We start from the raw sequence: 41,911 nt of genomic DNA, 5'->3' as shown, positions 1-41,911 counted from the left end.
CGGGCGCGCGCGTGACGCGATTGGCTTCGACAAGGCCCGCGAATGTCTGCTCGACGGCGCCGGTCATGAGAACGGTCTCGCGGCCGGAGCGCTGCTGATCGAAGAAGAGGACGGGCTTGGTCAGTTTGGGATCGCGGGCGCGAAGCTCGTCCATGAGCATGCTGGACTGTGCATTTTGACAGCCGAGGCTGAGCACCGTTGCGCCGGCGACGTTGGGATGGTGGATGTAGCCGGCGAGCAATCCACAGAGCGCCTGCGCATCCTGGCGCGTTCCGCCGCAGCCTCCCTGGTGGGTGAGGAAGCGGACGCCATCGATGTTGGGGAAGACGCGGTCGGCTCGCGTTGACGACTCGCGCGCGACGCCGTCGCCGCCGGATGTCTTTGCGACAAGCTGCCGGACCAGGGGGCGATAGCTGTTATGCGAGCTGCCGTAGCCGAGTTCTTCTTCCAAAGCTTCTCGCATGCGGTCGACGTTGCGGTTCTCACAGAAGACGAGGGGGAGCACGAGCCAGTAGTTGCGTGTGCCAACCTGGCCGTCGGCGCGGTGATAGCCCATGAAGCTGCGTCCCGACCACGAGGAGGCATGGGGAAGCGTGAAAGAAGCGGGGTGGCGTTGCGCCGTGTATCCGCCGGTGCGATGACGGACGTTACGCGTGGAGAGCAGCCCGCCGCGGGCGATGGGTTGGGTTGCTTCGCCCACAACCATGCCATACATCGTGATGAGGTCGCCGGGCTTCAAGTCGACGAGAGCGAGTTTGTGCTTCGCAGGAATGTTCTCGGTGACGGGACAGGAACTTTGCGCGAAGGGAACTGTTGTTCCCGCTGCGAGCGGAACCAGGGCTACAAGGACGTTATCGCGGGGATCGATTTGAAGAGCGGTGTCGGGCATGTGGGCGGTTCCTCAAGGCGGACGAGCGAACTTTTTGTCTTTCGAAAGGATATCGCTTGTGGTCGGATGGCTGGATAGCTATCGGCTATCATCGAGGGTTCGCAGGAAATGCGATCAGAGGATGTTGATATGAAGTCGATTGTGCTGGAAGCGCCGGGACGGGCGGTGGTGAAAGAGGTTGGAGAGCCGCGGATTGGTGAAGACGAAGTGCTGCTGCAGGTGCGCCGGGTTGGTTTATGCGGAAGCGATTTGAATTCGTATCGCGGCAGAAATCCGCTGGTGAGCTATCCGCGCATTCCTGGGCATGAGATTTCTGCGACGGTCCTGGATTCGGGGACGCATGGCGAGTGGGAGGCGGGGGCGGTGGTCACGGTGCTACCCTATGCCGCTTGTGGGCACTGCGCTGCATGCCAGCGCGGCCGGCCGAATGCGTGTCGCGAGAACCAGACTCTAGGCGTGCAGCGGGACGGGGCGTTGACGGAGTTGATCGCGGTTCCGGCGACGAAGCTGTACAAGGCGAACCTCACGCTCAAAGAGTTGTGCCTGGTTGAGCCGCTGACAGTGGGCTTTCATGCGGTTGGGCGCGGGCGCGTGACCGCGAAAGACACGGTGGCCGTGTTTGGTTGTGGCGGCGTGGGGCTGGGAGTGGTGGCGGGCGCAGCATTTCGAGGGGCGCGCGTGATCGGCGTCGATGTGGACGACCACAAGCTGGAGACGGCGCGGAAGGCGGGCGCTTCCGCGGGCATCAATTCGAAGACGAGCGATGTGCATGAGCGGCTGATGGAGTTGACGGATAGGCGTGGCCCGGATGTGGTGATTGAGGCGATCGGTTTGCCTGCGACATATCGTGCCGCAGTAGAAGAGGTGGCGTATGCAGGCCGAGTGGTGTACATCGGGTGGGCGAAGGAAGAGGTTGCCTACGAGACACGGCAGTTTGTGCACAAGGAACTTGACATCATGGGTTCGCGCAATGCTGTGCCGGAGGATTTTCGCGAGGTGATCAGGATGCTCGAGGCGAAGCGTTTCCCGGTGGATGCTGCCGTGACGCACATGGTGCCGTTCGATGAAACGCCGGCGATCCTGGACGCGTGGAGTCATGATCCGGCGCAGTTCACCAAGATTATGATCGAGGTGAGCTAGTGTGGTTTTTCCAGAAGTTAGCGGCATGAATCGGAAGTGCATGAAGCAGATTCTTCCCTCACCACCCCCGAACCTACCCCAAACAGCTGATCGCTCTTTAGGGCCCCTGGTACGTTCGGGGCCACTTTCACTCAGAATGACAACGCTGAATTTGTGGTGAATTCTGGGAGTGGGCTACAGCTTGGCGAAATGCAGGAGCATGCCTGCGAGAACGCCACCTGTCAGCGGACCGAACACAGGGATGGCCGCGTAGCTCCAGTTGGAACCGCCTTTGCCGGGGATAGGTAGCAAGGCGTGAGCGAGGCGCGGACCGAGGTCGCGCGCGGGATTGATGGCATATCCGGTGGTTCCACCTAGCGAAAGGCCGATACCCCACACCAGGCTGCCTACTAGCCACTGCCCCATGCCGGCGGCGGGACCGCTGTTGGAGACGCCGTGAGAGAAGATTGCGCCGGCGACGACGACGAGGACCATGGTGCCGATGACTTCGCCGACGAAGTTGGAGATGGGATGATGGACGGCACCATTGGTGCAGAAGACTCCGAGTTTGGCTGCCGGGTCGGGAGTGATTGACCAATGGGGTGCATAGTGTAGTGCCATCAGCGTAGCGCCGCAGATGGCGCCCAGCATCTGTGCCGACCAGAGGGAGAGCAGGTGCGAGTAGTCGCCGTTGGAGATTGCAGTGGACAGCGTGATGGCGGGATTTAGATTGGCGCCGGGGCTGCCGAAAGCCTGGGCCGTCAGCACTCCGCAGAGCACGGCAATGGCCCAGCCGGTGGCGACCACTATCCATCCGGCATCTGCCGCGTAGGATTTGCGAAGTGTGACGCCGGCATTGACGCCATTGCCAAGCAGGATGAGAACAAGGGTGCCCATGAATTCGCCGAACCAAGCAGAGTGCATAGAACCTTTCCTGAAAAAGTGGCTTGAGTGTCGCAGATAAAGGCCGGGCCGCGCAACGCAGCTCCAAGAGAAATCAAAACCAGGTGTTTTGTTTGTACTCCTGATAGGCAGGACCGAACTTATCCTCAAGCGCCTGCGCTTCTTTTCGACTGCGGAGGATTTGCATCGGGATGAGAATGACCAAGAACAGCAAGAACCAGGGTCTATCGATCCAGATGACGATCCCTGCGACAAGCAGCGTTCCAAAGACATAAATCGGATTGCGAATGCGTGAATAGAGGCCGGTGGTTACGAGGCTGGAAGCCTTGGCGCGCACGCTGAAGGCACCGCCCAGCTGAATGCGGGCAACGATGAGCAGTAGGAAGGAGGGGGCTGCGATGGCCATCCCGACGATATGTTCGGTGGTCCATGGAAGCCCCGCAGCCTGGCGGATAAAGAGCACCGCGAAGATGAGGAGGATGGCAAGTGTGACCAGGTTTAGTTTCACGGGCGTCCTTTGCTTTTGGATTCGAGGGACGCAAGCATTCTGCACTGTTTGGCCGTCGCTCGCCAAGAGGCAGCCCTCCGAACGATTCGGTCGGAGATGTTGATCGAGAATCTCCTCTTGAAGAACTACTGTGTACCCGGGATTTTGTTCATGTGGCTTGACCAATTGGTCAGGAGCTCATTCACAACCGCGTGGCCGACGGTGTAAGCGGCTTCGAGTGAGGGGAGGTAGGCACTGTAGGCCCCAATACGCTGACGGGCAAGACTGTCGGCGGCGGTCATACCGCGTGGTTGCTGGTCGAAGTTGCTGACGGTGCGCAAAACGAGGATGCGCTGACGGTCTACGCGGCCGGCCTGGGCGAGGTACATCAGGGACTGCAGGGTGCCGGTGTCCTCCATCGCCGTGGTTGCGAACTGGCCCTTGCCGGCGGTAAAGTAACTGACCCACTCGCTGGCCCAGGCGTCAGAGAGTTTACCGTGCCAGTAGGTCGATGAGGAGATCTCGTCGCCTATGCTGACATAGGGAGGACGCTGGGCGGCATCGCCATCGAAGTGAGAGCGAATCTCCTTGAGTGCATCAGGATCGGCAAGCGGAGTATTGCTGGTGAGGTTGTAGGCCCATTGCGCGAGTCCGGCGTTGAGCTCGTAGACCTGGCCATCGAGCGGGGTGGAGGGGGGCTCAAATGGGCGTGCCTTGCGCAAAGGCACGTAGCCCGTGGTCCAGTCCTGCGGCATTTCGCGAGGATCGATTTCGTAGCCAAGGTCGCCGTCGACAACCCAGCGGGCCCATGCGGCCGAACCGAGCGAGATTCGGTTAGGGCTGCCGCCGGCAATACCTGCAATGAGCCAGTACGCATGGCTGAAGTCGAATCGCGGATCGAGGCCCAGCGCCATGATGGTGGCTGCAGCATGGGCCGTGCCCTGGCCCGTGAGGATGGCCATTTCGCCGCTTGAGTTCATACGTGCGGCATGATAGCCGGCAGGCAAGGGGTAGATTTTGTCGAGGTGATCGCGTTCGACCCAATATTGCAACTCGCCGGGCTGATCCCCGGTATCCTGTCCGATTTCGAACATGGCAACGACAACGACCTTGACCGGAATGCGGCGCGGTGCCGCCCCGAGAGGCAAGGTAAATAACGCGAGGATTGCCGCGATCCCCAAAAACTTGCTGAAAGCACAGAGCATGTCTCGATACTAGCAATGGGCTTTCGCTTCGGCGAGACGTTCCAAATGCCGAGATTCATCGAGAATTCTCGGACAATCCGAAATAGACCTGAGATAAAATCAAGTGCAGCACCCTATCGCAAATCCTTTCCACTGGACCTGTGCCGGCGGCCCAGGCGGATGCATAACAAAACGGACGTCGTTGACTTGAACGCGAACCACGGTAAAGAGTGCCGGCTTCGCGAACTCCTCACCCGCTCATTCGAGCAACGGCAGCAGCTTGTAAACAGTGAACTCTACTGAAGCTGAAATACGATTCATCTTTCGCATCATCAATTTGAAGGAGACCAGACCCAATGATCCCCAGTCACTCGACTTGCAGGAAGAGCCCTAGATTTATCTACGTCTTACTGATCTGTCTTTCGATGTTCGCAATGATGATTCGTCCTTTGGCTGCGCAGACAGCTGGCGCCGGTACGATAACGGGCACCGTCACCGATGCCAGCCAGGCGGTGATCCCAGGGGTGGCGGTCATCGTCACAAATGTTGATACGGGAGTAGCCCACAGCTACCACACGAACGATTCTGGATTATACGTGGCTCCGTTTCTGCAGCCTGGGCACTATACAGTGAATGCAACTGCAAGCAATTTCGGTTCTATGATTGCCAAGAACCTGACGCTCCTTGTCGGTCAGACCCTGACGATCGATCTTAGCTTGAAGGTGCAATCAAGCACGACGACTGTTGAGGTTTCAGGTGAGACTCCACTTTTGAACGTCGAACAGACCGAAGTTTCTCAAGTCGTTGACCAATCGATTATTCAGAACCTGCCCGTCAACGGACGCAACTGGAGCGACTTTGTTTTGTTGACTCCAAATGTGGTGCAGGACGGAGGCAGTGGCCTGGTCAGTTTCCATGGCATAAGCGGCCTGTACAACCAGAACTATGTCGATGGCGCCAACAACAACCAAATGCTGTTCAGCGAGGCGCGCGGCCGCTCTTCGGGTGCGCCGTTTGTCTATAGCCTCGATGCGATCAAGGAGTTCCAGACCGAGGCTTCAAACTATTCCGCTGAATTCGGACAGGCGGCCGGCGGGCAGGTGAACGCGATCACGAAGAACGGGACGGACACCTTGCATGGCGATTTGTTTTACTCCCTTCGCTATCCCGATTTGAACGCGCTGGATCCGATCAGCAAATGGTCGGCCCTGTACAATCACGGCAATCCATTTCTGCTGACGCAGCCGGTTCACCAGCAACAAGGGTTCGGTGGCAGCGTGGGCGGCCCCATTATCAAGGAGAAGCTCTTCTACTTCGTGACCTCCGACAATTTTCGTCGCGCTGGTCGCGCCCTCTACTACGAGACAAACACTGTGACGCAGACGCCAACAGGCGCCTTCAATTCCAGCACGATCGTCTCGCCCACGCAGTGTCCTGCCACCATTACCTCTGCACAGTGCACTTCCGGCATCGCTTTCCTGCTCGGCCTTCAGGCCGCACCTGGTCGTTTCGCCAAGGAGACGCTAGTTTTCCCGCGCATCGATTATCAGCTCAATTCGAAGAATCTGATCTACGCCAACTTCAACTGGGCCGATTTCGATCAAAGCTACGGGTATGCGCCCAACCCAACCTACTCAAACACATCGCCCAGCACCAACGCCCCCACGAGCTATCACGAGCGGTTCCTGATTGCCCATTGGACGTCTACGCTCACCAACACAGCCGTGAATGATCTGCGCTTCCAGTGGGGCCGCGACCTTGAGACTGCGGGAGCATATTCCTCAGGTCCCAGTATCAGCATGGGTGCCGAGATCTATGGCATGCCGAACGCTCTTCCGCGCACGGCCGAGCCGGACGAGCATCGCTACCAGATCACGGACGTCTTCAACAAGGTCTATGGCCGGCACACGATCAAATTCGGCGGTGACGTCAACATTGTCCACGAGGTCATGATTAACCTCTTCCAGGGCGGTGGCATCTACGGCTACTCCGGAAACGTCACGCAGGAATTTCAGAACTGGGTTGTGGACGCCTTTGCCGGTCAGCCGGGAGACACGGATCCGTTCGCGGGTTCGCATTACAACACCTTTGTGCAGACGATCGACAAGCAGAATTCGGTCGCCAGCGGAAAGGCCGGCGCCGATGACTTCTGGATGAAGATGTATGACGGTTTCGTCGAGGACACGTGGAAGGTGAACCAGAGGCTCACCCTGAACCTCGGAGTACGGTACGATCTGCAGTTGACTCCCAGCCCGGCCATTCCCAACACGTCGTCCGCGCTGGCGGCGGAGTACAACACCACCATCAAGAACGTGGCGAATCGCGTACAGCCGCGTTTGGGGTTCGCCTGGAGCCCCAATCCGGGCACGGTTGTTCGCGGAGGGTACGGAATATTCACTGGATTAAACCAGGGAAGCACGTATTACGCGATGAGAGTTGAGAACGGCGAATACCAGATCAACTACAACTACAACGGTTGCAATGCTACCTGCACGAAACCGGCCGCACTTCAATTCCCCAATGTGCCCTTTCTTCCGCCAGGACCGGCGCTCTCCAGCGCCCTGTTCCCATCGGGAGGCACGGCGCCAACGGTTACGGGCGTGAACGCATCGGCCTCGGCCAGCTTCCATGGGCTATCTCCCAATTTTGTTCCGCCGCTGACACATGAGTACAACCTGGCGATTGAACAGGAACTGCCGGGCAAGATGTCGCTCTCGGTCGGGTACGTTGGATCGCGTGCGCTGCGCCTTCCGGTGTTCCTGGATGCGAATCTTGTCGGCCAAACCCCGCATGGAGTGCGCTCCTTCAATGTCACCCAGCCCAATGGGACGACGAAGCTGGTGACTGTCCCCTATTACCTTGCGACCGATCGAATCGATCCGACGCTTACATCCATCAATGCCGGATTCAGCGTTGCCAACTCCTGGTACAACAGCATGGCGGTAACGGTACGGCGCCCGTTCCAGAACGGGCTTGAAGTGCTGGTGAACTACACGTGGGCGAAGGCTTTGGATGACGACCAGGTACAGGGAGCCTACGGTACGTTCTACGGCGGAAACCCGGTGCTCGACCCGAACAATCTCAAAGGCGAGTATGGCCGGGCGGATATCAACATGCGCGAGCGGTTTGTGGGAACTCTTCTTTACAAGCCGGCGATCATGCTGGACAACAAGTTCATGAAGTATGGGATCGACGGCTTCACGTTCTCCGGAACCGCGACGGAGTCCACTGGCTTCCCCATCGTGGCTTCGATGAACAGCCCAGCCTCAGTGATCAAGAGCACTCCGGCAGCCGCGGATGGCAACATCTACGGAGGGGCGATGAGTTCTTCATCGGGTGCGGCAACCACTGGCCGGCCTCCGCAGATTCAGCGCAACAGCCAGCCGGGACCGGGTGTGCGGAACATTGATTTCCGTATCACGCGCGATGTCCCGATTCACGAGAGAGTGTCAATGCAATTCATTGGGGAGGCATTCAACCTGATGAACCACACGATCATCTCCAGCGTGAATACGGCCTACTCGACGCAGCTCGCTCCCACGGGTACGAGCGGCGCCTGCCCAACCGCAACAGTGCAGAGCGGGTCGCAGTTTGCAGGGTGCATCGTGCCGTTCGTTGCATCTACTCATGCCGGTGCGTTTGGCGTTATGACGGGAACGAATAACCTGCTGTACGGGCCGCGCCAACTGCAGGTATCGGCGAAGCTGTTCTTCTAATTCGGCTCGATTAAGACGAGGGCATGGCGGGAGTTCCGCCGTGCCCTTTTTCTTTGAGCGAAGGAGGCGGGCAGAATAGGATGGCTCTGCGGCATGAAACGGAAATGAAGCCAGGACGTCGACGAGGTGAAGAGAATGCAGAGGTCGGTCTCTCTTGTTGTGATGATGGCATTGATGGGCGCAGTGAGCGCAGTTTCTGTTGCGCAGCAGCCGCAGCATCATTGGGCGATTGTGGTGCATGGTGGCGCGGGCGTCATTGAAAAATCGGCGCTGGGTCCGGATGGCGACAAGGCATATCGAGCCGGACTCGATCGGGCGATTCATGCGGGGGCGTCGGTTTTGGACAGGGGCGGGTCGGCGATGGATGCCGTAGAGGCTGCGATCCATGTCTTTGAGGATGATCCGCTCTTCAACGCCGGCAAGGGAGCGGTGTTTACGCGTGAAGGGAAGAATGAGATGGACTCTTCCATTATGGACGGCTCCAACCTGAAGGCGGGGGCGGTCGCCGGTGTTACGCGGCCGCGTCACCCTATCAGCGCGGCGCGGGCGGTGATGGAGAAGTCGCCGCACGTGATGATCGCGGGGCCGGGCGCGGATGCATTTGCGGAGAGCGTAGGGTTGGAGATGGAACCGCCGAGCTACTTCTTTACGGAGAGCCGGTGGCAGGGGCTGGTGAAGCAACTGAAGAGGGAAGGCAAGCCGATTCCGCCGCGGCCTGCGGGTGTTCCGCCTGAGAGTTCGACGGTGCCCGTGGCCGAATATGATGAGGCGCCGGATATGCACCGCTACGGAACCACAGGTGTGGTGGCGCTGGACAGGCAGGGGAATATCGCAGCGGGTACATCGACGGGCGGCATGCAGGGCAAAATGCCGGGGCGCATCGGCGATTCGCCGATTATTGGAGCGGGTACATATGCATCGAACCAGTCGTGTGCGGTGTCGGGCACGGGTACGGGCGAGTATTTCATCCGACTGGGTGTGGCGCGCGAGGTCTGCAACCTCGTCTTCTTCAAAGGAATGAAATTGCAGGACGCGGTGGATCAGGTGATTCACAAGGAACTGGAAGCCCTGCACGGCGATGGCGGAGTGATTGCGATTACTCCGGATGGGCAGCTGGCGTGGAGTTTCAACACGCCGGGAATGTTTCGCGCTCGGCTGGCGGAAGGCGGCCAGGTGCAGATGGGGATTTATCGCGACGAGCCTTGAGGTGTGCGCGGAGGCCCAGTTGCGAACCCGCTAAAGAAGTTAGCGGCGAATCCCGGAGAGAAGCCGCACATACGTGTCTGGGCGGAGCAGATCTCCTTTCACGGGATCGTTGTCATCCCATTGGAAGTGCATCTGCCGAAAGACCCATCCCTTTTGCTCCCGCGTGAGAATTGCGGTGCAGCGCAGTGGCCGTTCTCTTTTTTGCCAACGAACCTCGCCGATAGTGGCCACCCATGCCACATCTCCCGACGACCATACGATTGCGTGCTCCACATCGAGGCGGACGTCTCCCCAGTTTTGCCAATCGGCTGTGATGAAGCCAACATCATTCGAGGCACCGCGCACCCACTCTTCTTTGCCCCCTTCGGTACCCAGCATCAGGACATCGCCGTCCGCTGGAAACAGCTCCTGTGCCAGAGAAGCAGCTCGACTCACGTCACGCAGACTGTACCCCCGCTGCAATACCCGTAGCTTGTCTAGAACGGCAGCCCGTAAAACTGGCGGTGCGCTTCCCGGCTGAGCAAGACTTTGCTCCCGTAACGAAGCTGGAGAAGTGCTCTTCGAATGTAGACAGGCAACAAAACCAGATGCAAACCCGAGAGCGCCGACCAGCACGACCGTTAGGGCCAAGAAAATCTTGTTACGGAGAAACATCGTTCGTCCTCCATGCGCTGCGAGAGTTCAGTGCGCGCACTGATCAATGCGGGAACTTAAAAGTGTTCACAAACCCTTCGAGCAGTTGCCATAAACCGTAACACGAGCTCCACCGCAATGATGCGTCACGTCAGTTTCCTTTTCCGCCGGAGATCGAAAACTCAACTACACTTTCTCTATGGCACTGGAATTCACCACCTCGTACCTTGAAGATGCGCTGGCCATTTTTCGGCAGTACAAGACGCTCGGCGAGCGAGCCATGCAGCAGGTTACCGATGAGCAACTTTTTGCCTCGTTTGATGATGAGTCGAATTCAATTGCGATCATCGCGAAGCACCTCACGGGCAACATGCGATCGAGGTGGACGGATTTTCTGACCACAGACGGGGAAAAACCGAGCCGCAACCGCGACAGCGAGTTTGTGGATCCGCCGTCGACGCGCGAGGCGTTGATGCGCGAATGGGATGATGGCTGGGCCTGCGTATTCGTCGCCATCGAACCGCTGACGGATGCGGACTTGGGTCGCACTGTGACGATTCGCGGCGAAGCCCACTCAGTGATGCAGGCGATCAACCGGCAATTGGCGCACTATCCGATGCACGTGGGACAGATTGTTTTTCTGGCGAAACACTTCGCCGGCGACAAGTGGCAAACGCTCAGCGTTCCGCGAAACAAGTCGGCGGAGTTCAATCGTAAGGTGGCGACGGGTGAGGTCAGCCAGAGATGAGGCCGTTTAGCGGATCACCTCGAATTTGTCGGATGCGAGATTGCAGACGGGGCAGCGAGCCTGTTCTTCTTCGGTCATGCTGGTGTATCCGCAGGCTGCGCAGACATAGAAACTACAAGCCGTACCCACCCAGGAGTCTCTGAGGCCTTTCTCTACCAATCCGATTGCTTCCTGATAAAGCCGGGCGTGTGTCTTTTCAGCTTCCATGGCCCAGAAGAATGAACGCTTGGCGCTAGCGACTTCAGTTGCCGCGGCTTCCGCGATGAAGCCTGGGTACATGGTGTCGATCTCATACTGTTCACCGGCCATCGCATCCTTCAGGTTTTCAAGGGTCGACTTAACATGAACAGAGTGGATTTCACAACGAGCGTCTCCGCCCAACTGCTTGAGGACGCGTGCATGATTGGCGGCATGGATCTGCTCAGCCCGTGAGGCGGCGCGGAAGAGACTTGCTGCGCCATGCCAGCCTTCAACATCGGCTTTAGCAGAGAAAACCAGGTACTTGGCGTGAGCGTTTGACTCGCCTTCGTATGCCGCGAGCAGGTTCGCAATCGTTGCAGACTTTTCTGCGACTGATTCAGACATTCTTTCGCCCCCAGAACTCAGTCAAGCGTAAGAGCCGCGTCGCGGTGACGCTGTGATGAGCGCTACAAGCGAAAGGGCCATCCCGAGGGACGGCCCTTTGGTCTTCGAAACGGAACAGGAGGTTACTGTGCCGTGGCGCCGCTACGGGCTTCGGCTTTCTGGGCGAGCACCTTGTGGGCCGTGTCTTCAAGGGCCTGTGCTTCGGGCAGGAAGGTTAGCGACTTTTGAATCATCGGATCCCAGTCTGCCATAACGCGAAGAGCCTGAAGCTGACCGAATTGGCTCTTCGTTATTTCTTCCTTGATGTTGATCTTCAACCAGTCCATGTTGTCGTTGAGTTCCTTTTCGGTAAAGGGGATGTCCTGACTTGTGAGGTACTGCTTAAAGTCGTTCAGGACGGCATCGTCGACCTGGAAGGTTTTGTCCACGGTGTGATTGGACAGATAGTGTGGAGCGAAGTGAAAGAAAGCGTTTCGTTCATACGGGCCGAGTTCGTTCTGAAAGTTGTTGCTCTTGGGGCTTTCAATCTTTTCGTCGGGGGTGATGCCGCCACCGCCGTAGACAGTACGGCCAGAATCGGTCATTTTCACTTCGCGATTGCTCGAGTTAGGCGCGCTCGCCCCGGCATGGTTGTAGTAGTAGTCGTAGAGCGAAACGCCAGAGTAGTTGCGCTGAATCAGGCGGCCGGAAGGCGTGTAGTAGTGGTAGGTGGTGAGTGCGAGCCCGGTATTCTCGCTCAGGTTATACACCGTTTGTACCAGGCCTTTGCCGAAGGTGGTTTCGCCGACGATGAGTGCGCGGTCGTGATCCTGCAGCGCTCCGGAGACGATCTCCGCAGCCGAAGCTGTATTGCGGTTCACAAGAACGACGATCGGGAAGGTCTTGCCGTCGTTGCCGTGGGTGGCGGTGTAGTTCTGGTCGGGATAAGCGCGTCCCCGCTGGGAGACGATGGTCTGGCCCTTGGCCAGCAGATGGTCGCACACCTCGACTGCCTGGCTGAGCAGGCCGCCAGGATTGCCGCGAAGATCAAACACCAGCCCTTTCAGGTTGGGGAAGCTGTCGATGGCCTCATTCACTTCCTGGGCGGTGGTTTCCTGGAACTGGGTAAGGTGGATGTAGCCAATGCCCGGACGAATTTCGTATTTCAGATCGACGGAGGGGTGCGGAATTTCATCGCGGATGAGATCGAAAGTGAGCGGCTTCGATTGACCTTCGCGGATAACGGAAACCTGCACGTGCGTGCCCTTGGGTCCCTTCAGATTCTTGGCCACGATATCGGAGGTCATGCCGTCGGTGGATTTACCGTCGATGGCGGAGATGATGTCGCCGGGGCGGAGGCCTGCACGGAATGAGGGCGTTCCCTCGTAGGGCGTAATGACGTAGACCTTGTTGTTCTGTTGCTGGATCACCATGCCGACGCCGTAGTAGTGGCCGCGCTGGTCTTCGCGCATCTTGGCGTAGGCTTTGGGATCGTAAAAGTTTGAATGCGGATCAAGTACGCGCAGCATTCCAGGGATAGCGCCGTCGTAGATTGCGGTATCGGCCTTGTCACCCTGAATGGGCTCGGCGTAGTTCTGTTCCACAATGGCGTAGACGTCGGTGAACGACTTCAGGCTGTCGCGAATCTGGCTTTCATCCTGCGACGACTGGGCTCCCACCCTGCGCTGCAAAAACGTGCCGGCAACCGCGCACACGGCAAAAAAAACGATGAGGCTGAAAATTGCCCTGCGGGCGGGGGGAGTCATAGGTGGAAGGAACCTCCGGAGTGCAACTGCACCAGGCGCCTACGAGGGACCTCGTGGGCCAGTCTGGGCTAAAGTATAGCACTGGCTTGTTTGACGATCTTGAGCTCTCTTCGGGTAGCTCGTCACCTTTGATTAAGGTTCGGAGGATCCATTCGACCAGGGAGAATTCCTTCTTTTTTTCTGCCGAAACCAAGGAACGGGTCATCTTGCGGCGGATTTGCTGCCCAGCCATTTACAATGGCGTCTATGCCTATGATGGAGTCCGCTGACCATCATTTGTGTGCGAAATTATGAATCCAAAAATCCTTCTTATCCCCGGAGCGGTTTCGCTCTCCGCAGTTCTGCTTACCGGCTTTGCGCTAGCGCAAGCCCGACCCTCAACTCCCGCAAGTCCTTACGGTGGAACCACGGTAGAGGAGATCATCGCCCGGGTTGATGACCAGATCATCACCAAGTCCGACTACGAGCGCGCGCAATCCGAGTTGGACCAGGAGATGCGTCAGCGGGGCGCGACGATGCAGGAGATATCCGAGTCCCACAAGGAGTTGCTGCGCAACCTGATCGATCAGCAGCTTTGGCTGGCCAAGGGCAAGGAACTGGGCATAACAGGCGAAACCGAATTGGTGAATCGGCTCAACGAGATCCGTAAGCAGTACAACCTCGCGACGATGGAAGATCTGGAAAAGGCAGCCAAAGAGCAAGGGGTATCGTTTGAGGACTTCAAGGCCAATATCCGGAACCAGATCATTACCCAGGAAGTGATGCGCGACCAGGTGGGCCGCAAGATTGCGCCAACCCCAGGCGAAGTTCAACGGTATTTTGAGGCGCACAAGCAGGATTATGCGCAGCCGGAGAGCGTAAAACTGGGCGAAATCCTGATCTCCACCGGCTCCCAACCCGATGATCCAGAAAAGCTTGCCGCGGCCAAGGCCAAGGCCGACGATATTGAAGCGCGGATCCATGCAGGGGGCGATTTTAGCCAACTGGCGCGTAGCTTCAGCGAGGGCACAACGGCGGCAGCAGGTGGGGATCTGGGCCAGTACAAGAAGGGCCAGCTGGATCCTCTTTTTGAACAGAAGACCTTTGGACTCAAGACCGGAGAGGTAACAGAGCCGATTCGGACCAAGCAGGGATTCGTGATTCTGAAGGTCATTCAGCATGTCCCAGGTGGCGTGCCGCAGTTTAAAGACGTAGAAAACGATGTTGAGCAAAACTACTTTGAGGCCAAAGCCGGTCCAGCCATGCGCCAATACCTTGGGGAATTGCGGGACGAGGCGGCCATCTATATCAAGCCGGGATACGAGGATAGTGCGGCGACGGCTGCCGAAAAGCATCCGAGCATCACTTTCAGCGCGTACACGCCGCCCGTAGCCAAGAAGAAACGAAAAGTGGAGCGCACCCGCTTCCGGGAGACCACGCACACGTTCCGGCAGAAGTCTGCCCCGGCCGCTGCCGGCCAGTCGACCGCAACGTCGACAGCGCCTGCAAGTACTGCAACGGCCAGCACTAAGACGAATCAGGCTGCGATGAAGCCGGGCAAGAAAGAGAAGATCCGCTTCGGCAAAGCTCCGCAGGAGACCTTACCGCAAGCTCCTTCGAGCCAGACCGAAGATGCGGGAGCGGGAGACCAGGTTGCGGCAAGCGCCAATGAGCCGGACAACCCTCTCGAGCATCAAACGGCGCCAGAGAAGAAGACGCGATACAGCGATCGCGCCAAGCTGCCAAAGGCGCCTAAGTCGAAAGGGCCGCAACTCGATCCCGAGGCGCCGGCACCGGCGGATGCGGCCGAAGTGGCGGATCGACAGGCGCAGTCTAGTGCGCTGGGACTGGGTGGGAATGAGACGTCGAGCAAAAAGAAGAAGAAGGCCACTACAACCGGCGACAAGACCCGTCTGAGCGACAAGAAGAAGCCCGATGGAACTGAAGATACGGGCGAAAAGCCATTGGGGAATGCACCGCAGCAGCAGGCTCCCAACGGAACCACACCGGCGCCGCCGCAGCCAGGCGTACCTGCGACCCCGCCGCAGTAACTGCTGGCCGTGCAGCAACACCGATCGGGCCTGAGACCATGTCTCAGGCCCGATTTATTTTTGCGGCTACTGCTAAAGTTTTGCGAATGCAACACGTACAGAGTGGATCGGGCCTATGCGGGTCGGTTCTTTTCAAAAACCTGCGAAACCTTGGTCGATTGATAGCCATGACGCAGATAAAAGCGATGTGCATCCGTCCGCGAATTGCGTGAAGTGACGCGCACCCTGGGAATGCCGTGTTCCCAACTCCAGGTTTCGGCCCGTTCGCACAGCCTGAAACCAATCTGTTGACCGCGAAATCCTTCTTTCACTACCAATCCGCCGATCAGTGAATAAGGGGAGGATTGGAGCCGGTGCTCGATTGAGATCTCGATCCATCCGACTACTCCACCGGCAACGCACGCGACAAATGCTGTTTGCTGTCCGGCACGATTCGCGAGTGACTCGATCCAGAGTGCAACCTGGTCTTGCGGGCGGTCGTAGCCGAGTTGCTGAATGAGACCGCAAACTTCTGCAGCATCACGCGGCTCGATGGGGCGAATGATGAGATCGGGATTCAGCGAGTTTTCGAGGTCGATCGCACTTCTCATATTGTCACCCATCGAAGCGGACTTTGTTGCTCTTTGCCCGTTACTGTATGCTTTCCCGCAGCATGAAGGATATCTATATTGCAGATCTGTCGGCCTTCGAAGAGAGCCGGATTTTCGATGCGTTCTTCCTGGTGTTGCACAAGCAGCAGCGGACTACAAGGACCAACAAGCCATATTTGAATTTGATCGTGGGCGACAAGACGGGGCAGGTTGAGGCGCGCGTCTGGGATCCGGGTGACTCGCGCATTGCGAAGGACTTTGAACGGGGAGACATCGTCAAAGTTCGCGGCTCTGTTGCACGGTTCGACGATCGGCTGCAGATGAAGGTTGAGCATTTGCGGAAAGCTTTGGCCGGCGAAATCGAGAAGAGTGAGATGCTGCCGTGCACCACGTGCGACGTAGATGAGCTCTGGCGGAAACTCATGGGGTTCGTGGAGAGCTTTACCGATCCGCAACTGAAGCTGTTGCTAAGTACTCTGCTTGCTGATTCGGGTCTAGCCCAGGCGTATCGCGAGGCGCCCGCCGCCAAGCAACTTCATCATGCGTGGCTTGGAGGTCTGCTGGAACACGTTGTCAGCCTGCTGACGCTGGCCGATCGTGTGGCGCCGCATTATCCGATTCTGCATCGTGACCTTTTGCTGACTGGCGTTGTGCTGCACGATATCGGCAAGGTTCGCGAACTGGCGTGGGAGATAGGGTTTGAATACACCGTGGAAGGTACGCTGCTTGGGCACATCCAGATGGGAATGGAACTTGTGGAGAACACCATCGACAAGCTGCCTGATTTCCCGCCGCGGCTCAAGACGCTAGTGCTGCACCTGATTCTGTCGCACCACGGGAAGCTGGAGTTTGGTTCGCCCAAGCTGCCGATGATTCCCGAGGCGCTGGTGTTGAACTTTATCGACGATCTCGATGCCAAGATGCAGGCGGTTGCCAGCGAATTCGAGAAGTCGACGCGCGAGGGCAAGGGTGCCGACGAACTGACCGGCAGGATCTGGGCTCTGGATCAGAGGCAGATGCTGAACACGCGGGAGTGGCTGAAGGCCGACGCCAAGCCGGAAACCGGAACCTTATTTTAGGAACCAGTCCCACTGCTTCTCTGTAAGCGGCACGACGGAGAGTCTCCCGATCTTGACGAGAGGAGAATCGGCGAAGACGGGGTCGGCTTTGATCTCATCGAGCGTTTTGGGATGCTTGAGACGCTGGCCAGCCTTTACGAGCACAACGGGGACCTTGGGATCACTGGCGTCAACGCTGACGACGGAGCCGGTTCCGACTGCCGTGCGCTCGTCGCCAGTGTGGTAGAAGATCCATTTCGTTCCTGGCTTCATCTCGCGGAGGTTTTTGACGGCGGTCGGGTTAGTGACGCCATCCCAGTTTGTCTCCTTGTCCCGAAGAAAGTCATCGAAGGAGTAGACGCCGGGCTCGGTCTTGAAGAGGAAGTAGGCCATGCGCTTCATCGTAAGCGAGGGGACCGGGGTGAGGGAACTCCGAATTGGATTGCCGGAGATATGGTAGCTTTTCCGCATGGTTTCTGAAACTCCAAAATCGCTCCTTGACCAGGCTCGCACGGCGAAGAAGGAACGTCGCCTAGAAGAAGCGGCGGAGCTGTTCCGGAGGGGCCTGACGGAGTCCTTGAATATGCGTGCAACGCTCTTTGAGGAGCTTGCTTACGTCGAACGTAACCTGCGTGACCAGGAATCTTCGCAGGAACACTACCGCCAAGCCGGGGAGATCTATCGCAGTCTTGGCAATCCGCTAAAAAATACGATTCGGCACGCGGCGGATCTCCTGCGCGAGCAAAAGAGGTTGGACGAGGCTGAAGTGTTGTATGTCGAGTCGCTTGAAATCTACCGCAGGCAGAAAGACACGCCACCTCTCGATCTTGCGAATGCGATTCGCGGATTTGCGCTGCTCAAGGAGGATGTTGGGGACCGCAAGGAAGCCTTGAGCCTGTGGCGGGAAGCCAGGGATCTTTACGAACTGACCGGCATCCCGGCTGGGGTATCGGAATCGGACAGACGGATCGGATTACTTATCGCCGATTAACCTGTTTTATCGGTTGCTCATAGGCCCGGCATTGGCTCGGATGGTCCGGCATTCGTTCCATTACAATCAAAGGAACATGATCCGATTTTCAACAGCGGGCGAGTCGCATGGAGAGGCCCTGATTGCGCTCGTCTCCGGGCTGCCTGCCGGGTTGCCGGTCGACCTTGATTTCATTAATCGCGAGCTTTGGCGTCGCCAGCAGGGCTACGGCCGCGGCGGGCGCATGAAGATCGAGACGGATAAGGCTCATATTCTCTCCGGGGTGCGGCATGGAAAGACGATTGGTTCTCCCGTTGCTATCGAGATCGTGAATCGCGATTGGAGGAACTGGGAAGAGAAGCTGCCGGTGGAAACGGGTGACCCTGCGAAGCATCAGCCCGTTGAGTCGCCACGACCGGGGCACGCCGATCTTGCCGGGGCCTTGAAGTATGACTTTCCCGATGCGCGCTATGTGCTGGAGCGGGCCTCGGCGCGTGAGTCGACTGCGCGGGTGGCCGGCGGAGCCTTTGCCAAGCTGTTGCTGCGGTACCTGGGCATCGAGGTAAGCAGCCACGTGATTCGCGTAGGCCGCGTGGAGCTTGAGCGCATGGCCACGTGGGATGAGATTGCTGCCGTTGCCGAGCGACCGGAGATTGTCCTGAGCTGCGTGGACGCAGCGACCGAAGCGCGGATGAAGGAAGAGGTTGAGCACGCGTCGCGGACAGGCGACACGGTGGGCGGGGTGTTTGAAGTGGTAGTGCATGGCGCACCGGCGGGACTGGGTACCTACGCCAATTGGGATGAGAGGCTTGACGGACTGCTGGCCTGGTCGGTGATGAGCCTGCAGGCGGTGAAGGCAGTTGAGATCGGGCGCGGGGTTACGGCGGCTGAATCGTTCGGATCGACTGTGCACGACGCTATTCACTACGCGACAGAAGACACCGGCAAGCCGACACGGTTTACTCGTGAGCGGAACAATGCAGGAGGCGTGGAAGGTGGCGTTTCCAACGGCGAAGACATTGTTGTACGCGGCTATCTAAAGCCGATTTCGACGCTGCGACGGCCTCTGGAATCGGTTCGTTTTGACACGCGCGAGGCCACGAGCGCAAGTTATGAGCGGAGCGATATTTGCGTTGTGCCGGCGGCGGGAGTCGCAGCCGAGGCGATGGTCGCGATTACGGTTGCAGGTCTTGCACAGCAGAAGTTTGGGGGCGACTCTGCCGCCGAGATGAAACGAAATTTTCAGGGATACATCGAACAGATACGGAGCTATTAGTAGCAGACATGATTTTGAAGATTGTGAAATACCCGGAGCCGGTGCTCTCACAGCCAGGTGAACCGGTCACCGAATTCGATGCCGAATTGAAAAAGCTGGTCGACGACATGTTCGAGACGATGTATGCCTCGCAGGGCATTGGCCTGGCGGCGCCGCAGGTCGCGGTGGCGAAGCGCGTGACGGTGGTTGATCTCAGCATGGGAAAGGACCCGGCGCAAAAGCTTGTGCTCGTGAACCCCGAAGTTATTTTTCGCGAAGGGAAGCAATACGAGGAGGAGGGTTGCCTCAGCTTTCCCGAGATTCGTGAGAAGGTGCAGCGTGCCGCGAAGGTTCGCATCCGCGCACAGGATTTGAAGGGCAAGTGGTTCGAAATGGATGGCGAGGAATTGTTGTCGCGCGCGTTTCAACACGAGATCGATCACCTCGACGGCATGCTGTTTATCTTTCGCATGAGTTCGCTCAAGCGCGACCTGGTGCTGCGCAAGATCCGCAAGATGCAACGCGAAGGCACCTGGTAAGGCCGTGAGACTGGTATTTTGCGGGACTCCGCGCTTTGCCGTACCGACGCTGGAAGCGCTTATCGCGGCGAAACATGAGATCGCGCTGGTGATCTCGCAGCCCGATCGTCCCGTGGGCCGCACGCAGCAACTCACGGCGCCACCGGTAAAGGAAACCGCGCTGGCCGCCGGGCTAGAAGTCACGCAGCCCGAGAAGATCAAAAACAACGCAGAGTTCCGTGAGCGGCTGGAAGCGATTTCGCCGGACGCGATTGTGGTGGTGGCGTACGGTCGCATTATTCCGCCGTGGATGCTGGCGCTGCCACGGCTCGGCTGCATCAATCTGCATGCGTCACTGCTGCCGAAGTATCGCGGAGCAGCGCCGATCCAATGGGCGGTGGCGATGGGCGAAACTGTTACGGGAAACACGACAATGCTGCTTGAGGAGGGTCTCGACACCGGGCCGATTCTGCTGCAGCGCGAGATTCCGGTCAGCCCGAAACAGACAGCGGCGGATCTCTTCGACGTTCTGGCGCAGGATGGTGCTCCCCTTGTGGTTGAAACGCTCGCCGGCCTCAACGCCGGTACGATCAAGCCGAAGCCGCAGGATCATACACGCGCGACGCTTGCGCCGATTCTGGATCGGGAGGATGGGCGAATGGACTTTGCGGCCCGCACGGCGACGGAACTTTGGAACCGCTGGCGCGGGTTTCAGCCTTGGCCGGGAGCGTATACAACCCTCGAAGGCAAGAAGCTCATTGCGCATCAAATGCTGGTGGCTGCAGAGAGAGCTAAGGGTGATCCGGGCGCGGTTGACCTCACCGATCACCGGTTGCAGGTTGCGTGTGCGCAGAATACCTGGATTGAGATCACCGAGTTGCAGATGGAAGGCAAGAAGCGCATGGCCGCCTCAGACTTTCTGCGGGGCGCGGCACTGCATTCCGGAATTCGTCTTGGTTAAGGCCATGAGTGCTGTCTCACCGGCGCGCCGGGTCGCCTTTGCGATCCTGAAAACTATCGAGGAGGGCAAAGGTCATTCTGACGATCTGCTACGCAGCAAAAATGTCTCTGCTCTCTCTGAGGCAGACCGCCACCTAACGACGGCTCTGGTGCTCGGGGTTTTGCGCTGGCAGATTGACCTCGACGGGCGCATTCGCCCGCTGCTCAAGCATCCAAACGCGAAGCTCGATGCTGAGGTTCTGATTGCGTTGCGGCTGGGCGCATTTCAGTTGCTGCTCATGCATCGGATACCCGCGCATGCGGCGATCGATGAGAGCGTCGAGATTACGAAGCAGGCCGGTCACCGCTTTGCATCGGGCATGGTGAATGCAGTGTTGCGCAAGCTGGCTGCATCGCATTCGGAGCAGGCGCGACCAACGCCGGAAGAGGCAGACGGGCGGCGGGGATTTCCCGCGGGGATGGTCGAGCGGTGGAGTGCGAACTACGGCGAAGAGGCTGCGTGCGGGATTTGTCGGTACGGGCAGTGCGAGCCGCACCTCACAATACGCGCGGTTGATGGCGAGATTGAAGCGGACCTTGCGGCCGAAGGCGTGAGTTTGTCTCCTGGACGATTGCTGAACTCGGCTCGCCAGGTTATCTCGGGCGACGTGACCGGAAGCGAGGCATTCCGCGCCGGCCGGGTTCGTCTTCAGGATGAGGGATCGCAACTAGTGGCGGAGATCTTGCCGCGTGGCGACACGATTCTGGATTGCTGCGCCGCTCCCGGCGGAAAGACGCTGATTCTTGCGGAACGGAATCCGGAAGCACATATCGTTGCCTGCGAGTCGAGCCCGCAGCGCCTTGCACAACTGCGTGAGCGCCTGGCAGGGCTGGGCAGTCGTGTTGAATGCCGCCTGGCCGATGCCGTCGCGCTGGAAGATGACGAGGCATATGACGTGGTGCTGGCGGATGTGCCTTGCAGTGGCACAGGAACTTTGGGTCGAAATCCTGAGATTCGGCACCGGCTGCAGCTGTCGGATCTGGACCGGCAGGCAGAACGGCAGCGCGCCATTCTTCGTGCAGCGTTGCGTGCTCTTCGGCCTGGCGGGCATGTCGTTTATTCGACGTGTTCGCTTGAGCCGGAGGAGAATGAGCAGGTGATCGCAGCCGTGCTTTCGCAGAACATAGATGCGCGGCTCGTCTCGCTGAAGTCAAGGATTGAGGAGCTTCGTAGCGAGGGCATTCTCTCCGCTTCAAGCGCGGAGAACCTGCTTCGCGGCATCACTGCGGAGGGCAGTTTGCGGCTGTTACCAGGGTTGTTCGAATGCGACGGCTTTTTTGTGGCGATGATTGAGAAGAATGAAAAGCCTCTGTGCAACGAGTTCTGACTCTGGGACGCGTGCGAATCAGCGCAGCGGGTGTACGGCGTAGTTTTGCACGAAGAAATACCCCGCAGTCATGAATCCGATGGCGGCGACAGTCCTGCGCATGATGGCCTGGTTGATAAGGCGGCTATAATGCGCGCCGAGGTAGCCGCCGAGTGCTGCGAGAATCGCCATCTCCAGGCAGAAGCGCCACTCTACGCGTCCGGCAAGGATGAACGACACGGCGGGGATGCCAATGGAAATGACAGCAGTCAGCACCTTCAGCGCATTCATCTCGTGGATGTCGTGAACGCCGCACAAGCCAAACAGCGCCATGACAAGGAAGCCGCCGCCGGCGCCGAAATAGCCGACATAGACGCTGACGATGACCATGCCCACGATGAGCATCTTGCTGTGCCGCTTGCCTCCGGAGAGGGTCCGCAACCAGCGGCCGAGTGGAAAGCTGAGCACAAACATGACCGCAGCAAAAAGCAATAGCCATGGCAGCAATTCGCGGAACATCCGGTTTCCGGTTCTAAGTAGAAGAAAGCCACCAAGCCATCCGCCGAGTCCGGACGAAATGGCTAGAGGGAGCAGTTCCCAGCGGTACTCGCGGAGTTCCTTGCGGAAGGCGATAAGGCCGGTCAACTGGCCGGGCCATAAAGCTACGGTGTTGGTAGCCTGCACTTCTACAGCGCCGACGCCGAGTGCAGCCGAGCTGGCGAAAAGAGCGGGAAGCGACAGAAATGATCCGCCACCTGCAATCGAATTCAGAACACCGGCGAGAAAGGAGCCGGCAGGGAGCCAGGAAAGATTAAGGAGTCGAAATAATGTTTCGGCCATGTGCCACTCTAACGAGAGGGCCATAAAGCCCCCATAAGATTTCGGGATTTCAGGCAGCTCAAGGAGGGGAACGGAGGCCTGTTACACTCCCGATGAGAACAAATCGGAGCCCTCTTTCGCAATGAAACAATTCATTTTGAGCTTTTTTATCGCGGCGGCCACTGTCGCTTGTCTTGCGCAGGCCCCCATCAAACCCGCAGTTCCCAAGACCGCAGCCAAGCCGGGTACATCGGCCGGCGGTGTAAAGCTGCCGCCCGGCGTCCCGCCAGTTCGCGGGATTGTGAAGACGGCATTCAGCCTGCGTTATCAGGACATTCATATTGGTACGGGAGCAGAAGCGGAGCCTAACAAAATATATAAGGTCCATTACACGGGTTGGCTGGCATCTGATGGTCACAAGTTCGATTCGTCGCACGACCATAAGACTCCGGTGATTGGTCAAGACGGCAAGCCCGAGCTCGATGCCGATGGGAAACCCAAGATGAACGAAGGGGAGCCGATCAGCTTTCCGCAGGGCTTCGGGCGGGTCATCGCCGGTTTCGACCAGGGCTTTGACGGGATGAAGGTCGGCGGCAAACGTCGTTTGTTTATTCCGTGGCAACTTGCGTATGGTTCGCGCGGACGGCCGGGACCGAATGCGGATAATCCGGGGATCCCGCCCAAGGCGGACTTGATTTTTGATATCGAGCTTGTGGATCAGAGCGACATGCCGACGCCGCAGGCGCGACCTGGAATGGGGACCGGCCCGAACGGCCAGCCGTTGCGGATGATGCCGCATCCTTTGACGCAGGGAACGCCGGGTACGCCCGCGTCGCCGGCAAATCCAGCGACGGCATCGCCGGCAAAGCCTTCGGCGGCGCCTCCTGCTAGAACGACGCAGCCCGCCAATCCACCTGCGGACAAACCGCAATCGAATTGACGGGACACGGTACTTGGAGTATCAGGCTACGCCCGTGGGCAGTTCCGGTGTGGCAGCGAGCAGTTTCTGAGTGTAAGCTTCGCGCGGATTCGCGCAGAGCGATTCGGCTTCGCCAATCTCGATGAGACGGCCGTGTTCCATCACCGCGATGCGCGTGCTGAGATAGCGGACCAGGGGCATCGAATGCGAAATGAAAAGATAGGTGAGGCCGTGATCGTGTTGCAGCGAGCGCAAAAGGTTGATGATTTGTGCGCCAACGCTTACGTCGAGCGCTGAGACGGGCTCATCGAGGATGAGCAACTTCGGCCGCAACGCCAGGGCGCGCGCGATGTTGATGCGCTGGCGCTGACCACCGGAGAACTCGTGCGGATGACGACCCAGCGCTGAATCATCGAGACCGACTTCGCGGAGAAGTTCGCTCGCACGCATGCGCAGGAGCGTCTTGGGATTGTGATAACGATGGGCGGTGTTTAGAGCTTCGATGCCGTGAATTGCCCAAGGTTCAGTAATGATGTCGAACACTTTCATGCGCGGATTCAGCGCGGCATAGGGGTCCTGAAATACGGGCTGCATCTGGCGGCGCAGGTCCTTCATCTGAGGCCGCGAGGCCTGCGCAATATTGATGCCCTCGATGAGGATCGATCCGCTGCTCGGTTCCACGAGGCCGAGAATCATGCGCGCGACGGTGGTTTTGCCTGAACCAGACTCACCGACGAGGCCGAGCGTCTCGCCTGCGAGGATGTCGAACGAGACATCCTCGACCACTGTGCGCAGCTCTGTGCGGAGACCTGCGCGGCGGGGATAGCTTTTGGAGACCGCGTCGACTTGAACCAGCGCCATGCAGAAATGGTACATGGGCGCTGCGGCGTTGTGTGTGGGTTCAGCTAAGTGGTCATGCGGTCCGGTGAAATCGCCGCGAGCGGCCACTGCCTGACTTTGAGAGTTTGCCCTTTTACTAATTCGATCTGCAGGTCGGTTGAACCGGGCGACACGTTGTACACGCGGCTGGTGAGTGCTTCACGGTCGGCGATGAACGACTCGATCACCGATCCATCGATGACGATGCGGACCGAGGCATCGGGTTTGAGTTGGGGCGGCAATGCAAAAGTGGTGCTGGCACAGGTCGCAAGACTGGCGGGAGTGTCGACGACGAGTTCCCACACGCTGTTGCCATTGGTCAGCAGACGGACAGAGATCTTTGGTTTTGCATCGCCAAGTGGGATGTGAATCTCTCTGCGGAGTGTCGCCAGGGTCTGCTTGTGAGAAGTGCCGGCCGGCAGCATCGAAGTCTCCTCGGCGCCGCGCAGTTTTTCAATTTCGATGGCGGGCTCGATTTCGAGCTGGCCTTCATCATTCACCGTTAGCACGCGCGGAAGAGCCATGGCGCCGGACCATCCGGCAGCGGCGAATTGGGGTTCTGGACGCGTCTCGCGGATCCACCCCCAGAGAATGCGGCGGCCGTCGGGGGCAAGGAAACTCTTCGGTGCGTAGTAGGCGCCGTGATCGAGAACGCCGGTGCGCATGGGAATGTAGCGATGGTGGCGCGTATCGTATTCGCCAGTCGTCCAGAAGACCTTGTCTTCAGTGGAGTAGAGCAGGCAGTGACGGCCATTTACGGCAAAGACGTCGGGGCACTCCCACATTTCGCCGCTGTCGCAGGGATTCACGGCGACCTTGCCGTTGGGCTTGCCCTGGACCAGCTTGTGCAGATACTCCCAGTGGTGCAGATCGCGGGAGCGGTAAAGCAAGACGCAGCCGCCGATACCGCGCTCACCGGAACCTATGCCAAGATACCAATTGTCGCCTTCCTGCCACACACATGGGTCACGAAAGCCAGTTACATACATACCCTGCGGCGGAGTGGCGATGATCGGCGTTGGAAGCTTCTTCCAGTGCAGCAGGTCATCGTCTTCGGCGGTGGCCAGCAATTGCGTTTCGCGGAGCTTGTCATTGCCATCGTGCAGGGTTGTTTCCGCTGGCGGGGCATTCTGCACTCCAGTGTAGATAAACGTGGGCTTACCTTCGAAGATGACGGCAGATCCGCTGAAGCAACCCTCGCTGTCGGGGCCTCCGGGAGTCGGCGCAAGAGCGATGGGCTGATGATGCCAGTGCACCATGTCAGGGCTCGTGGCGTGGCCCCAATGCATGTCGCCCCAGACGGCCGCGTGCGGATTGAGCTGATAGAAGAGGTGGTATTGTCCCTTCCACCAGATGGGGCCGTTGGGGTCGTTCATCCAATTGTGTGGAGGAAGGAGATGATATTCGGGGCGAAGAGGATCGTGAGCAAGGTCTGCATCCGAAGGTGTGACACTCCGGGCTAGTCGGGGCTGACCCAGCAGCAGGCCGCTCGCTGTTCCACAGACAAGCGACTTCAGGAAAACTCGACGATCACGCTTCATGCGCAGGACAGAACTCCCAAGCAACTATAACGCCACGGGCGAATCGATATCAGGCGCTTTACTTTACAGCGCCGGTCAGCTTCAGCGTGTACGCATACTTGCATGCGGCGTTCGATGGGAGGGTTATGTCGAGCGCGTCGGCGGCCTGCGTCCAACTGACCTTGTCTGCGGAGCCGAGCAATTGAACGTTGGTGATGGAGATCGATGAGCCTTCGTGCGCGGTGCCGAGCGCGTGGATGGACGCTTTGCCATCTGCCGGGCAGGCCATGCCTATTGCGTAAACCGTGCTTCCTTTGGCGGTGAAGCGGAAGTCCGCAGCGGTGTACGCTTTTACATCCGTGTCATGAAATGCTCCGCCTTTCACCTGGGTCGGCCCTTCGCCGAAGGTTTTCCATGGCGTGGTTGCGTAAATGGCTTCGCCGTTCACCTTGAGCCACGCACCCATTTCAAGCAGCGTGGTGCGCACCTGGTCGGGAATGGTGCCATCCGATCGCGGGCCGAAGTTCAGCAGCAGGTTTCCGTTCTTGCTCACGATATCGATGAGCTGGTGTACGAGGAACTCAGGCGACTTGAAGGTGTCGTGCTCGATGTATCCCCAGGATGCGTTGCTGATGGAGGTGTCGGTCTGCCAGTGGTCGGCAATGATGTGGTCCTGCTGGCCGCGCTCGAAATCGCGCGTGCCTGACTTCCAGTTGAGCGAGTAATCCTTGAAATCTATTACACCGGTGTAGCCGTTGGCGGCGGCGAAGTTGTAATAGAAGGCGGTGAATTCCGTGACGGCGCGACGGAAGGTTGGATGGCCGATCCACCAGTCGAAGTAGACGATCTCGGGCTTGTATTTCTCTACGAGTTCGGTGTCGCGTGCCAACCAGTCGCGCGTCCAGGCGTCGCTGACGTATGTCCAGTCGTCTTCGAGGCCATGCGCGTCGCCGGGCGCATTGAACCACTGGTGAGCGGGTCCGTAGAGCGAAGCGTACTTCGGATCGTTGACATCAGAGTGGATGGTGCGGCCATAGGAGTAGAAGAAGTTGTGTTCGGCGCGATGTGAGCTGAGACCGAAGTGCAGGCCTGCCGCACGAACCGCTGTTGCCAATTCCATCAATGTGTCACGCTTCGGGCCCATCTTCACGACTGTCCAGTCAGACAGATGGGAGTCGTACATCGAGAAGCCGTCGTGATGCTCGGCGACTGGAACGACATACTGCGCGCCGGAGGCCTTGAAGAGTTGAGCCCATTCGGTGGCGTCGAATTTCTCTGCGCGGAAGAGGGGAATCAGTTCCTTGTAGCCCTTTGCGTCGTCGCCGTTGGCGTAATGCTCTTTGAAATTCTTGTAGGCGCCGTTCTTGGGGTCGTACATGTTACGTGGATACCACTCGTTCTCGGCGGCGGGGACGGAGTAGACGCCCCAGTGAATGAAGATGCCGAATTTCGCATCCTTGTACCACTGCGGCTGCTGGTATTTGATGAGCGTGGCCCAGTCCGGACGGTAAGGGCCGTCATTCGCCTGCCGGTCGGCTTCGGCGAGAAGGCGCTTGCGTTCCGTGTCGTACTTGCTGACCGACTGCTGCCACTCGTGATCGATCTGCTCGGCGGATTTAACGTCCTGGGTTGGCGCGAGAGGGTCGGAGTTTTGCGTCGGAGCCTGGGCAAATAGGAAAGGGAAGGCAACGGAAAGAATTGCAGGTACAAGGAATAGGCGGATTTTCATACGGCGGAATCGTAATTGATTGGGAAGGGTGCTGCAAACGCTTTCATTTTGTCGGCCGAAATTTTCCTTGCCCAATGCTTGACATATTCCCATATAGGAATATATTTGATTTCATCATGGCTCGAGCGGCAACAACCTCGGATGCGTTCAATGCAGTCGCAGAACCGCGGCGGCGAGAGATTCTGTTGCTGTTGGCCGCACGCGAGTACTCGGTCAATGAGATTGTGGCCAGTCTTCGAGTCGATCAACCTTCGGTGTCGAAGCACTTGCGTGTGTTGCGCGATGTGGGGCTTGTGCGGATGCGCTGCAACGGACGCCAGAAGCTCTACCAGACGAACGCGGATGGCATTCGGCCGCTGCACGCGTGGACGCTGGAATTTGAGCGCTATTGGAAGCACCAGCTCACTCGCGTGAAAGAGCGGGCAGAAAAGCTCGCTGCAGAGAAGGCGTCTGCGGCACAAAAACCTGTAAACCCCAAGGAGGAATAATGATCGCAAATGTAACCGCAGGAATTGAGGATCTTACGTTGCTCGTTGAGCAGGAGATTCATGTGCATGCATCGCTGGAAGATACTTTTGCCGCGCTGCTGGAACAGCTTGGCCCCGGGAACGAAGTCAGCGACGGCCGCGCGATGCCGATGGTACTGGAGGCATGGCCGGGAGGGCGCTGGTATCGCGATCTCGGCGGCGACAACGGACATTTCTGGGCGCACGTGCAGGCCATCAAGCGCCCTACTCTGTTGGAATTCAGCGGGCCCCTGATGATGTCGCATCCTGTAGCCAACAATGTGCAGTACAGGCTGAGCGAAGAGCCGGGTGGAACGCTGATCAAGTTCCGTCACTCCGGATTTGGCTTGGTTCAGGACGATCATCGCAAGGGAGTGTCCGGCGGCTGGGGACACATCAACGAAGAAATCCGCAAACGGGCGGAAGGGTTGCCCTCGAAATAACCCGAACCGACGACGAATCCAATTCTTCCCCCAGGACACAAGGAGGTCCCTATGTCGATTACACAAACTCTCATTGGCGATTCCATTGCGCAGGCGATGCTCGCCGAATTCGAAACGCAGGTACCCGTCACGCGCCGGTTCCTCGAACGGCTGCCGGAAGACAAACTCACCTGGAAGCCGCACGAGAAATCAATGACGGCGGGGCAATTGGCATATCACATTGCATCTACGCAGGGCGGCGTCGTCCGTTTTGTGCAAAACAATCCAGCACAAGCTCCGAACTTTGCTTTTCTGCAGCCAACGAGTTGCAAGGAAATCCTGCAGGCCTTTGATGAAAGCGTTGCTGTCGTGCGCGAGATCCTTCCAACGATTGACGATGCTGAAATGGCGGAAACCTGGCGGCTGGTCGCAGGCGAGAGGGAGGTACTGGCGCAGGCGCGTGGTCTGTTTCTGCGCGACGTGATGTTCAGCCATGTGTATCAGCATCGCGGGCAGTTCGGTGTTTATCTGCGTCTATTGAATCTTCCGGTGCCCGCCAGCTGGGGACCGAGCGCGGATGAGCCGCCGTTATTCATGCAGAAAGGCTGATCGGGTTAGTTGAGGAGAAGCAGATGTGCCCATTCTGTCTTGCGACTGCGGCCGTTGTAGCAGCCAGCGCCACCGGCAGCGGCGGCTTGGCAGCACTTGTCACTGGCAAGCTGCTGCGCACATCGGCTCGAAGACATTTCACCCAGGAAACCGACACGAAGGAGGTTCAACATGGCCACAATGACAACGGGTCCCAAGCTGTCGAAAGTGGTGTCGCACAGCGAGTGGATTGAAGCGCGCAGGCAATTTCTCGCGCAGGAAAAAGAGTTTACCCGCCTGCGCGACGAGCTGAGCAGGCAGCGACGCGAATTGCCGTGGGAAAAGATTGAGAAGAACTATGTATTTGAAGGACCGCGCGGCAAAGAAACGCTCGCTGATTTGTTTGACGGACGTAGTCAGCTCGTCATCTATCACTTCATGTTTGGCCCTGGATGGGCTGCAGGTTGTCCAAGCTGCTCTTATCTCTCGGATCACTTCGATGGCATGACGATTCACCTTGCACACCGCGACGTAACGTTGGCCGTGGTTTCACGCGCTCCGTATGGCGAAATCGACGCATTCAAGAAGCGGATGGGCTGGAGATTTCACTGGGCATCTTCGTTTGGAACGGATTTCAATTACGACTACCATGTTTCGGCTACGGCGGCCGAGCGGGCGACGGGGATGGTCGATTACAACTACGCCGTCACGCAGTTCCCGAGTGAAGAGCGGCCCGGAGCCAGCGTTTTCTTTAAAGATGCAGACGGCCAGATCTACCACACCTATTCCGTCTATGCGCGGGGACTCGACATACTGATCGGCGCGTATAACTTTCTTGATCTTGTGCCAAAGGGGCGAGACGAAGAGGGATTAGCGCATACGATGGCGTGGGTTCGCCACCACGACAAGTATGACGGCGGCTATTTCGTCGATCCTTCAGCGAAGTGGGAGGAACCCAAAGCGACCACTCAGGGATCTTGCTGCTCGGGCAAACGTGACGGGTAAGTTGACAGCTTCGTGCTTCGCCGGGAGGTGTACCCCGGACCAATGCGAAAATGCATCGGGACCATGGACCTTGTCAGTCCGTGGTCCCAGTGCTTCTGCCTCCGTTGCTACTTTCCTGCGTCCGTGACCAGTTTCATGGCGCGGGCAAATGTGTCAACACGTTTCTGTTTCTCGGCCTGGATATCAACCTGACCTTCGTTGTGTTGAGATGCGCGTTGGACGAACTCGTCCAGCCGCTTCTGCCCATCCTCTACCACCTTACTGACCGCAACCTGAGCTTCCGGCAGCACCTGGCGGAAGTGAGCGATTTCCTTTTTCGCCAACTCAGGGTGATAGCCCAGGCGATCGCCCGTCTGCATCGCATCGATCAGGATGTCCGGCGGAGCGGCGGCCGGAGGCGTCATATTCAGTGCGTTGTAGGTTTCGCGCAAGCGCGCCATTGCACCGTTGAAGCCGTCGAGTTCACCGCGCTGAGCGGTAAGGCCCGCCGCGCGACGGACTTCGATTGTCACCTTTGATGCGGTGCTGAGGCTTGCAACTGGAATGATGGTGGTAAGTGAGTTGCCTTCGAAACTCCAACCGCCCTTGCCGGTCGGCCCTGCCTGCTTCATGGCAACTCCGTCTATCGTTACCGATGCGGGGGGCCAGTCTGCGGGAAGCTTTAACGTGTAGCCACGGGCCTTGAGCATGCCCGGGAAGCTGCCTTCGACCGGACCGATCTCAACGCGCAGCGCGTCACCGCTTTGCGTGGCCTTGATGGGGGTACGCGTGAAGGCGCTGTGCTGATACAACTCAGCCACACCGGAGTCTTCGTAAAGCGTGTAGCTGGTGCTCGTGCCGGCATTGAGTGGCCACACGTTTACGATAAGCGGATCCACGGGCTTCTCGCCGGTGTAGCTCATCTCCGGCTGCATCGGTACAATGGCCCCGGCTTTTAGATACACCGGCGTTTCGTCGACAGAGAAGCTGCGATCGGCCGAGATTGGCCCGGAGAGATGTTTGCCTGTCGGCCACTCAATCCACTCACCCTTTGGCAGCCAGACCTTCTCCGTCGCAAGGCCTGATACCTTGTCTCCCGGCGTCACGACCGGGGCGACGATCATCTCGTCTCCGAAGAGATATTCATCCTGGTTGTCGTAGGCTTCGTTGGATTCGGGCCAGTCGTAATAGAGCGGCCGCAGAAATGCGACACCTGTGTCGTAGGTACGCCGAGCTTCAGTGTAGATGTAGGGCTGCATCGCATAGCGCAACTGGAAGGTTGCACGAAGAATGGACGAGTAAGGTTCCGGATAGGCCCAGATGCGCCGCTCTGACTCAGGATTCTTCGTGGTGTGGGTACGCAGGATAGGGCTGAATGCGCCAAACTCCACCCAGCGGGTAAAGAGCTCTGGATCGACCGCGCCGGGCATGTGTCCGCCGATGTCGTGGCTCCAGTAGGCATAACCGACGTTGGCCGCGGTAGCCGTGAACCATGGCTGGAAAGCCAGTGAATCCCACACCGACACTGTGTCACCGGAGAATCCGATCTGATAGCGATGGTTGCCCAGTCCACCCCAGCGATGGAAGAGAATGGGGCGCTTGCCCTGCCGCTCCTGGTCCGTAAAGTGCACGTAATTAATCCACCAGGTCGGAGTTACACCGGCCATCTTCGTATTTTGTTCCTGCTGCCAGTCGAGCCACCAGAAATCGATGCCTTGTTTCTCCAGCGGATGGAGGACGAGGTTGAAGTAGTTTTCGGCGAATTTCTTGTTGGTGATGTCATACGGAACGTACTGCTTCGTCGCAGGATCGATGCCCATAGCCCTAGCCATCGCCGGATACGCTGCCTCCCACGGCTGAATGCCGGAAGCTGGGTGCAGGTTCAAGCTGGTCTTCAAGTGATCCGCATGCAGGCGATCGAGAAACAGTTGCGGGTAAGGAAAGAGCACGTCATTCCATGTGTAACCACTCCAACCGAGAAAGTGGCGTGACTGATCCACATTGTTTTTGTCGCCTTCGCCCATGGCCTTGAGCTGTTCCAGACTCTTGTGCCAGCCCATGTCGATCACGAAAACGTCTAGTGGGGTCGAGTTCTGGTGGAAGTCTCGAATGATCTCCTCGATCTCCTGGTCGCTGTAGTCCCAGTAGCGCGACCACCATGTGCCGAAGGCAAAACGGGGCGGCAACGGAATGCGTCCGGCCACGCGAACATAGTCGCCCAGCGCCTTGCGGTAGTCATGTCCATAGCCGAAGAAGTACAAGTCCTGGCGCTCGCCGGCTGGCCGCTCGATGACCCATGGCCACGGACTCTTCTCACCCTCGCTGAAAGTGAAGTTCGCCGAATCGAACAGGGGGCGCGTTGAATCGTCGACGAGCGCCCATCCTGAACGGGATACCAGACCTTGCTCGATCGGTTCGCGTGTCTTCGATCCAAGCGCGCCGTCGAGTGTGCGCGTTGTGCCCTGCAAGTTTTCACTGTCGGTGATGCCCGGGTGCCAGGTCACCGGTTTTCCGTCGACGGTAAGCTCGATGGAGAGATTATCAGGTGTGAATTTGCCATCGCCTGAGGCCGAGTAATGAAGCGTCAGGGCGCTTGTCTTGATGGTCACAGCCTGTGCATCGCCAGACCCAAGTTTGTTTGTTTCGAACTTCGGCACGGGCAAACGCCGATTGATGAAGACGAAAGACGCGTGATTCTCAAATTTGCCGTCGGCCGCCCACTCCATCCGAATCAGCTCCGGTGTGAGAACAGTGAACCTTGCGTTGCCGAGGACGACTTCGGCCCTGGGATCGGCAACCGGATTTTCGGCTGCTTCCGTCGGCATACGCTGCGCAATTGGTGGTGCTGCGGTCTGCGCCAGGGGCGGTTCAAGTGAATGCGACAAAGCCTGCTGCTGAGGCTCTTGCGCTGAAATTCCAATTGTTGACCCAACCATGATCCCGACTGCGGCAAAGTGAAGCAGAGAAGTACGCACGGATTTCTCCTTTGTTTTTAGTCCATGGGAAGCCTATCACTGGAGGCTTGGAAACGGCATAGGAACTAGGTGACGGAAAGGCCAACGGCTTGGTTGAAGTGTCCCCTCACCGATTCGAGCATTTTGGAGTCTTGTCGACGCACTGCGGCCATTGCCTCTACGATCACAGCATGCGTTGCGACCCATTTAGAAAAGACTCGATAGAGAAGGGGAATACTCAATGAATCGAGATGCAGGAATGTCATGCCTTGGTCTGCTCTTGATTTTGCTGATGTCTCTTACGATTTCTGCGGCGGGGCAGGATTCTCCCGGCGACATTCGACCCGCTCCCTACCAGGTCGCGTGGCAAGACCAGGAATTCGGCGTCATCCTGCACTTCTCCACAAATACGTTTCTTGATCGCGAATGGGGCGATGGTACGGCCAGTCCCTCCGTATTCAATCCCACACAATTTGACCCGGACCAGTGGATGAAGGCTATTCGCGATTCTGGTGCGAAGTACGTTGTGCTCGTTGCCAAGCACCATGACGGCTTCTGCCTCTGGCCCACCGGACAGACGAACTACAGTGTGAAGAGCAGCCCATGGAAAGACGGTATGGGAGACGTTGTTGGCGATGTTGCGCGTGCAGCGCGGAAATATGGACTCAAGTTTGGTGTCTACCTCTCTCCGTGGGATCGCCATGAGCCGCGCTACAAGGATTCAGCGGAATACGACAAGTATTACAACGCGGAGTTGGAGGAACTAGCGCAAAACTACGGCGACCTCGTCGAGTTCTGGCTCGATGGTGCGGGCAGCGCTGGACACGTCTACGACTTCAAAAAGATCATTGAGACTCTCCGGACCTATCAACCCAACACCGTAGTGTTTGCCGATACGGGCTTGTTTGAGTATGGCGATGCTCGCTGGGTGGGCAACGAGGCAGGTATTGTCAATTACGAGAACTGGAACGTCATTGATCGTCACGGCTATCTTCGTTGGCGTCCTGTCGAGGCGGATACGCCACTTCGCAACCTGCATTGGTTCTGGCATCCGAACGACGAAGCTTCGCTGAAGAGTCTCGACGCGCTTCTCGATACTTACGACAAAACGGTGGGACGCGGTGCCCAGCTCATGCTGGGAGTGGCGCCAGACAATCGCGGACTGCTGCCTGACTCCGACGTGAAGCGACTGGAGGAGTTTGGCGCGGCGCTTCGGAAGCGAGCAGAAAACAATCTGGTTCTTCATCGAGAAAGAAGCAGCGTCGGATTTGAGGCTGCGCTCGACGGCAATCCCGATACATTTTGGTCAGCGCCTGCAGGTTCACGTCACGCGGAGATCGAAGTGGATTTTGACAAGCCTGTCACCTTCGATCATGCACTCACGATGGAGTGGTTGAACGATGGGCAACACATTCAGAAATATGCCATTGAGATTTGGAGCGAGCCTGACAAGGTGTGGAAGCGGATTGCTGAGGGGCAGGCGATCGGCCACAAGAAGATTGATCAGTTTCCGTCTGTGACTGCACGGCGTGTTCGACTGAACATTTTGTCGAGCACGTCAGAAGCGCGTATCCGGGAATTTCAACTTTACGACTGGGGCGCTCAAAAACCGAAGGAGAACGGTCCGCGCTAAACCACCATGATCTTCACGCCGGCCGCGACGAATGCGTTGGACACTTCTTCTGAAATTCCATTGTCGGTGATCAGCAGATCGATATCGCTCGACGGGCAAACGACCGCAGGACTCACGCGGCCCAGCTTGCTCGAATCGGCTACCACGATGATCTGGCGCGCCTGCCGCGCCATGGCGCGAAATACCGCGGCTTCGTCGGGCTGAATGAGCGTGGCGCCGTGCTCAGCATCCACTCCGGTCGCGCTCACAAACAGCCGATCCATGACGACAACCGCAAGCGCCTCAATGGCCGCCGGCCCAACCAGCGAGAAGGCGCCGGCCCAGCGGAGATTGCCTCCGGTGAGCATCGTCTGGAGCCGGGCACTTGAACTGAGTTCCATGCCGATGTTTACAGCATTGGTGACAATCTGAATGTTCTTCCGATGCAGGAGTTGACGCGCAACCAGTGTTGTCGTTGTGCCTGCTGCAAATCCGATGGTCTCGTTTTCCTGGATGAGCGCGGCGGCGGCGCGGGCGATGCGCAGCTTCTCCGCAGCAAACCGGTCTTCGCGCACCTGGAACGAGGCATCGAAGCGAAACGGTTCGTAGACGGCGTTGCCGTTTCCCGCCAACATGGCGCCCCCGTGGGTGCGCGTGACCAAACCATGCGATTCGAGGCGAATGAGATCGCGACGGATGCTTGCAGGTGAGGTGCCCAGCGCTGATGTAAGATCGTCGACCGAGGCTTTGCCGTGACTCAGCAGCAGCCGCAGAATTTCCTTGGCACGTTTATCTGTCTTCGATGACATAGCGATCGATGGCGCCAGGCTGAATCAGGATCGGAACTGGGCCTATTGTACGGGTGCGCGGGTCTTGGGTGCCATCGTAATTGCATCCAAGGCGGACTTGAAGACGCGCACGTCGTGTTCGAGCACCCGGAAACTCTTGTGGCTGTTTGGCCGGGTTCCGAGCTCGGCACCTCCATCAGAGGGCTTGGCTTCCACGTCTTTGCTCAACGAGGTGTGGACTTCGCGCACGCCTGTCTTCAGCGCAACAGTCCTGACATTCGAAGCGCGGATGCCGCCGCCGGCCATGATCCGGATGCGATTGCCGGCCTTCTTTCGCAATTGTGCAATCCTTGCCGCGCCTCGCATTGCATCGGGTTTGCCGCCGGAAGTGAGAATGCGGTCGGCCCCGCACGCAATCACATCTTCCAGCGCTCGGTCCAGATCTGTGGAGACATCGAATGCGCGATGAAACGTGACGTGGAGCGGCCGCGCCACTTCAATAAGATTGCGCATGCGCGCAACGTCAACAGTGCCTGCTTCGGTCAAGACGCCGAGGACCACGCCGTCGATCCCGCGGGCTTTCGCTTCCAGAATGTCATCGTGCATGACCGCCAGTTCATGGTCGGAATACACAAAGTCGCCGCCGCGGGGACGAATGATGACGAACACATCGATATCGACCGCGGCGCGAACAGCGCTGACGAGGCCGGCGCTCGGCGTGATGCCGCCTTCGCTCAGTGCGCTACACAGTTCTATGCGCTTCGCTCCGCCTTGTGCCGCAGCGAGCGCCGATTCAACCGAATCGACACAGATTTCAAGGTTCATGATAATTGTGCCTATTTTCCCATGCCGGCAGACTTCTTGAAAACAGGTTGAGACCACGAATGCAAGAACCGGACCAATTCTTTCAAACCGGCTGCCGCGGAAAGTGCGCGGCAGCCGCAAGGTTAAAAGGTGTATTTGAGTGAGAATTGCAGGTGACGCTCGACGGAACGAACGCCCTGAAGTGACACGTTGCCGAAGTTGGAATCGGTGATGCCAGTGTCAGGATTGCCGTAGCTCACCATGTTGAACGCATTGAAAGCGTCAAAGCGGAATCCGATCGACTGCTCACGGAAAGTGTGGAAGTCCTTGAACATCGAAAGATCCACGTTGCGGTAACCCGGACCTCGGACCGAGCCGTTGCTCGATGTGCCGAAGGCATTCGATGCGGGAACGCCAAAGGCGCATACCCCGTTGTCTACGCCGGCGGTCGTGCATGGGGTCGCCGAAGGATCGACACCCCACCAGTTTTCGTTGCTGCGGCCGACAACTCTGAGCTTGCGATACTGGTTCACGCGCGAGTTGCCATAGCTGTTTGAGTTGTTTCCCGGGCCAGTGATGGTCTCAGGGAATCCAGAGTATACGACAACTCCGGTCGAAATCTTCCAACCGCCTACCGCTGCGTCTAGAATCGCGTTGGCGTTTGTAAGGTACTGTTGTCCTCGGCCTACCGGAAGCGCGTAGACGGCTGTGGCCGAGAAGTTATGCCGCACATCGTAGCCAGCCGGGCCGTAGTCGGCGGCACTATTGTAGTAGTTCTGGAACGCGCCGCTGAAGCCGTTGACGTTGAGCGCATAATTTCCGAGGCTGTTGGTAAGCGCCTGGCCGTAGGTATAGTTCGCGGTGAACTCCAGGCCATGACTCAGGTGTTCGCGGAGAACCGCTTGCATTGCGTTATAGTGCATCACCGCGCGCGACTCGGTAATCAACAGTCCATTCGGTCCGATGCCGAGCGAAGAATCAATCCCATTCACGCCGATGTACTGGTTGTTGTAGTAAGGGGCCGAGGTGGGATCGCCGTTTACCAGGTACTGATTCACGTTTCCGTAGTCTTCAATATGCTGGCCAAATTCGCCGATGTATCCGACCTGCAGCGACAAGGTTCGAGACATCGCATATTGCATGGTCAGATTCCACTGCTGCACATATGCGGGTTGAATATGTTGCGGGTAGACGTTGAAGGTGCCTCCGTACTGAGTGGTGCCCCCGGTGAATCCCTCTTCTGCTGTACGAGGTGCGGTGACGGCCCCCTGCGTGGGAGAGGTGACCGAAACGTTCACCGCCTGGATGAACGGCGTGATCGAGGTCAGGCGCTGGTTGAAGGAGTTGCCTTCGAAGAAGCTGGTAGCTCCGTATCCGCCACGCAACACCAGGCGATCGTTGAACTGGTACGCAAATCCGACATGCGGCATGATCTGCCGGAAATTCGGTTGATAGCAGGCCTGATTGCTGCAGAGGCCTGAGCCTGCCGGTGCGCCGGTCGGGATGTGTGAAGCATAGAGTATCTGGCCTGTGGCGAGATCAACTGTACCGGTCTTGCCGTTCTGCTCGTACCAGGGCTGGTCGTATTCATAACGAAGCCCAGCGATCAGCGTGAGGTTGGGGCGGAACTTGAAGTTGTCCTGCGCAAAGCCGGCGATGCGCCATTGGCGTTGTCCGACATTGATGCTGCTGAGAGTGGCGCCGGCCGACTGAACGCGATCGAGCACAAAGTCAGCGGGCCCATATCCGCCGGCATTGGGGGCAGAGGGATTGGCGGTAAACGCGCCTGTGTAGTTGAGCGAACCGAGGTATCCGTCGTTGTTTCCCGTGGGGTAGTTGTTCTGGTAGCGGATGGCTTCGACTCCCATGCTGAGATAGTGCTTGCCGTGCTGCCACGTCAGGTTGTCTATGTAGCTGTAGGTGTTGTCGATGAGGTTGTTGCCGTTGTAGGCTGACGTCCCCACATTGCTGACGTTGCTTTCACTCATGTTCTGATTCGTGAAACCTTCATACTGCTGGTTGGGAAACGTGATGCCGACTTTGGCATTGCCTGAAGTTCCAAACTGCCCGGTCGGATCGGTGGGCAATCCCTCTGACCACTTGGTTCGCGTGAAGCCAACGCGGGCGGAGTTCACCAACGATGGCGAGAAGGTGTGAACCCAGCTGGTCCCGATAATCCACGTTGGGAAGAGATTGACTCCCGGGAAGGTGATTGCCAGCACCGCGGTGGATCCATCGTAGGCCGTCGACATCGAATAGAACCCAGTGATTTTGTCTGAAGCGCGCGGATTGAACTCAATTTTGGCGTCGCCCTGGTCATTGGCCTTGTAGCTTTTGGTAGGGGCCTGATAGTTGTTCTGCGCGATTCCATCGAGAGGCGGCAGGCACTTGCCTCCCTTTGGCGTAACGGGACTCGCCGCGCCGCAATTCGGGTAAAGACCGGGGTTCGCAAACAAGTACTCCGCCACCGGGTTGACGATGGGAACTCCCTGGTTGTTGGCGTATGGCGCGAAGTTGTTTTGCGAGTCATACAACTGAATAGGATTCGAACCCGCAAGCAGCGCAGAGAAATCGCCGTTGCGCATGGCGTCGGGAATTACGCTTGCAAATCCCAATCCGCCAGTGTGCCAGCGCGAGCCTAGGTAGTCGGCGAAGAAGAAGAGCTTGTCACGCTTGATCGGCCCGCCAATCGTACCGCCAAACTGTGAAAACGAGAAGGGATTGATCGGCGTCACAGGAGTTGACTGGCCGTTGCTGTAGGAATTTGCGTTGAACCGGTAGTCCTGCACGTAGCCGTATGCCGAGCCGTGAAAGTTGTTTGTGCCGCTCTTCAGCACGCTCACCACCGCGCCGCCATTCACGTTGCCATAGTCGGTTGACGAATCGGCCGTGATCACCTGGACCTCCTGGAGCGCTTCGGGAGCCGGGCTGTAGGAGATCAGGTTGTTGTAATCCTCGTTCATATCGATTCCGTCGAGCGTGTAGTGATTTGCCTGCGCCCGATTGCCGTTCATATTCGGCGTGTCGGTGTAGTAGGTACTCCGCTCAAAGCTAGTGGGACCGGCAACGCCCGCGGTATCGACAGAGCCCGGCACGTACAGAGTTAACGCGGAAAAATCGAGTCCGTTCAGGGGAAGATTCTGAATCGTATTCGCGGTGAATGTGCTGTCGACGCTCAGACTCTCCGTCTGAAGAATCGGGGCTGCAGCAGAGACGTTCACCGACGTGTTTGTGCTTCCCACCTGAAGCTTCACGTTGAAGTTAGCTGTCTGACGCACCTCGAGAGAAAACTCGGGCACGGTGGCCGTCGCGAACCCGTTGGCCTGCACCGTCATTCTGTAGTGGCCAATCGGCAGAAACTCGATGTGGTACTGTCCTTGCGCATTTGTGGCGGTTGCGGTTTCGATTCCAGTTTCGACGGCGTGGGCGGTTACATGCGCTCCAGAAATCACAGCTCCGCTGGGGTCGGTGACCTCGCCGGTTATGGAGCCGGTTACTACCTGGGCGTTTGCTGCCGGCACGAATGCCATCAAGGCAATCGCGCATCCGAGCATGATCCGGAAAAGACCTTTTCTCATTGAGACCTCACATGAAGTTGGTGCAGTTGTTAGGGCATATGCCGCTATCGATCGCTTCGAGCCGGGAACGAACACCATGCGGAGGTTGCCCCGCTGGGCAACTGGGCTGCGATGGCGGGCTGGGAAGGGCTGGATGGGGAGAGCCAGCCACCGTGGAAGCAAATTTACATCTAAATGATCGAATTGTCCATATATCTGATCAATATGAGCGTTTTATGGAAATAAATTGTCATTAACGTGCTATATTGGGCGACATTTTCGCAAGTCCTGGAGGAAACCACTCCCGGAGCGCTCCGTATGTCCATGATCGGAGTGATACTCGCGTCCGCTTTCGCGGCCATGGCCTCGGCGCAGGTTGGTGCAGCCTGGGCCATCCGTCACGGAGGTCTAGTTCTTGTCGGTCGTGATAAGAACTGAACATGCAAAACATCACGAGAGGCGAACTCAATCAAGAGTTCGCCTCTTTTTTGTGCAAAAAAGAAGGAGGAGGAGGTTGCGTTCTTAGATGTCGAGATTCTTCACGTCGAGTGCATTGTCTTCAATGAACTTTCGGCGTGATTCAACGTCTTCGCCCATCAGCGTGGTGAAAATGGCTTCGGTTTCCGCTATATCTTCGAGCTTGACCTGTAGCAACGTGCGCCGATCGGGATCCATCGTGGTTTCCCAAAGCTGGGGTGCCGTCATTTCGCCCAGCCCCTTGTAGCGCTGCACATCGTATTCCTTCTTGCCCTGTTCGACGATGTAGACAAAAAGCTCACGTGCGGTTTGTTTCTCCACCGGTTCGTGCAAAATGCGTGAGCCGCGCCGGGCCGCTTTGGCCTCCGCCTTCACCTTTGGAGGCGTCTGGCCCTCTTCGAACTCTGTGCCTTCCAGCTCATCTGCCGCAGTATCCTGGGTGGGTTTTGCGGCGTACTCGATGAGGAACGGAGGCTCGAGGTATTGGCTGATCTGCGAGTACTTCGACATCATCTGGCGGAACTCCGGGCTTGATGCCAAGGCGTAATCGATGCAGCGAGAGGCCCCCTGCGAGTCGCTGTAGCAGACAGACCAGGTGTGGTGTTCATCGTCCTCAATGGGCTTGCTCACCTTGATTCCGAAATCATCCGCGACGTTGACGAGCTGTTCGTGAAGTTGAGCCAGCTTCGCGGGCACCTCGTTACCGCTCTTCGACGTGAAGTCCGCGCGATGGGTCAGTTCTGCGCGCGCGATCAATTCCGTGAGCTGCTCGTTGCGTATGCGCTTGTCAACTTTTTCGACAAATCCGAGATACTCGTTCAAATAGCCCATGAAACGCGTGAGTTCGCTGCCATCGATGTGGCTGGCATTCTCACCGTGACGCACGATCATGCCTTCAGATGCGCGCTTGATGGCGACTCGGTTCAACTCGCGTTCGTCCTTTACATATTGTTCGGACCGGCCCTTCTTGATCTTGAACAGAGGCGGCTGGGCAATGTAGATGTTGCCGCGCTTGATCAACTCCGTCATGTGGCGGAAGAAGAAGGTCAGCAGAAGCGTGCGGATGTGCGATCCGTCCACGTCGGCGTCGGTCATGAGGATGATCTTGCCGTAGCGAATCTTCGCCGGATCGAAGTCGTCCTTGCCGATGCCGCAGCCGAGCGCGGTGATCATGGCGCGGATTTCCTCGTGGCCCAGCATCTTGTCGTAGCGTGCTTTCTCGACGTTGAGGATCTTGCCCTTGAGCGGCAGAATCGCCTGGAAGCGCCGGTCACGGCCCTGCTTGGCCGTACCACCTGCGCTTTCACCCTCGACGAGATACAGTTCGCAGCGATCCGGGTTGCGCTCAGAACAGTCAGCAAGCTTGCCTGGCAGGCCGCCGCCGTCGAGGGCACCTTTGCGTCGCGTAAGG

The 41,911-nt window shown here is 58.0% G+C and carries 35 protein-coding genes; 17 read left to right on the top strand and 18 right to left on the bottom strand.

Going from position 1 to position 41,911, the window contains the following annotated elements:
• Window positions 1-889 (bottom strand): UxaA family hydrolase (locus WA354_RS24790; RefSeq protein ID WP_472815706.1); only part of this gene is annotated, 889 nt, incomplete at its 3' end.
• Window positions 890-1,018: 129 nt separating this feature from the next.
• Here WA354_RS24790 and WA354_RS24785 point away from each other — a divergent pair.
• Complete coding sequence (locus tag WA354_RS24785; RefSeq protein WP_472815705.1) at window positions 1,019-2,029, top strand: zinc-binding alcohol dehydrogenase family protein; 1,011 nt, start codon at window positions 1,019-1,021, stop codon at window positions 2,027-2,029.
• 174 nt (window positions 2,030-2,203) lie between these two features.
• Here WA354_RS24785 and WA354_RS24780 read toward each other — a convergent pair whose 3' ends face one another.
• The 3 genes from WA354_RS24780 to WA354_RS24770 all read right to left on the bottom strand — a co-directional run bounded on the left by WA354_RS24780 (window position 2,204) and on the right by WA354_RS24770 (window position 4,603).
• Window positions 2,204-2,932, bottom strand: coding sequence for an MIP/aquaporin family protein (locus WA354_RS24780; RefSeq protein WP_472815704.1), 729 nt, complete (start codon window positions 2,930-2,932; stop codon window positions 2,204-2,206).
• 73 nt (window positions 2,933-3,005) lie between these two features.
• Window positions 3,006-3,419, bottom strand: coding sequence for a methyltransferase family protein (locus WA354_RS24775; RefSeq protein WP_472815703.1), 414 nt, complete (start codon window positions 3,417-3,419; stop codon window positions 3,006-3,008).
• A gap of 125 nt (window positions 3,420-3,544) precedes the next feature.
• Window positions 3,545-4,603: a purine nucleoside permease gene (locus WA354_RS24770; protein WP_472815702.1), complete on the bottom strand. Its 1,059-nt coding sequence runs from the start codon at window positions 4,601-4,603 to the stop codon at window positions 3,545-3,547.
• A gap of 413 nt (window positions 4,604-5,016) precedes the next feature.
• Between WA354_RS24770 and WA354_RS24765 the strand changes: the two genes are divergently transcribed.
• Window positions 5,017-8,298, top strand: a complete 3,282-nt coding sequence (locus WA354_RS24765; RefSeq protein ID WP_472815701.1) for a TonB-dependent receptor — start codon at window positions 5,017-5,019, stop codon at window positions 8,296-8,298.
• 135 nt (window positions 8,299-8,433) lie between these two features.
• Window positions 8,434-9,504, top strand: a complete 1,071-nt coding sequence (locus tag WA354_RS24760) for an isoaspartyl peptidase/L-asparaginase family protein (RefSeq protein WP_472815700.1) — start codon at window positions 8,434-8,436, stop codon at window positions 9,502-9,504.
• Between the two features lie 39 nt (window positions 9,505-9,543).
• Here the strand turns inward: WA354_RS24760 and WA354_RS24755 are convergent, their stop codons facing one another.
• Window positions 9,544-10,158: a nuclear transport factor 2 family protein gene (locus tag WA354_RS24755; protein WP_472815699.1), complete on the bottom strand. Its 615-nt coding sequence runs from the start codon at window positions 10,156-10,158 to the stop codon at window positions 9,544-9,546.
• Window positions 10,159-10,336: 178 nt separating this feature from the next.
• Between WA354_RS24755 and WA354_RS24750 the strand changes: the two genes are divergently transcribed.
• A complete protein-coding gene (locus WA354_RS24750) occupies window positions 10,337-10,885 on the top strand; it encodes a DUF1572 domain-containing protein (protein ID WP_472815698.1) in 549 nt (182 codons plus the stop codon).
• Between the two features lie 6 nt (window positions 10,886-10,891).
• On the opposite strand, the gene WA354_RS24745 is transcribed toward WA354_RS24750, so the two are convergent.
• Window positions 10,892-11,470: a rubrerythrin family protein gene (locus WA354_RS24745; RefSeq protein WP_472815697.1), complete on the bottom strand. Its 579-nt coding sequence runs from the start codon at window positions 11,468-11,470 to the stop codon at window positions 10,892-10,894.
• 122 nt (window positions 11,471-11,592) lie between these two features.
• Window positions 11,593-13,215, bottom strand: coding sequence for a S41 family peptidase (locus WA354_RS24740; RefSeq protein WP_472815696.1), 1,623 nt, complete (start codon window positions 13,213-13,215; stop codon window positions 11,593-11,595).
• A gap of 290 nt (window positions 13,216-13,505) precedes the next feature.
• Between WA354_RS24740 and WA354_RS24735 the strand changes: the two genes are divergently transcribed.
• A complete protein-coding gene (locus WA354_RS24735) occupies window positions 13,506-15,245 on the top strand; it encodes a peptidylprolyl isomerase (RefSeq protein WP_472815695.1) in 1,740 nt (579 codons plus the stop codon).
• 113 nt (window positions 15,246-15,358) lie between these two features.
• Here WA354_RS24735 and WA354_RS24730 read toward each other — a convergent pair whose 3' ends face one another.
• The gene (locus WA354_RS24730; protein ID WP_472815694.1) at window positions 15,359-15,835 is read right to left on the bottom strand and encodes a GNAT family N-acetyltransferase; all 477 of its coding nucleotides are present in this window, start codon (window positions 15,833-15,835) and stop codon (window positions 15,359-15,361) included.
• A gap of 62 nt (window positions 15,836-15,897) precedes the next feature.
• Between WA354_RS24730 and WA354_RS24725 the strand changes: the two genes are divergently transcribed.
• Complete coding sequence (locus tag WA354_RS24725) at window positions 15,898-16,914, top strand: 3'-5' exoribonuclease YhaM family protein (protein WP_472815693.1); 1,017 nt, start codon at window positions 15,898-15,900, stop codon at window positions 16,912-16,914.
• On the opposite strand, the gene WA354_RS24720 is transcribed toward WA354_RS24725, so the two are convergent.
• A complete protein-coding gene (locus tag WA354_RS24720; RefSeq protein WP_472815692.1) occupies window positions 16,906-17,364 on the bottom strand; it encodes an EVE domain-containing protein in 459 nt (152 codons plus the stop codon). The two genes, WA354_RS24725 and WA354_RS24720, sit on opposite strands and share 9 nt — an antisense overlap.
• Between WA354_RS24720 and WA354_RS24715 the strand changes: the two genes are divergently transcribed.
• The 5 genes from WA354_RS24715 to WA354_RS24695 all read left to right on the top strand — a co-directional run bounded on the left by WA354_RS24715 (window position 17,363) and on the right by WA354_RS24695 (window position 21,963).
• On the top strand, window positions 17,363-17,884 hold the full coding sequence (locus WA354_RS24715) for a tetratricopeptide repeat protein (RefSeq protein WP_472815691.1): 522 nt from the start codon (window positions 17,363-17,365) through the stop codon (window positions 17,882-17,884). The genes WA354_RS24720 and WA354_RS24715 overlap by 2 nt on opposite strands.
• Window positions 17,885-17,960: 76 nt before the next feature.
• Entirely contained in the window at window positions 17,961-19,139 is a 1,179-nt protein-coding gene (aroC, locus tag WA354_RS24710) for a chorismate synthase (protein ID WP_472815690.1), read from the top strand.
• 8 nt (window positions 19,140-19,147) lie between these two features.
• The gene (gene def, locus WA354_RS24705; protein WP_472815689.1) at window positions 19,148-19,657 is read left to right on the top strand and encodes a peptide deformylase; all 510 of its coding nucleotides are present in this window, start codon (window positions 19,148-19,150) and stop codon (window positions 19,655-19,657) included.
• 4 nt (window positions 19,658-19,661) lie between these two features.
• Window positions 19,662-20,597 (top strand): methionyl-tRNA formyltransferase, encoded by a 936-nt coding sequence (gene fmt / locus WA354_RS24700; RefSeq protein ID WP_472815688.1) that lies wholly within the window; start codon window positions 19,662-19,664, stop codon window positions 20,595-20,597.
• A gap of 4 nt (window positions 20,598-20,601) precedes the next feature.
• Complete coding sequence (locus WA354_RS24695; RefSeq protein ID WP_472815687.1) at window positions 20,602-21,963, top strand: transcription antitermination factor NusB; 1,362 nt, start codon at window positions 20,602-20,604, stop codon at window positions 21,961-21,963.
• A gap of 18 nt (window positions 21,964-21,981) precedes the next feature.
• On the opposite strand, the gene WA354_RS24690 is transcribed toward WA354_RS24695, so the two are convergent.
• Entirely contained in the window at window positions 21,982-22,782 is an 801-nt protein-coding gene (locus tag WA354_RS24690; protein ID WP_472815686.1) for a sulfite exporter TauE/SafE family protein, read from the bottom strand.
• Window positions 22,783-22,903: 121 nt separating this feature from the next.
• On the opposite strand from WA354_RS24690, the gene WA354_RS24685 reads away from it, so the two are divergent.
• Window positions 22,904-23,701: an FKBP-type peptidyl-prolyl cis-trans isomerase gene (locus WA354_RS24685; RefSeq protein WP_472815685.1), complete on the top strand. Its 798-nt coding sequence runs from the start codon at window positions 22,904-22,906 to the stop codon at window positions 23,699-23,701.
• Between the two features lie 21 nt (window positions 23,702-23,722).
• Here the strand turns inward: WA354_RS24685 and WA354_RS24680 are convergent, their stop codons facing one another.
• Genes WA354_RS24680 through WA354_RS24670 form a run of 3 tightly spaced genes read right to left on the bottom strand, consistent with a single transcriptional unit; the run spans window position 23,723 to window position 27,808 of the window.
• Window positions 23,723-24,556, bottom strand: a complete 834-nt coding sequence (locus WA354_RS24680) for an ATP-binding cassette domain-containing protein (protein ID WP_472815684.1) — start codon at window positions 24,554-24,556, stop codon at window positions 23,723-23,725.
• Window positions 24,557-24,585: 29 nt separating this feature from the next.
• A complete protein-coding gene (locus WA354_RS24675) occupies window positions 24,586-26,100 on the bottom strand; it encodes a glycoside hydrolase family 32 protein (protein ID WP_472815683.1) in 1,515 nt (504 codons plus the stop codon).
• A 58-nt stretch (window positions 26,101-26,158) separates the two neighbouring features.
• Entirely contained in the window at window positions 26,159-27,808 is a 1,650-nt protein-coding gene (locus WA354_RS24670; protein WP_472815682.1) for an alpha-L-fucosidase, read from the bottom strand.
• Between the two features lie 116 nt (window positions 27,809-27,924).
• Between WA354_RS24670 and WA354_RS24665 the strand changes: the two genes are divergently transcribed.
• From WA354_RS24665 to WA354_RS24650, 4 genes are all read left to right on the top strand, one after another.
• Window positions 27,925-28,296, top strand: coding sequence for an ArsR/SmtB family transcription factor (locus WA354_RS24665; RefSeq protein WP_472815681.1), 372 nt, complete (start codon window positions 27,925-27,927; stop codon window positions 28,294-28,296).
• A complete protein-coding gene (locus tag WA354_RS24660; RefSeq protein WP_472815680.1) occupies window positions 28,296-28,757 on the top strand; it encodes an SRPBCC family protein in 462 nt (153 codons plus the stop codon). Before WA354_RS24665 ends, WA354_RS24660 begins: the two co-directional genes overlap by 1 nt.
• A 51-nt stretch (window positions 28,758-28,808) precedes the next feature.
• Window positions 28,809-29,345 (top strand): DinB family protein, encoded by a 537-nt coding sequence (locus WA354_RS24655; protein WP_472815679.1) that lies wholly within the window; start codon window positions 28,809-28,811, stop codon window positions 29,343-29,345.
• A 171-nt stretch (window positions 29,346-29,516) separates the two neighbouring features.
• Window positions 29,517-30,329 (top strand): DUF899 domain-containing protein, encoded by an 813-nt coding sequence (locus WA354_RS24650; protein ID WP_472815678.1) that lies wholly within the window; start codon window positions 29,517-29,519, stop codon window positions 30,327-30,329.
• A 107-nt stretch (window positions 30,330-30,436) separates the two neighbouring features.
• On the opposite strand, the gene WA354_RS24645 is transcribed toward WA354_RS24650, so the two are convergent.
• Entirely contained in the window at window positions 30,437-33,283 is a 2,847-nt protein-coding gene (locus tag WA354_RS24645; RefSeq protein WP_472815677.1) for a glycoside hydrolase family 31 protein, read from the bottom strand.
• Window positions 33,284-33,554: 271 nt separating this feature from the next.
• On the opposite strand from WA354_RS24645, the gene WA354_RS24640 reads away from it, so the two are divergent.
• On the top strand, window positions 33,555-34,895 hold the full coding sequence (locus WA354_RS24640) for an alpha-L-fucosidase (RefSeq protein WP_472815676.1): 1,341 nt from the start codon (window positions 33,555-33,557) through the stop codon (window positions 34,893-34,895).
• Here the strand turns inward: WA354_RS24640 and WA354_RS24635 are convergent.
• From WA354_RS24635 to WA354_RS24620, 4 genes are all read right to left on the bottom strand, one after another.
• Window positions 34,892-35,683 (bottom strand): DeoR/GlpR family DNA-binding transcription regulator, encoded by a 792-nt coding sequence (locus tag WA354_RS24635; protein WP_472815675.1) that lies wholly within the window; start codon window positions 35,681-35,683, stop codon window positions 34,892-34,894. The genes WA354_RS24640 and WA354_RS24635 overlap by 4 nt on opposite strands.
• Window positions 35,684-35,725: 42 nt before the next feature.
• A complete protein-coding gene (locus tag WA354_RS24630) occupies window positions 35,726-36,487 on the bottom strand; it encodes a copper homeostasis protein CutC (RefSeq protein WP_472815674.1) in 762 nt (253 codons plus the stop codon).
• A 122-nt stretch (window positions 36,488-36,609) separates the two neighbouring features.
• On the bottom strand, window positions 36,610-40,044 hold the full coding sequence (locus WA354_RS24625) for a carboxypeptidase-like regulatory domain-containing protein (protein WP_472815673.1): 3,435 nt from the start codon (window positions 40,042-40,044) through the stop codon (window positions 36,610-36,612).
• Window positions 40,045-40,545: 501 nt separating this feature from the next.
• The coding region (locus WA354_RS24620; protein WP_472815672.1) for a toprim domain-containing protein at window positions 40,546-41,911 on the bottom strand (1,366 nt) is incomplete at its 5' end.

This window comes from Occallatibacter sp. (assembly GCF_049802275.1).
Classification (GTDB): domain Bacteria; phylum Acidobacteriota; class Terriglobia; order Terriglobales; family Acidobacteriaceae; genus Telmatobacter.
Note: the sequence above shows the minus strand (reverse complement) of the source record. Positions and strands in the feature narration are given on the sequence as shown.

Coding starts and splice junctions, on each gene's coding strand:
- aroC (WP_472815690.1), top strand. CDS start 17,961: ATGATCCGATTTTCAACAGCGGGCGAGTCGCATGGAGAGGCCCTGATT.
- WA354_RS24695 (WP_472815687.1), top strand. CDS start 20,602: ATGAGTGCTGTCTCACCGGCGCGCCGGGTCGCCTTTGCGATCCTGAAA.
- WA354_RS24630 (WP_472815674.1), bottom strand. CDS start 36,487: ATGAACCTTGAAATCTGTGTCGATTCGGTTGAATCGGCGCTCGCTGCG.
- WA354_RS24785 (WP_472815705.1), top strand. CDS start 1,019: ATGAAGTCGATTGTGCTGGAAGCGCCGGGACGGGCGGTGGTGAAAGAG.
- WA354_RS24655 (WP_472815679.1), top strand. CDS start 28,809: ATGTCGATTACACAAACTCTCATTGGCGATTCCATTGCGCAGGCGATG.
- WA354_RS24725 (WP_472815693.1), top strand. CDS start 15,898: ATGAAGGATATCTATATTGCAGATCTGTCGGCCTTCGAAGAGAGCCGG.
- WA354_RS24715 (WP_472815691.1), top strand. CDS start 17,363: ATGGTTTCTGAAACTCCAAAATCGCTCCTTGACCAGGCTCGCACGGCG.
- WA354_RS24685 (WP_472815685.1), top strand. CDS start 22,904: ATGAAACAATTCATTTTGAGCTTTTTTATCGCGGCGGCCACTGTCGCT.
- WA354_RS24675 (WP_472815683.1), bottom strand. CDS start 26,100: ATGAAGCGTGATCGTCGAGTTTTCCTGAAGTCGCTTGTCTGTGGAACA.
- WA354_RS24770 (WP_472815702.1), bottom strand. CDS start 4,603: ATGCTCTGTGCTTTCAGCAAGTTTTTGGGGATCGCGGCAATCCTCGCG.
- WA354_RS24780 (WP_472815704.1), bottom strand. CDS start 2,932: ATGCACTCTGCTTGGTTCGGCGAATTCATGGGCACCCTTGTTCTCATC.
- WA354_RS24660 (WP_472815680.1), top strand. CDS start 28,296: ATGATCGCAAATGTAACCGCAGGAATTGAGGATCTTACGTTGCTCGTT.
- WA354_RS24665 (WP_472815681.1), top strand. CDS start 27,925: ATGGCTCGAGCGGCAACAACCTCGGATGCGTTCAATGCAGTCGCAGAA.
- WA354_RS24745 (WP_472815697.1), bottom strand. CDS start 11,470: ATGTCTGAATCAGTCGCAGAAAAGTCTGCAACGATTGCGAACCTGCTC.
- WA354_RS24640 (WP_472815676.1), top strand. CDS start 33,555: ATGTCTCTTACGATTTCTGCGGCGGGGCAGGATTCTCCCGGCGACATT.
- WA354_RS24765 (WP_472815701.1), top strand. CDS start 5,017: ATGATGATTCGTCCTTTGGCTGCGCAGACAGCTGGCGCCGGTACGATA.
- WA354_RS24680 (WP_472815684.1), bottom strand. CDS start 24,556: ATGTACCATTTCTGCATGGCGCTGGTTCAAGTCGACGCGGTCTCCAAA.
- WA354_RS24690 (WP_472815686.1), bottom strand. CDS start 22,782: ATGGCCGAAACATTATTTCGACTCCTTAATCTTTCCTGGCTCCCTGCC.
- WA354_RS24650 (WP_472815678.1), top strand. CDS start 29,517: ATGGCCACAATGACAACGGGTCCCAAGCTGTCGAAAGTGGTGTCGCAC.
- WA354_RS24735 (WP_472815695.1), top strand. CDS start 13,506: ATGAATCCAAAAATCCTTCTTATCCCCGGAGCGGTTTCGCTCTCCGCA.
- WA354_RS24720 (WP_472815692.1), bottom strand. CDS start 17,364: ATGCGGAAAAGCTACCATATCTCCGGCAATCCAATTCGGAGTTCCCTC.
- WA354_RS24760 (WP_472815700.1), top strand. CDS start 8,434: ATGCAGAGGTCGGTCTCTCTTGTTGTGATGATGGCATTGATGGGCGCA.
- WA354_RS24635 (WP_472815675.1), bottom strand. CDS start 35,683: ATGTCATCGAAGACAGATAAACGTGCCAAGGAAATTCTGCGGCTGCTG.
- WA354_RS24740 (WP_472815696.1), bottom strand. CDS start 13,215: ATGACTCCCCCCGCCCGCAGGGCAATTTTCAGCCTCATCGTTTTTTTT.
- WA354_RS24750 (WP_472815698.1), top strand. CDS start 10,337: ATGGCACTGGAATTCACCACCTCGTACCTTGAAGATGCGCTGGCCATT.
- WA354_RS24625 (WP_472815673.1), bottom strand. CDS start 40,044: ATGAGAAAAGGTCTTTTCCGGATCATGCTCGGATGCGCGATTGCCTTG.
- def (WP_472815689.1), top strand. CDS start 19,148: ATGATTTTGAAGATTGTGAAATACCCGGAGCCGGTGCTCTCACAGCCA.
- WA354_RS24670 (WP_472815682.1), bottom strand. CDS start 27,808: ATGAAAATCCGCCTATTCCTTGTACCTGCAATTCTTTCCGTTGCCTTC.
- WA354_RS24730 (WP_472815694.1), bottom strand. CDS start 15,835: ATGAGAAGTGCGATCGACCTCGAAAACTCGCTGAATCCCGATCTCATC.
- WA354_RS24755 (WP_472815699.1), bottom strand. CDS start 10,158: ATGTTTCTCCGTAACAAGATTTTCTTGGCCCTAACGGTCGTGCTGGTC.